Origin of the sequence: Xenorhabdus sp. KJ12.1, assembly GCF_963876495.1 — a bacterium.
Taxonomy (GTDB): Bacteria; Pseudomonadota; Gammaproteobacteria; order Enterobacterales; family Enterobacteriaceae; genus Xenorhabdus; species Xenorhabdus stockiae.
The window spans coordinates 255,779-301,869 of sequence record NZ_CAWNQH010000001.1 but is presented as its reverse complement, the minus strand read 5'-3'; the positions used below and the strand labels follow the sequence as shown (position 1 = coordinate 301,869).

Genomic DNA, 46,091 nt, shown 5'->3' with positions numbered 1-46,091 from the left:
AAATAAGTATCCGGTTCTGCTTCATTCTGAGTTGCAGTCAATACAGGGAATATAGATGATTCAATTTCTTCTGCAATTTCGACGGCGGTTTGTAAATAAGATTTATTGCCACTTGATAATTTTGTTTTCATGTTGATTGGCCTTGTTTATCATTGTTGTTCTTTATTTAAGCTCTCAATGATTTTATTTGTGGTATCTATAGCCATCTCTATTAAGTGACTTCTTTCTTTATCTTGCTCGGCAGATGACCAAGTGAATAGATAAGTTTGCAATCGTTCGGCGAGTTCTAACGGGCTTTTTATTCCAGTGGTTTTCGAGTTTGTTAAAACCACCTGTGCCTGCGGAGGGGTCGATGTCATTATTATTTCCTTGAATAAACTAATTAACTTGAGTAACTCATCACGGCCTACTCGGAAATGAGCTGAAGTTAGTTAAATGCAGCCATAGTTGTTACGTAGATATAAAGGAATATCATTAAGCCATGAGCGATAATGCCTACGATACATCAAGCAAATTTCAATATGAAGTCTACGTAAAACAGGGTTATCTCGATAAACAATTAACTTACTACGATAATGGTCATATCCTTCTTTATCAGATTGAGCGCATAACATTGCAAATTTAGCTTGAGATTTAGTCATTTTATTTTCCAGAGAATTAATATTGTTTATTTCAGTTACGATTAACTATTTGTCCTATCCAGCCATAGATTACATATACGGGAGCTATCCTAAGTAAAACTTATTGAGATTCTTTCGAGTAACTTCACTGGCCCTGACTTTATCTAAAAGATAAATTATTGTAAATAGCAAATTGATAAATTTTTTATCAATTAATTTGTGATTTTTGATAAATTATTGATATTGATTGATAAATTTATTTATCTTTTGTGCTTTTTAAGACGTAAAAAACCAGCTCGAAAGCTGGCTTTAGTTATCTATTTTTTATTTGTGATTATCCCAATCGTGCGTAATCCATCTTCCATTTACCAACAACAAACCCATGTATATGAAATTTTGACTCATTTTCAGAATCAATTTCCCATCTGTCATAAATTTGATTATCACTGATAACAACTATCCTATCTTTTAAAAGTTGGAGTCGTTTAATGTGCATCCCATCCCCGTATGTAAATGCATAAATACCATCACTCACAAAGCGACTGACCGTTATATCTAAGACAACTAACTCACCGGGATTAATCGTTCCCAGCATGCTGTCACCTAGTGCGGTCGTTAGCTTTAATGATGTTGATGGTCTACTACCAAACATCCGTTTTGCATACTCAGGATCAACCTCAATTGAGCGAACTATATCGGGATAATCGCTATTCAATCTACCACCTCCGCAACTAAATTCCACATCGAGCTGTTCAATCCTGTATGAAAGATCAGTAACTTCATGTGAAATGTTTTGCAAGTGATAGTTTTCATTGTTTCTTTCTTTGTGACTATTATCACGGTTATCAATAGGATGCTGGGGAACATCTAACCAACCTATTGGTAGTGTTAAATTTTCCTCTATGCGCCTAGCAATAATATCTCCTACGTTTCTTACCGCATTATCACTCGTTAGCTGACTGAGCTGGCTGGGCGGAATCCCTATCAACTCTGCGAATGCTGCTTTTGATGTTCCCTGACGCACGTATTGTGTCATCAGGGTGCGCAAATTATTGCGTCTTATGTCTTTAGTTTCCATATCACGATGATCACATTAATTAGCAATTTGATAAATATGCAGCATGATAAAAAAACTTGCAAATTTTTATCAAAAAGATAAATTATGGATTGTAAATTAACTTATGAGATAAAAATATGAGAAATGATTTGCATCGCTGGAAAAAAGAAGCCAGCAAAGAAGACTGGAGCAGTCTCGCTCAAATCGTTGGGACAAGTATTGGATATTTAAATTTAATTGCGGGCGGATTTCGTAGAGCTTCACCAGATATGGCTAGTCGTATTGAAGATGGAACTAGGAAATTCAGCCGCTTATCACCAGTAAAGAAAGAAAATTTAATTTTCATAAATTCACAAACGAAGCATGTTTCCTGATTACACCAAAGTGACCATGCCCGAAATTTATCATCCGGGTGATGCGGAATGGATTCAAAAAATGCTTTCCGCCATGAAATCAACCATGAGGGAGTATGCGAGGGATAAGTACGCATATGTCTACAAACTTCGGCGGGATGAAGATCCTGTGCCATTCCGACGGGATAACACAGGAGCCAGAGCAGCCAACACATGGCTCAGGTTGTTTCTCAAGAAAAATTACAGATCGATGCAAGGTTATACCGAAGCGCCAATGTTAGCCCCGCAAGCACAGCCAAGGACACAGCCTCATTCGGAGGTTGCTTTAGGGCAGGAGCAAGACAGTAACACCGAAAAGGCTGTGTCTTCTGGCTGAGGTAACAATGGTTAAGGGATCGCTGAGGCTGAGTATGAAAAAAGCAGCCAAGTGAGAATGATCATCAAGGTGGGGAAAGTAAAAAAACTGGTAGTCACGAAAAGTACTAAATAAGTACCCCCTTATTTTTTTTGGATAAATAAGAATGATTCTCAATAAAAAAGCAGAAGAAATTATCGCAAAACACAGGAAATTAATTGCATGGAAGCCAGCAAGAGCTGTTGCTGCATTGGTAAAGATCGGGATGAGTGAGAGTGATGCAAAGGAGTTTGTGAAACAAAACTCACCGGAAAGGAAGCCACATAAACCTCACAAACCTCACAACAGCCACGCAAAGCCGGTAAATCTGGAGGCATTGAGCACTCATTACATCGTTGTCGGAGATTACGATTTGCTGGGTCTGAAACATCAGGATGTATTGATTGCCGCCATCCGAAATGGCAAAGGTAAGAGCTCATGGCGTGATGAGTCGATGGCGGTAACTCTATTTGGGTTAGTCAAGTCCTACCCGATCATTACAACAGCTGAGGTAAACAAATACCTCAACCGTGGCGCATTCATTGACAGCATTCCGTTGTTTATTGATGGAGAAGTGATTGAAGGGGAAGCAATGCCATCGGCGAATAACGAGAGCGTAAAAGACATTTTTCGAGCGGTTAAGCAACTGAAAAAAATCACTGACAGCCTGATGGGGTCCGGTGCACTACATCTTCAGAAATACCTCGACCGTGTACCGACTGATGAGGATGTTAAACGCGCTGTCGGTATCGTAGCCCCAGCAATAATAAACCCGCATTTCCATGAAATCGATTATGAGCGTCAGTACAACGAAATGCCTGTGGATGCTCACGCTGAAGACAGTAAGCGGATTATCAATGAGTGGAAAAGAGAATTGAGAATCAAAGGAAGCAAGAAACCGAACAGCGAAACTTTGGCGAGCACAGCTGATCCGGTTCTTGCGGAGAGAAATCATGAATAAACAAATTTCCGTTAATCATTATGGCATTAATTTTTTATTAGAGGAATGGCAATCCGTACCAATTACAGGTTATTTCGATTTTTATCGGGTAAGTAACCTTGGGCGCATCCATAGTCTGCACAGTAATCGGGTATTAAAAGGCAAGATCCACTATAGCGGTTATCACTCAGTGAAACTTTCTCTGAATGGAGTAATAACTGATTTTTCCGTTCATCGCTTGGTTGCTATGGCTTTTGTGCCTAACCCCATGAATCTGCCGGGCGTAAGACACTTAGACGGAGATATCCTGAATAATCAAGCATCCAATTTAACTTGGTCTTCCGCATCAAATGGCATTCTTAATAGCGCGATATTAGCTATCAGCACAGCAACTGGCAGTCATTTAGTTTTTGTTGGTAAAAACGATCTGCTTGCTGCTGGCTTTGATTCTTCAACGGTCTACGCCTGTTTGAACGGGCGAGCTAAAACTCACAAAGGTTACCGTTTTGAGCGTATCGCGCTGGAGGGTAAATCATGCTGAATATTACCCCTAACTTTGCTCAGGAGCGCGCCCTAAACATGCTGCGTCAGGATTGGAAGGGCTTTAATTCTTTCATGGTCTACGCTCCAACAGGTGCGGGCAAGACCGGATTAGCCGCGTTTATCACACAGGGTTTTGTCTCAAAGCGGAAAAAGGTCATGATGATCTGTCCTTTCACCGTCCTGATAAATCAGACTGCACAGCGCTTTATTGAGTATGGTTTGCCTGAAGATGAAATCGCTTATATCTGGCGGGATCACCCTAACCAAGACCCGACAAAGCTGATTCAGATTGCCTCAGCCGATACCCTGATACGCCGTGAATTCCCCGGTGATATTGATCTGCTGGTGATTGATGAAGCCCACCTGAAGCGCAAGAAGATACTGGAAGAAATCACCCGGCTGACCACCGAAACAAGCTGTAAGGTTGTCGGGTTATCAGGTACGCCATTTTCCCCATTCCTCGGTCACTACTACCAGAAGCTGATTAAGCCAACCACGATAAAAGAGTTAATCCAGCGTGGTGATTTGAGTGCTTACGAGTTTTACGCGCCTACCAAGCCCGATCTGTCAGGTGTGAAATCATCGACCAACCCGGAATACGGCAGTGATTACAAAGAAGCTGAGATTGCTGAAATCATGTGTGGCGCTGATTTGGTCGGGGATGTGGTCAGTAGCTGGCTTAAATTAGGCGAAAATCAGCCGACAGTCTGTTTTTGTGTGAATGTCAGTCACGCTAATTTTCTCACTATCGAGTTCGGTCGTGCCGGGATCAATGCTGAGGTCATGACTGCCAATACGCCGCCCGAAGAAAGAGATCTGATTATCCATCGTTTTGAACAGGGTGCGACCAAGGTCATTGTTAATGTGAGCGTACTCGTGGCAGGTTTTGATAGCGATGTCCGTTGCATTATCTACGCAAGACCCACTAAATCAGAAATACGGTGGCTCCAGTCAATCGGTAGGGGTCTTCGTACAGCCAAAGGTAAGGAGCGATGCATCATTCTTGATCACTCCGGTACCGTCCACCGTCTCGGCTATCCCGATGATATCGAATATGACGAGCTGCCCAGCAAAAACGATGGCATGAAGACTCATTCCAGCCACCGGGAGCAGGAAAAGCGGGAGAAGTTGCCGAAAGAATGCCCCTCTTGTCACTACATGAAGCCTGCCGGGGTTTATGTCTGCCCGAAGTGTGATTTTAAGCCCCTGACCGGGGAGGACATTGATGTCGATACCAGTCGTACGATTCAAAAACTCAGCAAAAAAGAGCGGGTTTACACCCAGGCTGAAAAGCAGAGTTTCTACTCGCAACTGAAGTATTACCAGAACCAGCGGGCTTCACAGGGTAAGACGTTCAGTGATGGCTGGGTAGCTAATACGTTTAAGGAAAAGTTCGGTGTCTGGCCTCGCGGTTTTCATGACACCCCACAGGAACTGACCCCTGAAGTGAACAACTTTATCAAGCATAAGCAAATTCAGTGGGCGAAGTCCCGCAAGAAAGCCGAGCAAGCACCGGTTAAAGAGCAGTTATCACTGGAGCCTGATGTCATTCAGCACCGTCTCAGTGATATCCGTGAACGCTTTGGCCTACAGGGAGAAACACGATGAACAGAATCAAAACCGCCGATGCCGTCATCGGTCGCTGGCCTGAGATTTTTAATTACTACAAATTACCGCCCGTAACCGGCAAGCGTCACTTTAAAGGGAAATGCCCGATATGCGAGCGGAAAGGCAGCTTTCGTATTGATGACCGGGATGGCAGGGGCACGTTCATTTGTACCTGCAACGCCGGGGATGGCTGGAAACTACTCACCCTGACGCAGGGGAAAGAGTACAAGACGTTAGCGGACGAGATTGATCTGCTGTTGGGTATCCAGTCCGACAAACGCAGCACAGTGAAAAAAGAGACCAATATCACCGGATTCAGAAACAGAGTGACGGCCTGTTATGCCAATTTATCCCATCTCAGAGGCACACAGGGTGAGGCTTATCTGCGTAATCGAGGCATTCATGTTCTGCCTGCTGATAACGTGAAATATTGCGCCGAACAGCCTGTCCGCAACGGCACCCTGCAAGCGATATGGGCACTGGCTACCGATTCAAAAGGGTTAGCGTGTTATCTGCACCGGACGTATTTAGACGGGGATCGGAAAGCCGCGTTAGAGGTGACGAAAAAAATGAACTCACTGCAAGACGAGAGCTATTTAGCACATGCCCAATCAGTGGCTATTCGTCTGTTTCCGGTGGATTCGACATTGGGGATTGCCGAAGGAATTGAGACTGCGCTTTCCTGCAAGCAGATTTACGGCGTAAACACATGGTCAACTATGAATGCCGGGTATATGGCGAAATTCATTGCCCCACAAGGCGTGAAACACCTCATTGTTTTTGCAGATAACGACTGGAGCGCCACGGGTCACGCGGCTGCGATGGAGTGCGCCCGTAAGAATTTACAGGCTCATAACGATGTTGAAAAAGTCAGCGTTCGTTGGCCAGACGCCGGTGATTTTAATGACCTGCTCCAGAACGGGGATCAGGCCAGAGGATTAGAGTTTATAAGAAAGACAGCGGAGACAGCATAACAATGAAACTGGAATCAGCACTGAAACACTTTCACCCGAAGTCACCTGCGTTTAGTGACTCGTCATCCAGTACTGCCCCGGACAGAATGAAAGGCATGGACACCGCTGCGGCTTTAGGGATGGCTGAATCACGGGCTAAGTTTGGCATAACCGCTTTTTTCGCCAAGAACGGCGTCAGTGAAGAAGGTCGGTTCAGCACAGTCGAATCATTAACGCAATACGCAAGACAGACAGTACCGAAGCTCATAGCGAAAGCGGCTGGAAATAAACTGGGGCAATGTATGGTGATCTTATCGAAGATGGCCTTTGAAGAGTATTCCCGGTCAGCTGCGTCTACTTGTCAATGTCAGGAATGCAAAGGGAAAGGACTAATTTACAGCGTGAAGGATGTGGAGAAACATTCTGGCATTATCCGTGCAGATGGGGTGATGGTTCTTGAGCCGTGGATTGAAAGAGAGCAAGTTGGTGAACTCTGCCAGAAATGCGACGGTAAAGGCATTTTGTCAAATCGCTGTCGCTGCAAGGGGCGAGGTTTGGTGCTTGATGAGGAGCAAACTGCATTGCAAGGCGCGCCAGTGCATAAAATCTGCCCGCGTTGCTCAGGGAGAGGTTATAGCAGAGTACCTTCGTCAGTCGCTTATACTGCAATCAAAGTCTACCTGCCGGAACTGAACGAAAGAACATGGCGGCGTAACTGGAAACCGTTTTACCAAAAGTTGGTGGAGAAGTGTTACTCAGAACAACAGCGCGCCGAAGTTGCATTTAATGAGGTGACGAAATAAACAGTTGCATTTTGTCCGGCCTTGGTCTAACATCTTCAAATAGTGGGAACTTGTAACTATACTCACTACGAATATTTAAACCTCGCCCAGTGCGGGGTTTTTTGTTTATTGGGGAAACGAATGTCTACATTAGTCACAGAATCCTTAATTATTCGCCCTGCCTCTGAGCAGCCTACATTTGATATGGACGGCAAAGAGGTACTGGTTTTAAATCCCTGCGATGGCTGGCATATCGGTTATGTTCGTTTTTGGAATGAAAAAGAATATAACGGCATCTATCGATGGATAGGCGAAGAGTTTGAACCCCGATATTTTTACGTTGCTTGGGCACTTTTACCCGATGGACTGAAAGTTAGTAATGCTTTTGAGAGTCAAGGTGCTACACCAGAAGAGCATGATCGCTATTGGACTGGAAGAGCAAAGCCAAGCGGGAAATAAGTTATCAGCACCAAACTTCAAATATACACCTCACTGAATCACGCACTCGACTAACAGATAAACTTTATAATATTCCACCCTATTTTAAGGCGTATTGATTCTGTTACAGGCTATTCAATTGAGATAACAACCTGACCTCAGTAATATTATCTGGCTAGTTAGCAGTAGGATGAAATGACCTTTAACGAATAATAAAGTGAGGTGTTTATGTCTGATGTTAATAAGTTGGATAATAAACAATGCCCGTTTGATCCTGAGCAGTATAAGAAAAAAATTGAAATTGATGATATAGCACCAGTAGGTTCTTTCCCGTGGGCGATGATAAAAGTGTATTCGGGGAAGCAAGTGCATCGTAAGGATTGGTCTGCTCCTGATGAATATATATACCTTGTTCCGGGTAATGGTAGCGACGTAGCCCCCGAAGTTAAGGTACGTGATAAGCATGGAGTAGTAACATCTTGGCAACCTACGCAAGACGATATGATGTCTTGTGACTGGGTGTTGCTGGTGATAAAACCAAAACCAGTTGAATGCATGTTGTCTTTTGATCTTGAAGTAGAAACTGGCCAGTTTGATAGTGGCGAGCAAAACTACGGATACCTTGCTGACGAGGAATGGGGAGCTGATGGTGAGAAGCCTTTTGGTGATTTAACTAATTTCCAAAATAAAACAGATATTAAGACATTCTCATTATTCGTATGGTGGGATACTGACTCAGAGCTTGACATAAGAGTTTCCTCTGATAAGACTCAAGATGGTCATCAGAAGATGAAAGAATTATTCGGGAAAAACCTCACCGTAACTTCCAATGGAGTATCTTATTCTCTTGGCCAAGCTACAGAAGGAAGTAAAATTGGTGAAAAAGATTACGAATTCGTTGGGCAGTATAAAAACAACGATGCAAAACAACTAGGCGATCTACTAAAACAAAACGTAGGTAAAACACTGTTTTTTTGCTTCAACTGGAAATAAATCTACACACTGATTTCAAGGCTGCTTAATGCGGCCTTTTTGTTTTCTGCAACGGTAAGGTGTCTTTTGATAACACTTGTTATCCTTGCTCAGCATGGAGAAGGCATCTTAACCCTTGTGGAGAATGCTAGGGCTGACTGGCTGCTTAGATACTGTGTGCTTAACTGCTACCTGAAAGACTGACCTATATTCACTTATTGTGTGCGGGATGGTATGACTTGGTGCCTCATGTCGGAGATCAGTGCCGACCTCCACAATCAGTCGTCAATTTAGAGTTACTCTTGTTTTTCTGGGGAGTTTTCTTTTTTAAGTTCAGAATTCCTAGAAATAGTAATTCTATTGCAATCTAAGCACACTGTATTTTTAGCAGTCTCGCCATCATATAGATATGCATTGGGACTACCGCAGTCAGGGCAAATAATTTCTTCCATAAAAGAACTCCGTCATTTTTAATATATTGAGATTGCTACAGTATCAACTATTTGAATATGTAACCAATAGCTTATTTTATTATTGGTTAAAATAAACAAGAAAAATTAACTTTTCCCAAATTTGCCACCGCAATCACTCCCATAACCTCAGTATCTCCTATTGCGGCTGGCATCCTATTCACTACAACTCACAGGGGCGACCACAGACTCACCCCACGGACGCCCATTGTTCTGATGGGGTGGAAATATGAAGATGAAAGAAGATCCTAATATCTGGGTACACCTCGGAGACTGGCTCGTGTCGGTCAGAGAGCAAGGTATCTTGGCAACCCTCGCGGGGACCATGGCCTTTCTTCGTGGTCGTTATCACGGCGGCGGTTGGTTAAAGGTCTCCATCGATGCCTTTATGTGTGCCATGTTCGCTTGGTTCATTCGTGACGTATTAAATCTGTTTGGTCTGAATCCTGATTTGGCCTACATCGGTAGTGTGGTGATTGGCTATCTGGGGACAGACTTCATTGGTCAGTTGCTGCGTAAAGCGGCAGAGAAGAAAGCGGGAGGCACTTCTGATGGAAATCAGCACTAAAGGTTTGGAGTGCATTAAACAATATGAAGGCCTGAAACTGGAAGCCTACCCCGATCCGGCAACAGGTGGTATTCCGTGGACGATTGGCTACGGTCACACAAAAGACGTCAAGCCGGGGCAAATCATCACCGAACAGCAGGCCGACGCATTCCTGCATGATGACCTTCAGCCTATCTACATCACCCTTGAATCAGCCGTTAAGGTATCACTGAAGCAAGGTCAGTTTGATGCTTTGTGTTCGTTTATATTCAATTGTGGTGCGGGTAACTTTGTTCGTTCTACTTTGCTGAAGAAACTCAATGCGGGTGATTACCAAGGTGCAGCCGAAGAATTCCAGAGATGGAATAAGGCAGCGGGTAAAGTGATGAACGGTCTGACTAAGCGTAGGGCATCTGAGCGCCAGATGTTTTTGTTATGAAGCTCAATTTTACCTACGGTGTGGTTATTGCTCTGATTGTTGCTTCGGGTGCGGCTTACCTCTATCGCTCTGGATATAAGAAACAGCTCGGTATCAATAACGACCAGCTCACTGAAATCCAGCAACTGACCGACCGAATCAACTACCAGAATACGCACATTGACATGCTGCATGAGTTAGACACCAAACACACTCAGGAACTCGCCAATGCCAAGACTGAAATCGATACTCTTCGGGCTGATGTTGCCGCTGGTCGTCGCAAGCTGCGCATCAAGGCCACCTGTCCTATGTCTGAAGCCTCTTCCTCCGGCAGCGTGGTCGATGCAACCACCGTCGAACTCCCTAGAGAAACTGGACAAGCTGTTCTCGATATCCGAGAAGGCATCATCAACGACCGGGCAAAACTGAGATATTTGCAGGATTACATTAAGACTGAATGTCAACGAACCTCTGAGTAATCAGGGGTTTTTTATTATGAGAAACAGGAGAAGAAATCATGTTTACCGTTAAACAGATTATAGAAAACGCTACATCACTGTATGAAACCAAAGAGATTACCATTGCTCGTATTGGTTCACCTCAATGGAAGCAGGCGTTTGAGTTAACAAAAGAACTCGGTATTGAAACGCCCGATGTTATTGAATTTATCCCGCCGTCCTATTCAGATGAAGAAATGACACAAGTTGTGGAAGAAGAGCATTCACTCAGTGTAACCCGTGAAGGGGTAAACGCTGATGATTGTATCGCCATTGTCTGCTCAAATATCCCCAGCCCCACATTCCCGGAAATTCCAGAGTTGGGCGGAGGTGGGTATCAGTTCCTCTACAAAGGTGATCAGCTTTATGTCACCAATGAAAGTGGGTCTACAGTAGAAGTGGTTAAGTAGGGCTATTTATCACCCCAGAACAAATAATTCTGGGGTGTTGGAGTATGTTAGGACGCAGTGTGAGTGAGAGGACGGCAGGAGTACCGTCCTATTTTATTAGAACACACAATTTACAGTACCGTCAGGTTCTCGCCAACACAGACCCGCATCAATCATGCATTCTGTCCATTCCGGACTATTGGCGTCGTATTTTTGACACTGAGGAGGGGGCGCTATGGCATAAGTCTGCATTGAAGCGAAAAGAGTTGTACCAGCCACTAGGCAAAGAAGAAGATACTTTTTCATAGTTATTCTCCGCATCGTTTACAACGTTATCATCACGGAACCTGATAAACCCATTACACCGTAACAACAAGCGAATAATTCTTAACAATGAGTTAACACTTGAAACTCAACCCAATATTTCTTTACCCATTCCCTGAGTGGTTAAAGGAATACAGATAACTCATGCTGCCACTTCGTTCTCACCGCGTACCCTACGCATACGGACTGGTGGCATTTTTATTTTCACCGCGCACCGAAAGCGCATCTCAATTGCACCGAACCTAACCCTATCGAAATGAGCTTTCGAGGTCACCAGTTATGGCTGGCGAGCCTTCGGTGGGCTGGTTTCCTATTTCGGCGAAGGTTCATTTCATAGAGCAGGTAGAACGCGATGTCGAATGTCTTGGTCTTTAAAGAAAAAGAAGTCATCCCTTTTGATAATGGCGACGGGAAGATTTGGTTTACTGCCTTATCGCTCGCATCTTTATTGGAATATGCGGATGATAAGTCGGTCAACAAGATATACAGTCGAAATAAAGACGAATTTACAGAAGAGATGTCTCGGGTGGTCAAAATGACCCCCTCGGAAAAATCAAAGGGTTACGATAACTGGGAGACCGAAACTCGCATTTTCTCTCTTCGCGGTGCTCACCTTGTGGGGATGCTGTCGAAAACCAAAGTCGCTAAGGAATTGCGGAAATGGTTGCTAGATTTGGCTGATAAAGAAAGTAATACGTACACCCCATCCATTTGCTACACAATTCAACAGATGCAGGACATTGTCACAAAAGCGAGAAAGGCATCCGATGAAGACTCCTCTGATGCAGGTCGTAGATTAAGAAAACGACAAGATGATCTGGTTACTCTCGATAAAGCCGAAAAGTTAATTGATGACCTCGGTCAAATGGCTCTCGGGTTGGTTGGCGGCGGTAAAAAAGAAATCGAGCATAGGTTGTGATAGTTAGCACACTTTCACGCTGGACAAAAGTCATAAACTCATTGCCTTTCAATGTGTTACTTGTGCGCAAGGGGCTGGGCAAAACGACTTAATCCCTTGTTTTAACTCTTCTGTTTTGTGCGCACCTCTTCAGGTGCATCGATACTGATATCCCTTTGCGCCGGGTTATCGCCGTCTGTCGGTATTAGCTATGACATGTCTCCTTTTCATCGAGCGTACTGACCGAATCAAAAATAACCCATGCCCCTGAGAATAACAGGTCATTATCAGCAACATCCGCTGTAGGCAGGCCAAGTGATGTGACAGCCGGAGAGACGGCCTGTATTGCCATCCTGATTCACGAGTCACGATTGCCATACAGAAAAGCAAAGTCCGATTATCGTGCGTTACCTGTGTTTTAGGACACTGACAGCAACCTAAGTATTAAGTAGACTAAAACTTCAATGAGATTAATAAACAAAGGGAGTTGGTCGTTATGGGAATGGCCCTGATTATTTATGTTGTTATGACGATTACAGCGACGGTTGCAGTAATAGGCTCATTAATTGGAGTAATAGCTACATTCAGAGATGGTAAGAAAAATGACACGTCACTTCACTGGCTGATTGTCATTTTGCTCGGAGGGGCATTTATTGTCTCATCCTATTACTTCTGTATCCTTTGGTCTCAAGTACCCGATTTTCTTGATATGTACAGAAGAGGCTATGTTTAACATCTGATAACTAACCACCTTCGGGTGGTTTTTTGCTTTATGGAGGGCAGCGCATGTCATCCCGCATCTATGGCAGTAAATGGAATAAAGCCCGGCTGACTTTCCTGCAACAACACCCCCTGTGTGTGATGTGCCGGCAACAGGGCAGATTCACGGCCGCCACCGTCGTAGACCACATTGTCCCGCATAAACTCAAAGATGCCATGAACACCCGTCACAGCGCGGCCATCAAAGCGGCACAGCGTTTATTCTGGGATAAAAAGAACTGGCAGTCACTGTGCGCCTCACATCATAACTCGACCAAACAGCGTATCGAGAAGCGCGGTCAGGACATCGGCTGTGATGCACAGGGTTATCCGCTGGATGCTCACTCACACTGGCACCAATAACCGCCTGAAATTGATTCAAGAGGAAAGTGAAATGAAAGGCATGATGACGGGTGAAATCATCATGGGGAGGGCGGGTAAAAAGTGCCGGGCAGACACGTAAAGACCGCCGCCGTCCCGCAAAAATAACGCTAACGCAGTTTTTTAACAAAAAAAGATCCTCAACCGCTTGACATTGAAAGGAGGCTGACAATGACAAAGCGTACACGTTCTGACAGCCTCAAAGGCAAAATGCAGGCGATTGTCAACGCCTTTCAGGACACCATTGAACCCCCGGCACACGCCGGTTTAATACCGGAGGCTATCGACTTCTATAACGACAATATCCGCACCAAGGCTCTCCATTTATGGACCCCGTCCGATCTGATCGAGGCGGTCAGTCTGGCCAATAACCAGTACGCCCTGATGGCTGTCAGTCACTACCTGCGTCAGCTGGAATCGGATTATTCGGACGGGCGCGACGAGAAGGCCATCAAAGAAAACCGCAAGTATAAGCTGGAATTAACCCGCGTGATTATCGCCCAGCGTTCCGGTCTGCAAATCCACTCACGCGCCACGAACGGTGAAAGCCGTGATCAGCGCAACAAGAATCAGAATGATGCCGAAGCGCGCGCCCTGTTAGGGGAGGTTGAAGGTGATGAGTTACTGGCTTCACCGTGGCATTAAGGAGAGGGCATGGTCAGTCAGTTATCACGGGGTGAAAAGGTGATCGCGTTTATTGAGCGCTTTTGCTTTGTCCCCGAGGGCGCGCTGTTCGGGAAACCGCTCAGACTGGAGGCGTTTCAGCAAAAGTTTATCCGGGAGATTTACGATAACCCCAGCGGGACGCGCACGGCCTATTTATCGATTGCCCGCAAGAACGGCAAGACCGGTCTCATTGCCGGCATATTACTGGCCCATCTGGTGGGGCCGGAAGCGGTGCAGAACTCCCAAATCGTCAGCGGGGCCATGAGCCGTGAACAGGCGGCGATTGTGTTCAATCTGGCGGTCAAGATGATTAACCTGAACCCCCGGTTACAGTCCCTGATCCACATTGTGCCCAGCGGCAAGCGGCTGATTGGCAAGCCCTGTAATGTTGAATACAAAGCCCTGTCTGCCGATGGTAAAACAACACACGGGCTTTCTCCGGTACTGGCGATACTCGATGAAGTCGGGCAGGTCAGAGGCCCGCAGAACGATTTCATTGATGCTATTACGACCTCACAGGGCGCGCATAAACGTCCGTTACTGGTGGCGATTAGTACGCAAGCACCTACGGATGCGGATTTACTCAGTCTCTGGCTGGATGACGCGGCGAATTCTAACGATCCAAAAATCGTGTCACATGTCCACTCTGCACCCATGGACTTGGCCATTACCGACCCTGACGCATGGAAAGCGGCCAACCCGGCGTTGGGTATCTTTCTGTCACTGGAAGAAGTTGAGGGGCAGGCCAAGCGGGCGGCGCGAATGCCTTCGGAAGAGAACCGGTTCCGGAATCTGGTGTTAAATCAACGGGTATCACTGGTGTCACCGTTCATTTCACGCAATGCATGGATGGAGTGTGCCGGCGAACTGGAACCCATCGTGGGCAAATGTTACGCCGGGCTGGACTTATCGGCAGCAAAAGACCTGACAGCGCTGGTGATTATCGGTCAGTCCGCGTCGGGCAAATGGAATGTTCACCCGTTTTTCTGGACACCGGATAAGACCCTGCTCGACAGGGCGAAAACGGATCGCGTGCCTTACGACGTGTGGAAGAAGCAGGGTTTTCTGCGTACCACCCCGGGTGCTACGGTGGATTATGAGTACATCGTGAAAGAACTGGTTGAAATTACCGATAAATACGATATCGAGGTGCTTAATTTTGACCGATGGCGCATTGATATTTTTAAGAAAGAAGCCAGGCGGGTTGGGCTGTCCCTGAAAATGGCACAGTTCGGGCAGGGCTATAAGGACATGTCGCCGGCCATGGATAAAACGGAGCAGTTATTACTGGAAGGCCAGATAAATCACGCCAACCACCCTGTTCTGACCATGTGTGCCGCAAACGCGGTGGTTGAGCAGGACGCCGCCGGTAACCGGAAGCTGGCAAAAGACAAATCCACCGGTCGCATGGATGGCATGATCGCTTTAGTGATGGCCGCCGGGGCACTGAATCACGCGAAAAGCACCGCCGGTCTCGATGCCTTCCTCAGAAACCCAATCATGGCAGGGGTATAAATGACGAAAAAAATAGGAAAAATCAAAAGTGCCCTCCTGAACTGGATGGGGGTGCCGATAGGGCTGTTGGACGGTACGTTCTGGCAGGAATGGATCGGGACCAGCAGCAGCGGCAAAACCGTCAGCGCGGATAATGCCCTGCAATTGTCCACGGTCTGGGCGTGTGTCCGGTTACTGAGTGAAACGGTGTCAACCCTCCCGCTCAAGATATACCACTCAAAGGATGATGGTTCGCGCGAACTGGCGAAAAACCACCCCGTTTATCCGGTGCTGTGTCACCGGCCGAATCTGGAGATGACACAATCCCGGTTTATGTTAACCGTGGTCGCCAGTCTCTGCCTGCGCGGCAATGCGTTCATTGAAAAGAAGTTCATTGGTCACAAACTGGTGGCCCTGCTCCCGTTGCTCCCGCAAAACATGACGGTCAAGAGACTGCCGAACGGGGAGATTGAATACACCTACGCCGATACCACCGGCAAAAATCCGGGGGAGCGCCGGGTTATTCCGGCCAAGCACATGATGCACATCCGGGGATTCGGAGTCGACGGGCTGAGCGGGCTTATCCCGGTTAAAACCGGGCGGGATGTGATTGGGGCGGCGCTGTCCACGGATGAGGCGGCGGCCAAAGTCTTTGAGCATGGGCTGCAAAGCTCGGGCTTCATCTCGGCGAGAACGGATCTTACCGAAGAACAAACTCAGCTTATTCAAAAACATATCACCACTTTCACCGGGTCAAAAAACGCCGGAAAAATGATGGTGCTGCCGGCGGATCTGACCTATCAGAACATCACCATGAACCCGGAAGCGGCCCAGCTGTTACAGAGCCGTGCCTACAGCGTGGAAGAAATTTGCCGCTGGTTCCGGGTGCCGCCCGTGATGGTCGGTCACGCCACAAAGCAATCCAGCTGGGCCTCCTCACTGGAGGGCATGAATATGCAGTTCCTGACGCACACCCTCAGGCCATTACTGGTCAATATTGAACAGGAAATCTCGCGTTGTCTGCTGGATTCCGACAGTGATTATTACGCGGAATTCAATGTGGAAGGACTGCTGCGGGCCGATAGCCGGGGCCGGGCCTCTTATTATGCCACCGCATTACAAAACGCCTGGATGAGCCGCAATGAGGTCAGGCGTAAAGAGAATTTACCCCCGATTGAAGGCGGTGACGTTTTCACCGTGCAACTGAACCTGACCCCGATAGATCTGCTCGGGGAAGACCCCGAACCAAAACCGCGACCGGAGGACAACCATCATGATGATTAAACACAAAATGCCCGCTGCCCCCGAGGGCAGGCCGTTGAAGGCGGCTTCCCACGAGGTGAGACCTTTAGCCCTCGACAAATGGAACAGCGGCATTAAGGCTGCGAACACGGATAACACCCTGTCTATGCTTGACGTGATTGGCGAGAGTTTCTGGGATGAAGGGATCACCGCGAAACAGGTCGCCGGGGCGCTGCGGGCGATAGGTAACCAAGACGTCATCGTCAATATCAACAGTCCGGGCGGGGATGTGTTTGAGGGGATCGCCATTTATAACCTGCTGCGCAACCATGGTGGGAAAGTCACGGTGAATGTGCTGGGACTCGCGGCCTCCGCCGCCTCCATTATTGCGATGGCGGGCGATGAAATCAAGATGGGGCACGGCGCATTTCTCATGATCCATAACGCATGGACGTGTTGTTGTGGCAATAAAAATGACCTGCTCGCGGTAGCGGCCGCACTGAAACCGTTTGATGACGCACTGGTCGATATCTATGCCACCCGGACCGGTATCGACAAAGACACCCTTGCCCGCATGATGGACGATGAAACGTTTATCAACCATACCGACGCACTCGCACAAGGGTTTGCGGATGGGATGTTAACTGCGGATGTGGTTGATGACGGCAACGACAGTCCGCAGGCCGCTATGCGAAAACTGGATGCGTTACTGGCAAAATCCCATGTCCCGCGCGCGGAACGCAGAAAACTGTTCAATGCGTTAAATGGGCGTATGCCGGGCGCGACGCCCCACAATAACGGTACGCCGGGCGCTGCCGATGACCTCAACGACGCAGCTTTAGCCAAACTGGCAACTGCTGTTAACAACTTTACTCCCAACTCACGATAATGCGGGATCTCACCATGTCTAATACGATTGAAATGTTACAAAACCTGTCCGCCAAAATTGAAGCGGCCAACAGTCAGTTCAATGCGAAAGCCGAAGAAGCCCTGAACGAAGCGAAGAAAGTCGGTGGTCTGTCCACGGAAACCAAAGCGTCCGTTGACAAGATGGCAGCGGAACTGAATACCCTGCGGGAAGCGGAAAAATCCCTCAAAGCTGAGCTGGGTGAACTGCAACAGCATGTGGCGCAAATGCCCCTGCAAAATGCGGTACACGTTGCACAGACATTAGGCCAGCAAGTGATTTCTGCGGAGCTGATGAAGGAAGTTAACGGCAATATCTCTGCCAACCGCCGTCTTAGCGTGCCGGTGCAGGCCGCCCTGACGACCCCGCAACTGCCGGATCGCGTTATCGAGCCGCACCGGTTGCCTGACATTGACGTCAAACCCAAGCACCGTCTGTTTATTCGCGATTTGATTGCCGGCGGAACCACCACGTCGAACGCCATTTTCTGGGTACAACAAACCGGATTTACTAATAAAGCGGCGGCGGTCCCGGAAGGCACGGCAAAGCCTTACAGTGATATCACCTTCGCCACGCAAATTACCCCGGTGGCAACACTGGCGCACATGTTCAAGGCGTCCAAGCAGGTACTGGACGATTTCGGCCAGTTAAAGTCGCTGATTGACAGCGAAATGCGCTACGGCCTGAAATTTGTGGAAGAGCAGCAGATCCTGTTCGGTGACGGGGCGAACGGCAATATCAAAGGGATTGTGCCGCAGGCCAGTCAGTACAAGGCGGAAATCAAGGTGGAGAAAGCGACCGCCATTGATGATATCCGGCTGGCGATGTTGCAGGCGCAATTAGCGTTGCTGCCTCCGTCGGCGATTGTGACCCACTTTGTTGACTGGGCGACGGTGGAGCTGATTAAGGACAGTCTCGGGCGTTATTTGTTGTCCAATCCGCAAGGCTATACCACGCCGACGTTATGGGGTCTGCCGGTGATTGCGACCGATGTCGCGGCCTTCCGGGGTAAATTTCTGGTCGGTGCGTTTGATTCTGCCGCTCAGATTTTTGACCGGGAACAAATGAACGTCGTTATCTCCAGTGAGAACGAAGACGACTTCGGCAAGAACATGATCTCCATTCGTTGTGAAGAGCGTCTGGCACTCGCCGTCAAACGCCCGGAAGCCTTTATTTACGGTGATTTTACCGCTTCGGTAGCCCCCAAAGGTTAATCACATTACTCACGGCGGTCACTGGCCGCCTTTTTGATGACAGGTGACGGATGATACCCCTTTCCATGATTAAAGATCATTGCCGGCTGGATTCATCACAGGATGATGCCTTGCTCGAGCAATACGAAAACGCCGCCATTCACTATGCCCTGAACTATACCGACAGAAAAACGCTGCATATTCCGCAGGGGGTATCCCCGGAACCCGCAACAGAAAAGACCGCACCGCCGGAGGCCATTGATGATAATGCGCTGGTCTTAAACGAAGCGGTGATTCAGGCCCTGTTGCTGCTGATCGGGCATTGGTATGAGAACCGGACTGCCGTGGTGGTGGGACAGTCGGCGGCAACCCTCCCGTTTGCCGTTAAGGCACTGCTGCAACCCTATAAACGCTACCGCCTGTGAGGTGACTATGGATATTGGCCGGCTTCGCCACCGGATCGAGATTCAGGCTATCCGGGCTAACCAGACCCCCGCCGGTAGCGTCATCAAAGAGCGCTATACCGTGGCGACCGTCTGGGCAGAGGCCAAGTTTATCAGCGGGCGTGAACTGGTGGCTTCTAAAGCGGTCCTGTCTGAAAGCCTTGTCCGGTTCTGGATACGTTATCGGGCGGACATCCAGCCCGCGATGGAAATTGTCTTCAGGCAAAAAACGTACACCATTCAGGCCGTGATGCCGGATAACCGGTTGACCCTGCTTGAGTTGCTCTGTCAGGAGGGCGTGAAACAGTGACCACCCTTGATTTTTCTGCGCTCAACGACCTTTCACGGGATTTAGCGCTGCTCAGCAAGGCCGAAAGTGACACCGTACTGCGTCGGAGCACACAGGCGAGCGCGAAAGTCCTGCGCGATGAAACCCGCCGACGCGCCCCGGTCAGAACCGGTAAACTCAGACGGAATATCCGAACCGCGAACCGGAGAAAGGGGCGGGACGGCACGATTTCAGCCGGGGTCTATGTGCAGGGTTCGAATCAGTCCGGTACTAACAGCGATACCCGTATGAAAAAGAATGACTCACGGAATGCCTATTACTGGCGATTTCTGGAAAAAGGCACCTCTAAAATGGCCCCCAGACCGTTTATTGACCCGGCGTTTGAGGCTAAAGCGGAGGAAGCGGCTGATGCGGCCTTCGCGGTTGCCCTGAAAGCCATTGACGAGGTGTTAATGAAATGAACGACGGTGACCTGTTTAAATTATTGTCTCCGGTTTTGCCCGGGCGGGTCTTTCCTTACTTGATCCCTTCAACGCAAAGAGAAACTGGTTCCCCGTGGTGCGTATTTTCTACTTACCATATCTATACCGATGTCCTGAGTGGCCCAGCCCTGAAAATAACGCGCCTTCAGGTGGATGCTTACGCCACCACGTTTGAGCAGGCCGACCAGATTTGTCAGGGCGCACTCAACGCCGTGAAACACCGGCAACCGGTTGACGTGGAGCGTGAGAACGGCTTTGAAGAAGACACTGAACTCTATCGCGCCACCCTGACCTGCAAAATCTACACATAACTTTTATTCCTCAATCCTGCCGGAGATCACCCATGGCAAAATACGAAAAAACGTTAGGCACCTCGCTGTCTGTCTCGGCAGAGGCCGCGAACGATGACAGCAATCCCGCGATTAAGTGGATCGCTATTGACACCTCGGTAAAAGAAATCAGCTACACCGGCGGTCAGAAATCCGATATCGAAGTCACCACCCTCGGCTCCCGTGAGCAGGAAATGATTAACGGGCTGGCTGCCCCGGCTGAAATTACGATTGCCGGGCACTGGACCGCCGACGAGGAAGGACAGGATATTCTGCGACTGGCCTATGATACCGATCAGGCTTATGCCTTCCGGGTTAAATTCCCCAGCGGCAATGGTTATACGTTTCTGGCAGAAGTGCGTCAGGAATCATGGAGTGCGGCGGCCAACGGCATTGTCAGTGCCTCATTCACGCTACGTATGCAAGGTCGCCCCACTCCCTTAGTCAAGAAAACCCGCTCACTTCAGAAGGATAAAACATAATGGATCTTCGCCAGCTTGCGTTAACCCCCCGTCTGGGCTTTCGCACCAAAACCGTGACCGTGCAGGAGTGGCATCACGCCACGGTTATCCTGCGTGAACCCTCTGCCGCCGCATGGGTCGCATGGAATGAAATCATGCAGCCGGAAACCGACGAGGAGGAGGTGCCCCTGTCGGTCGCAGAGAAGGTATTGCGTAATACCCGTGCTGATGTCGCGCTCTTTATTGATGTGTTGTGTGATGAACAGGGTGTACCGGTTTTCACCCCGGACGATACCGAGGCGGTGATGAAAATCTATGCCCCGGCGCATGCCCGTTTGTTGCATCAGGCACTCAGTCTGGTGACGGACACTGATGATGCGGAAAAAAAGTCCGATCCCCGTTAACCTGCTTTATGCTGACGCTCGCCCTGCGACTGGGCAAAACCCTGTCTGCGTTGCAGCGTGAGCTGAGTGCCAGCGAGCTGATGCTGTGGCTGGCGTATGATCGTCTCAGCCCCCTCAGTGACCAGCGCGGGGATATTCAGGCCGCCCAGATTGCGGCCGCTGTGTATCAGTCGCAGGGCGTCAAAGTCAGTCTGGATGAGGCGTTGCTGCAATGGGGAAATCAAGACGACGCGCAGCAGGATGACCTCGAACACTTCTTTGCTCATCTCGCATAGGAAATACTGTGGCAAAACTCCGCGAACTTATCATTAAAATATCGGCAAATTCCAGCTCATACCAGAGTGAAATTGCCAAGGCCGCCCGTCTGGGAGAAAACTATCACCGGGTGATGGAAGGCGGTAACCGCCGTGCCGCTGCCGCCGCCAGAAACAGCAGTGCCGCCCTGCGTGATCTGAATCATCAGCTGGTTTCCGTCAAAGCGTCCGCGATGGGCCTGACCGGAGCATTTGCGGGCATTTTTGCCACCAGTAAATTAGTGGAAACGGCGGACAAATGGACCAACCTGAATTCAAGGTTAAAGCTGGCGACACAATCCAGTCTGGATCTGGCGGAAAGCCAGCGAATGCTGATGGCAATGAGCCAGAAAACCGGCACCGCCTTTGAAGCTAACGCGACCGTCTTCGCCCGTGCCGCCACGCCCATGCGGGCGTTAGGTTATGCCACGAAAGAGATTGTCGGTATGACCGAAACCCTGTCTGCCGGGTTAAGGGTGTCGGGGGCCTCTGCGTCAGAAGCCAGTTCCGTGCTTATTCAGTTCTCACAGGCCATGTCCTCCGGTGTCCTGCGGGGGGAAGAATTTAATGCCATGGCAGAGAACGGGGGGCGCATTCTTCAGGCTTTAGCGGATGGTCTCGGTGTCTCCAGAACGAAAATGAAAGCCATGGCGGATGGCGGTCTGCTGACCATGGATAAAGTCATTCCGGCCTTATTGAGTCAGTTAGGTAAATTAAGAGCCGAAAGTGAATCCATGGGGGCCACGGTTGAGAAATCGTTAACCCGTGTGCAGAACTCCTTCATGGAATGGGTGGGAGACGTTAACAAGGCCACCGGAACAACACGTGTGCTTGCCGGCACGCTGGATGATCTGTCCAAAAATATCAACAATGTCGCCGCCGCCGGGATGGTCGTAGCGGGCCTGTTCGGGGCGAAAGCCATCGGTAACCGGCTAACGGCGATTCAGGCTTCAACCTCGGCGTTAATCCAGAATTCCCGGGCCGAAATCAATAACGCTGATCAGGCTTACCGTAATGCGCAGGTTCAGGTGGCGAATGCCAGAGCAACGGAGCTTCAGGCCCAGCGCAATGTCTTAGCGGCGCGCTCAAGGTTACTGCAAACCACCAACGATCAGCAATTTACCGCCGCCCAGCTGAGATTAAACCGGGCGATAGAGGCAGAGGCAAAAGCGCATGCGGTGGTCACTCAGAGTATCGCCGCCAGAGCCGCCGCGCAGTCAAGGCTGAATGCCGTCACCTCGCTGGGTCAACGGATGGGGGGCGCGCTGCTGGGTGCCGTGGGTGGCATTCCCGGTGCATTGATACTGGCTGCCGGTGCCGCTTATCTGCTGTATCAGAATCAGAAACAAGCCAAGGAAGAGGCACGGGAGCACGCCAAAGAAGCCGCTAACATCAAAAAAGAGCTAAGTAAGATGTCAGCGTCTCAGTTGGGTGATACGAAGGGAAAGCTGCAAGAAGATCTTAAGGTCGCCAAAGCTGACATGGAAGAGTACGGCAGGCTGGTTAAGCGTAATCAATATAGTGTTGATGAGTTTGCCAGAAGACAGGCTAAAGGCATGGATGTGGGTGATAGTCTAAAAAAATACAGCGTAGCACTCTCTGAGAATAACGCTAAATACGAAGAAGCAAGGACGCGAGTCGATGAGTTAAGAGCGGTATTATCAATTCTTTACGACAAACAAGCCGAAAATGCCGAGAAAGAAAGGAAAGTTGTTGCTGCAATCAATGAGATCAGGAAGGGTGAAAATGTCACTATAGCTCTAAAAAATCAAGGGCTTGCACTGACAGTTGACTTAATGGAGAGGCTCAAGCGGGCGGCTATTGATGTGTCCGGTCTTCATATTCCCGTCCCCGAGGTGAAATTTGAACCCAATGATAAATTAAAAGCACTTTTAGCCGACCAAGAGAGGGAAATTGATCTCTCCAGAAGAAAGGGACTGGACAAGGCTCAGCGTGAGGCACACTACAAGGCTGTTGATGCGGGACTCAACCCGAATGACCCACAGCAGAAGCCCTACGTGGATCGGATGGTTAACAATGCCACCCAGATATATCAGAACACCGAGGCGATGCGGAAACAGGACGAAGCTGCCCGGGAAGCCCGGAATGCCGCAGAAAGAGCCACTCAGAAAGCCGCCAGAGCGGCGGAAGATTACGCCCAAAAAGTGGCGGAACTGAACACCCAGTTAGCCACAGAAGCGGTTCGTTATCAGGACGGTAATACCGCCGCTGAGCGGTTTGCGGCGGCTCAGGGCAATGTGACGAAGTTCACGCAGGCGCAAAACACCCAGCTCAATCTGTTAAACCAGAAACTGGAAGAAGCCAAGCAGCGCTATCAGGATTTGCAGGCCGCCATTGAAGCCGATCCGTTCCGCCATGCTGCCAAAAGAACTCAGGAAGCCACTGAACAACTCCAGCGGCAGCAGGCCAATGGTCAGATTGAATCCCCCGCTGAGTACACTTACCGAAAAAGTGAAATCTGGAAAGACGATGTGAGAGGCAAGGCGGAGGCCAGCCAACAATATGCGGTTTCTGCGAAAAATGACCTGCTGGGTGATGTTGATCCGATTCAGGATATTGAGAACCAGCTGGAACGTAAGAAAGCCCTTTATCAGACCTATGCTGATGCTGAAGTTATCTCTCAGCAACGCAAAGGTGAACTGATTCTTGCAGCCGAACGCGATACGGACAGTAAACGGATTGAAGCCGCCAAACAGGTCTTTGCGAGTCAGGGTGAGTTACAGTCACTTGCAATAACGATGTTTGAGACCACGCAGGAGCGGATGGGGAACATGGTTACCGGCCTGCTGACCGGGAGTAAATCCCTGCGGGAAGGGATGTCGGAGCTGTTCGCGTCACTGGCGCAGGATGTGGTGAAAAGTCTGGTCAAAATGGCGGCACAGGCCTTGATCACTAATACCATTATGAAAGGCATAAACTCTATAAATAATAAGGGGCTACACGTACTGGTGTTTATTGCAACTTAATGAAAATAAAAGAATAAATATCTATTTATGGTTTTCACTCGTTTTGGTGTTTTCTGGTTGTTACACCACTCCGTGTATTGCAATGTGTATTGCAAAATAAAACAAGGTTCATTCAATGGCGGTCAATAAACTCAGTGATAAAAAACTCAAATCCTTGTACGGTAAACCTGTTGAAAAACAACAGACGATAGCGGACGGGAACGGGTTATCAATCAGATTAAGTAAACAAGGGACAATCAGCTTTGTTTTCTTCTACCGCCTGTATGGGCGTAAAAGTGCGCCGATATGGTTAACATTGGGTAAATATCCCGATTTAAGCCTTAAAGCTGCGAGAGAGCAAAGAGATAAATGCAGGGTATGGTTAGCTGAGGGAAAAGATCCAAGAGTTCAGATAAAAATAGCCAAAGAAGACACTTTAAAACCTGTCACAGTGAAAGACGCAATGGAATATTGGATTAATAATTACGCTATTAGTAAACGTAAAAAAGTAATCAGTATTAGATGTTATCTTTCTAAGCATATTTATTCAGAGATTGGGGATATTCCATTAAATGAATGTACATTATCAATGTGGATTAATTGCTTTGATAAAATTAGAAAAACCTCACCAGTACAAGCGGGAGATATTTTAAAAATATCACAACAGGCTTTAAAATTCTGTCGGGTAAGAAAATATGCAATCAGTCATGAAATAGATGATTTAAATGTGAGTGATGTCGGTGAACGATCCAATAAAAGAGACCGAGTGCTAACAAATGATGAATTACGAGATGTATGGCACTACATAAATAAAGAATATGACAATCACATCATGTCACACGAAAATAGAATGATTCTTCGGTTTTTGATTGTGTTTGGTTGTAGATTGTCTGAAATATTACTTTCAAAATGGGATGAGTGGGATTTTTCAAACAATGTATGGAGAGTGCCACCAGAACATAGTAAAAATGGTAGAGAAATAATCAGGCCTATCCCAAGTAATTTTAAGAACTGGCTATTGTTATTAAATCAATCAACAAAAAATAGAGAATATGTTATTGGTTTTGATATGAAGCAATGTACAGCTAGTTCAGCTATTGGGGAAATATGGAAACGATTAGGCCATAAAAATAAATGGACAGCACATGATATGCGTAGAGTGCTAGCAACTAATCTTAGTGATAGTGGTTTTGAGCATAATGTAGTTGAACAGTTATTAGGTCATACTTTAGGTGGTGTTGCTGGGATTTATAATCGAAGTCAATATATGGATAGAAAAAGAGAAGCACTTTATTGGTGGAGTGATTATTTAGATTCTCTATTAAAGTGAGGTTAAATCATGATAAAAGTATTAACTCGCGAAGAACTAGAATGTGATGATAAGATTGATCGATTAATAAGAATAGAAGAATGTGAGTGGTTAACTTCAATTGGACGTAAACAGAGAAATTTACTTGAGAAAAAAGGTCAGTTTCCTGCAAAAGTAACGATAGGCCCACAAACTAAAGTTTATCGATTATCTGAAATTCAGGCATGGATAAAAGGCACTTGGAAGCCAGAATAAAATTAAACTTTATTTAGATTAATAATAACCTCGCTCGCGGGGTTTTTTATTTTGGAGAATATAAAAATATGTCAGTGAAATTTACATCACCTACAGCACAAGAACGACAATCAATTTTAAATGAGTATGGTGAGAAATATGATCGCAGAATCAGGGAAAAAGAATGTGAGCACCTTTCCAGTTTATCGCGTTCCCGTCGTTGGGTATTAGAAGAAGAAGGTAAATTTCCGAAACGTGTTCCATTGGGGCGTAATTCAGTCTCATGGTTATTAAGTGATGTTTTGTGGTGGGTACGTAATCCGCCAACAGTAGAAAACGTAAATAACCCTTATAGCCGAAAATCAAATTAATTAAGACAAAGTAAATGACATCTAAAAATATGGTCTTAAATGGTCAGGAACTCGCTCACACTGAAAATAACTGCATAGACTCCTTGAGACTAAGGAGTCCTGTCGTCGTCCTCAATTTGGGAGGCTACCCGATAATTTCGGGTTGGTTACTTAACTCATTGATATCTAATCAAGCTGCAAATATGCAGTCTGGTCATAATATGCACGTATCTTTTAGCGACGCGCAAACTTTGCAGTCATCATTTAGAGGAGTGCAAAAAGAAAAGGATAGCACGGCGAATGCTACCCTTTGGGATGATGGCTCTTTCCATCATAAGATAAATCAATTAGTTATCTGCACCCTTTTAAAAGGGGCAGTCAACCAAGTGAAAGATATTCACTCGGTTAGTTATTACTCAGATGATGCTTTGGCTTTGCGCTGGCGGCGTTTGGCCTCTGTTTTGATAGCTGCAACAATGTACTTACCTGTGCTCTCACCCGCTTCTTTTGTTGTTTCCATTAGCTCAACTATTTCGTGTGGAACACGTGATACAAGTTTTTGGGATTTATTATTTACGTCTGCTGTTGGCATATATGACTCCATGATAAAGTGGTGGTGCACAGTATACATTAAAAAATGTAAAATAATAGTGTTGACTAACACCACTTCTCATGTCTATAGTGGTGCACACTTAGGATTCATAATAGCAGAAAAAAGAACGCCCCCGAATGGTATTACCAGTACCAGACGAGGGCTAACCAACAACGTAATGGAGACTTACGCTATGGCTACCCCACAGCTTACCCAAACTCGCCTCAAATTTACATTCCTAATTGCATCAGGCACTCAGCGACTGGTGGATATTCATCCGGTGCGCCTTATCACGGTACTGGCAGACAATGAAGGTGAAGCCCGTCTATTGGCTGGCATCTCTTCCCTGATATTCGTTTCCCGTCAGGGGGTGAATTATGCGCAACCCTGAACCCCATGACTATTACGCTCACAAAAACGGGGAAACCGTACAGGTGCTGTCAGTCGCCTTTAATCGTGTGACCTTTGTCCGTGAGGGTTATCAAAGCCCGATCATCATGCCATTAAGCCGTTTCACTAACGAATACACCTACGCAGGGAGAGCCTGATTATGTCTGATATCTATAACCATTTGGTACGTACTAATTTCGACGCCATGAGCACCGAAGAACTCAAAGATCTGCGTAAAAACTCCGAAGGGGCATTGAGCAGCGTGATGGCGGCAATGTCGGCAATGGGTGAGATGGCGTTCTGGTCAGTTGATAATGAAAGCTATGACAATCGTCAGGCAAGGGAAGATTTACGCCGTATCGGTGAAGCATTGATGTATTTACCGAGGATCGCTCAAGCGCTGAACGACACAGAACAAAACGCTCAGTTTGAACTCCATCACCGCGAGGGATTCCCGAAATGGTAAGTCATATTGATATTCGTTCGGTGAAAGCAGCGGCACAAAATCAGTGGCAAGGTTTGCTGTCTGCCTGTGGTGTGGACGTTCCAGCAAAGGGTAAGCATGATGCTTGCCCCATCTGTGGCGGGAATGACCGCTTTCACTTCATAGACGACCACGGGGACGGTAACTGGCATTGTCGCCAGTGTGAACACCCGAATCACGGAGACGGTTTTGATTTACTCTCGAAAGCTAAAGGTATCACGGTAATTGAAGCGGCTAAGCTGGTTTCTGAGGCTTTATTGCTTTCCTTGCCTGAACCCCAGCCTGCCAGAAAGGAGGCTCTGAAATCAGAGGCTCCTCTGATAACTGAGAAAGTGAACAAGCTGGTGGCTCAGGCTATTACCGGACAATCTGATTATCTGACCAAAAAGGGGCTGGAGTGCCCCAATCAGAGACTACTGAATGATGGTTCGTTGTTACTGGTCACTCAGACACTGGACAACACGATCACCGGTGCTCAAATCATCAAGCCGAAGGGTGAAAAACGTCTTGTCTCTGGTACGCAGAAAAAGGGGAGTTTTATCCCCTTATCACCTGTAATCGGAACACCAGACACGATCATCATTACGGAGGGCTATGCAACCGCCTTAACGGTGAGCCAGTTATATGAGGGCTGGGTACTGGCTGCGATTGATGAAGGTAATTTACCGACCGTGGCTAAACAGGTCAGGGAAAGGTATCCAGACGCAAAAATTATTCTTGCTGGTGACAATGACTGGCACTCACCGGCGAAACTGGACAACAAAGGCAAGCCCAAGAAGAACGTCGGCAAGATTGCAGCCGAGAAGACAGCTAAGGCTGTCAACGGCTGGGTAGCGTTACCGCCAACAGAGCATAAGGCCGATTGGGACGATTATCGCCAGCAGCACGGCATCGAGGCAGCAAAACAGGCATTCAGTGAAGGGTTGTATCAGATGGGGGAGAATATGTCAGTATCAAAATCCGTAGTCATTAATCTAGACGAACACCGGGCAAAAGAGCGTGATCCGTTAAAGCCCTTTATTGATGAGCGTAAAAACGGAATTTATTACGTTACGCCAAAGGTGGACAAAGAGAGCGGGGAAATTATCAATCATGAGCAATGGCTCAGTGACTCAATGAAGGTGATCGGGCGTGGTCGTGATGATATTGAATTTTATCTGATTATCCAGTGGGAAGAAGACGGGACAACTTACACTGAGGCAGTGAAAACAGGTGATGTTGGCGCAAATGAAGGCTGGCGACAGCTCAAAGCCGCAGGGTTGAATATTGCCACTAAACCTTTTTTACGTCACACGCTATCGGATTGGTTACAACGCCGCGCCAAAAAGACTGACTGGCATATTACCCACTCGACAGGCTGGCAGCATGGGGCTTATATCTTCCCGACAGGCGAAGTGATTGGCAATTCAGAGAAGTCAGTTATTTTTTGTGGCAGAACATCATCAATACGCGGGTATACCGTGACAGGAACGCCGGAAAGCTGGCGTGACTCAGTAGCCAAATTAGCCAAAGGCAATCCCTTTATGATGCTGTCCATTGCGGCTGCGTTAGCTTCCCCGGTTATCGGCTTATTGCGTGATGATGGTTTTGGGGTTCACTTTTATGACCAAAGCACCGCAGGGAAAACCACCGCGCAAAGCGTCGGCTGTAGTGTCTTTGGTGAACCGTCTGCGATGCGTTTGACGTGGTTTGCAACGACATTAGGGCTGATTAATGAAGCAGCAGCCCATAACAATAACCTGCTACCCCTTGATGAAGTCGGGCAAGGTTCATCGGTTAAAGATGTAGCAAATGCATCTTATGCATTGTTTAACGGCAAAGGAAAGTTGCAAGGGGCGAGAAATGGCGGAAATCGTGACATTCTCCAGTTTAAAACGATTGCTATCAGCACTGGCGAGGTCGATCTTGATACGTTTGTCAGAAGCGAAGGTAAGCGTATGAAAGCAGGCCAGCTTGTCCGGTTGCTGAATATTCCGTTCAGTAGCCCGACTACTTTACATGGTTATCAGGATACCAGAGAACACGCTAAGGCAATCGAAAAAGCCATTGCTGACAATCATGGGGCTATTGGGCGGGTATGGTGTGAATATTTGACTCAGCATCAAAAAGCAACCAGAAACACCATTGAGGAAGCCAAAATCCGTTGGAATGGATTGATCCCCAAAGGCGCTGGGGCACAACTTCCCCGTGTGGCAGAACGGTTTGCCATCTTAGAGGGGGCGCTTATTGCAGCAACACATCTCACCGGATGGACAGAACAAGAGAGCCGAGATGCTATACAGCACTGTTTCAATGCGTGGGTGACTGAATTTGGTACTGCCAATAAAGAACACCAACAGATACGGGAACAGACAGAGGCATTTTTAGACCGCTTTGGATTAAATCGGTATGCGCCAGAACCGTACACCTATGATCATGCCACTATTTCTAACCTTGCAGGCTACCGAAAAGATACCAGCGATATCCCCAATAATGGCGGCCTTATCCATTTCTACACATTTCCTGATGTGTTCGAAACAGAGGTATCAGAAAGGTTTGATCCGAAGATGTTTGCGCGGGTGCTGGCTGAATCAGGGATGCTGAAAAAGGCTGCAAATGGTGGTTTTAAGGTGCAGGGCATGAAGCACAACGGTTCACCCCGTAAGTATTATGTGCTGATGTATTCTGCTGATGAGATGGAAGAGTAAATTCTCTATACGTGTAAAACTGACCGACAACACCGACAAATCGACAATGGTTATATAAATATATTACAAATCAATGCATTAAAATATTAAATGTTTGTCGGTACGTTGTCGGTTTGTCGTTTTCATTGTCGGACTTAAAACAAAGCACCTGCCAGAAGGAAAACTTTCTTTTCTTGGCAGGCAAGAGGATTCAGAGAAATATGAAAAAGTTTATAGGTGGCGTTGTCGAAAACCGACAATAGGGATAAGACAATATCCATATGAAATATAAAAGTAAATTTGTAATTTTAGAGATATCAAAAAATTGAGCGACAATTGACCGACAACGATTTAATATTATATCCAATTGAATATAAAAGATAATTTTATCAATTGTCGGTTTGTCGGCGTTGTCGGTAACTTTTCACTATATATATACAAAAATGGAGATTGCTATTCTAGCGGTAATATAACGAAGCCGAACAGTTAGCTATCTGTGTTCGGCTTCGTGTATGTAGTAATCCAATCTTGAATATACTTTCCGTGAGCAAGGATGGGATTTTTCGTCGTTGAATTAACGATCATTGCTTCTCTGATTCATTTGTAGCATCAGCTATCATTTGTTCGACGACCTGAGCTGCATCTTGCTCTGCTTGTTCAACGGTTTCTTCAATGTTAACTTCGCCAGTTCTGAACGCATTGGCGACTCTACTAAATGATGCCACATCTTCAGGGGTTGTATTTGCATTAGGTAGAGAGTTATTGATAGCTCTAGAAACGAGTACACTTGCAACTTCTGATGAATCGTATTTTTCTGCTAGCTCATCTAGCAATGTTGCATCGCGGAGCAAAGCAGCGTTGCCTGTAATTTTATCACTCATGTGAACTCCTTATTAGTTACATAGAGATTATGTACAACTGCTACTTTTTACCCCTAACAATGAGTATTTCCTATGTCCGAAATGTCTTTTTCCGTCTTGCATCACAAAATCAACATCAGGGTATTAGATTTGTGATATCGAAGCATATCAAATAGTAAATTTTTGTAAATATTTTGTCCTCATGTTTCCCCTTGCTTAGACCTCTTATTTAGAGATCTTTTTTATTATTTTTCATAGTGTTAAATAGTTACTGCTGATACATGTAGGCTCATCTTGATTTCAATTGCTCTGTAGCAAGTCCTCAAAGGCGGTAGTGCTAACCCGCTACCGCTTCCCCAAACCTGCATGACAGCGAACCTTTAACCTACATGCAGAGGCATCATGAAGAAATTACTCGAATTACGCCAACAGAAAGCCGATTTAACGACCCAAATGCGTTCTCTTCTCACTAAAGCCGAAGACGAAAAACGTTCACTCAATGCGGATGAAACCAAGCAGTTTGATGAGCTGCGCACTCAGTCCGATGCGCTCAATACGGAAATTGCCCGTTATGAGGCACTGTCTGATGAAGAACGCAATCAGGCCAAGAACCAGCCCGCCAGTAAAACACTCAGCAATGACGAACTGCGTCACTATATCGTGACCGGGGAAACGCGCACCTTGTCGACAAGTGTCCCCTCAGAGGGTGGCTATACCGTTATCCCGGAACTGAACAGGCAAATCATGCAGCAACTGGCTGATGAATCGGTCATGCGTCGGATTTGTACGATTAAGACCACACGCAGTAATGAGTATAAACAGCTTGTTTCGGTCGGTGGCGTAGCGGTAGCTCACGGGGAAGAAGGCAAGGCACGTAGTGAGACTTCTACACCGAAGATGGAAGAAGTCAGCATCAAGTTGTTTCCTATCTATGCCTATCCTAAGACGACCCAAGAAATCATCGATTTTAGCGATGTCGATATTTTAGGCTGGTTGACATCTGAGATTGCAGATACGTTTGTAGATACCGAAGAAACGGATCTTGTGAGCGGTGATGGCAGCAAGAGAGCGAAAGGCTTCCTGTCTTATCCCCGTGATACCCAAGCTGACAAGGTACGTGCATTCGGCACACTGCAAAAGCTGGAAGTTGCCAAACTGGAAGCCGATAGCCTGATTGACCTGAAATTCTTACTCAGGAACAAATACCGTAAAAATGCAGTGTGGGTGATGAACTCCACTACCGCCGCTAAAGTGCAGAAGCTGAAAAACGGCAATGGCGATTACATCTGGCGCGAACGTCTGCAAGCCGGTGATCCTGATATGTTGCTGGGCTTGCCTGTCCATTATCTCGAATTTATGCCGGATGATGCTATCGGTCTGGGTGACTTCAAACGCGGTTACTTCATCGTTGATCATGATACCGGCACCCGTACCCGTCCTGACAATATCACCGAACCGGGGTACTACAAGGTACACACGGATAAATATTTGGGCGGTGGTCTGGTCGATTCCAACGCCATCAAAGTGCTGGAAATCAAAGGCACGAAAGCGGGTTAACGATAAGGGGCACGATGCCCCTTTGTAGTCTGGAGTCTACCAATGAAAAATGATTTTGAAATCCGTACCGCTTCCCTGTCTGCCAGTGATAAGAAACTGACCGGTTATGTGATTAAGTGGAACAGTCGATCACAAGTTTTGTGGGATGAGTTTGTCGAGCAATTCTCCCCGAATGCCTTTAGCGCCAGTTTAACGGCAGGTGCAGATATCAGGGCACTTTATGAACATGATCACATGAACCTGTTAGGCCGTACTACGTCTGGTACATTGCAGCTTGCCGAAGATGCCACCGGATTACGCTTTGAGTTAACCCCACCGGATACCCAATTAGGGCGTGATGTACTGGCGCTGGTTGAACGGGGTGATATTTCCGGTATGTCCTTTGGCTTTCGAGCGATTAAAGATCAGTGGGATATTGGTCAAGAACCCTATATCAGAACCGTTTTAGAAGCTGAGCTGAGGGAAATTACTGTCACCAGTTTACCCGCCTACCCTGAAAGCGGTGTTGAGATTGCCAAACGCTCATTAAACGCAGTCAAGCCCTGTAATGTGGATTTGCGCCATTACTGGCTGAAACTGTCCGAGGTGTGATTATGTGGCCTTTTAAGCGTAAAGCCCCTGAGACTCGCAGTATCAGTATTGATGAGTTTCTTGCTCTGGCGGGCATGTCTAACACCAAATCGGGCGAGCATGTTTCACCGTCTACAGCGGAAGGCTTACCCGCAGTCATGAATGCTGTCACGGTGATCAGTGAAGCGGTTGCCACGATGCCCTGTTATCTCTATCGGGTTCAACACCAGCACGGCAAAGAATCCCGCGAATGGTTAAGTGATCACCCGGTAGATTATCTGCTTAATGAATACCCGAACGACTGCCAGACCCCCTTTCAGTTTAAGCGAACCTTAATGCGCCATTGCTTACTGAATGGTAATGCGTATGCAGTCATCGTCTGGGGAAAAGACGGTCAACCCCAATCCTTGCACCCTTACCCGCCATCAGCCGTGGTCGCGCAACGATTATCCGATCACCGCTTTGCCTATACCATTACCGAACCCTATAGCGGCAAGATGAAAACCTATCTACAGGAAGAAATCCTGCATTTACGTTATGCCACCGAAGATGGCTTTCTTGGTCGCTCACCCGTCACCATTTGCCGTGAAACATTGGGCTTAGGTCTGGCACAACAGCGCCACGGGGCAAGCATCATGAAAGAGGGCATGATGGCAGCCGGCGTGATTAAATCCGCTGAGTGGTTAGATGGTGTCAAAGGTAATAAGGCACTGGAAGCCCTCGAACGCTACAAAGGTGCTCGCAATGCAGGGAAAACACCCATTCTTGAGGGCGGGATGGAATATCAGCAATTAGGCATGAGTAACCAAGATGCGGAGTGGCTGGCTTCCCGCCGTTTCACCATTGACGATATCGCCCGGATGTTCAACGTCAGTCCGATCTTTCTGCAAGAATATTCGAACAGCACCTACAGTAACTTTAGCGAAGCCTCACGCGCTTTTCTAACAATCACCATGCGCCCGTGGCTGGCTAACTTTGAGCAGCAAATCAAATCCGCTTTATTGCTGAACTCGCCCAAAAAAGGCATTCGCTACCAAGTTGAATTTGATACCGCTGACCTACTGCGAGCCAATCCGAAAGAACGCTTCCAGAGTTATGAGACAGCGATTAAATCCGGTGTGATGTGCCCGAATGAAGCCCGTGAACGCGAAGGATTATCCCCTCGCGAAGGTGGAGACGAGTTTAGTCAGGCATGGAAACAGATTGTTGAAGTGAAGAAACAACCGGAGGGCAACGAATGAGAGCCGGTGCATTAAGAGACAGAATAATTATCCAGAAAAATGAACAAACCCAAACGCCGAGCGGTTCGATGATTAAAGCATGGGTGAATATTGCTGAGGTTTGGGCAGAAGTAAAATTTATCAGTGGTCGGGAACTGGTCGCCTCCGGGCGGATACTGTCCGAAGCCTCTGTACGTATCTGGTTACGCTACCGGAACGATATCACTACTACACACCGGATTATTTATCAGGGTAATAGTTCCCACAGTCAGACTCTTGCCATCGTTGCCGTTATCCCCGATCCAAAACGGACTCACTTAGAGTTACTTTGCAAGGGAGGCGTGAAATATGCCTGATATTGAAATCCCCCTGAACGAAATCAAGCAGCATTGCCGGATAGATGAAAGCAGCACCCTTGAAGATGCGCTACTCAAAGGTTATGCCGAGGCTGCATTAGAAGTCTGTCAGCAACATATCGGTAAACGCTTTGATGAAGGTTTGGTATTCAGCCCGGCGATGAAAGTCGGCTGTTTGCTCTATATCGGCTTGCTGTATGAGAACCGGGCAATGGTGGCAGATAAGGAATTCAAAGAAATCCCGTTCACCATTAAATCATTGTGGTCTGTCTATCGTAGCGTAGGAGTCTACTAAATGCCGTGGCAACCCTTAAGACGTTGTACCTATCCCGGCTGTAGGCAGCGGGTGAAGTCAGGCCGGTGCGCAGAGCACCAACGAGAAATCAGACAGCAGCAGGACAAGCAGCGAGGCACACGTACCCAGCGTGGTTACAGTAACCAATGGGGGAAGTACAGGCTGATGTACCTCAAGGCTAACCCCTTATGTATCCACTGCCTCAAGCAGAACAGTTACACACCCGCTACCATTGTTGACCACATTATTCCGATTAATGGTGATAGTGATGTGCTGTTCTGGCCTGCCTCCAATCATCAAGCCCTGTGTCATGGCTGCCATAACCGTAAGACCGTGCAGATAGACCCGATAACGAAGCAGAAGCGCAAGACTGGAGAATATCGGGAATTAGAAGCCGAGGCAGCAAGGCGCAATGACTGGATGTACCAACATGAATAAAGCCGAGACAGAACAGTTAGTTAAAGGGTTATTAAAGCACAGTGAACCCTATCGAGCAGAGAAGCTGATTGCGCCTGAGAAGCCCACAGCGAGGCGTAAGACACAACGTGATAGGGAGTTAATGGAATGCTTTCGGAATCGTTAGGAAAGCGCTCATAGGGGGTAGGGGCATCAAAAATGACAAACACCCAGCTAAAAAGAACCGCCGCCCCCTCGAATTTTTACGCACGGCACTTTTTTCAATAGCAGTAACTTCATAGGAAACAAGATATTATGGCAAGAGCACCCAAACCTCCCGTGTATTTAAATGAGATTGCCGCTGAGCAATGGAAATCAAAAGCCAAAATACTCAACGAGCGGGAAGACCTCAGTCCGGCTGACTGGAACAACTTAGAACTGTATTGCGTCAACTATGCGATTTACCGCAAAGCCGTTGAAGACATTGAAGTCCGTGGGTTCGCGGTGGAAGGTTCACGCGGTGCGGCAACCAGTAACCCCTCACTGAAAGCGAAAGCCGACGCGGAAAAAATCATGATAAAAATGTCGTCATTACTGGGTTTTGATCCGGTATCACGGCGGAAAAATCCGGTGGAAACAGAGGAAGAAGACGAGCTAGACCGACTATGAACGTATGGGAACAGTACGCTTTTGATATCGAAAATGGCACAATTCCGGCCTGTAAACGAGTAAAACAGGCGGTGAAACGCTATTTTAACGACCTGAATAACCCGCTTTATACGTTCGATACCGAAGTTGTCGCGCGGTTTATTGGCTTTTCCCGCCTCTGTCCGCACGTCAAAGGCCACTTGCGCGGTAAGCCCATCATGCTTGAGCCGTGGCAACAGTTCGCCTTTGCGAATCTGTTCGGCTTCAAGGTTAAGGCCACCGGTCGCCGGAAATACCGCAGTGCTTACATTCAAGTGCCGCGCAAAAATGCCAAATCTACGGTAGCCGCGATACTGGCTAACTGGTTTCTGGTGATGGAGAACGGGCAGCAGGATATTTACACCGCCGCCGTGAGTCGGGATCAGGCGCGCATCGTGTTTGATGATGCCCGGCAGATGTGCCTGTTATCAAAACCGTTCAAGAAACGGGTGACTATCCAACAGCATAAAGTGACTTACACCAAGAGCAACAGCCTGTTAAAGCCACTGGCAGCCAAAGCCGCTACGATTGAAGGCACGAACCCCAGTCTAGCAATTGTCGATGAGTACCATTTGCACCCCGATAACGCCGTCTACTCTGCGCTTGAGCTGGGCATGGGCGCACGTCCCGAAGGTGTCCTTTTTGCCATCACCACGGCGGGCAGCAATGTAATTTCAGCCTGTAAGCAGCACTATGATTATTGCTGCCAGATATTGAATGGTGAAGAACAAAATGAATCACTGTTTGCCCTGATTTACGAACTGGACGACGAAAACGAAATTGATGATGAAGCGCTCTGGATAAAGGCCAACCCCAATCTGGATGTCTCAGTAGACAGCGCCGCCCTGCATGACACTATCCAGAAGGCGCGGGGTATTCCGTCACAATGGACAGAGATGCTGACCAAACGCTTTAATATCTGGTGTCAGGGTGAAACACCGTGGATGGGTGAAGGTGCATGGAAAGACTGCCAGTCAGACTATGATGAAAACGACCTGAAAGGGCTGGAGTGCTACGCCGGGCTGGATTTATCCTCCACAGGCGATATCACCAGTATTTGCTACACGTTCCCCGTGGATAACGAACTGTTATTACTGACCCGTCACTATTTGCCCGAAGCCCAGCTACAGAATCCCGCCAATAAGAACCGGGCTGTTTATCGCCAATGGGTACAGGCAGGCTGGATACGCACCACGGTAGGCGATTGCATTGATTATGACCGTATCCGTGATGATATTCTCAAAGACAGCCAGCATTTTGATATCAAACTGGTGGGTTTTGATACATGGAACGCGACCCACTTACGCACACAACTACAGGGTGCAGGGCTTGATGTTGAGCCGTTCCCGCAAACCTACATGCGCTTTAGCCCGATGGCGAAATCGGCTGAGGTATTTGTGAATCGCAAGGTCATTCGTCACAACGGCGATCCGGTTCTCGCATGGGCGATGTCCAATGTGGTGATGGAAACAGACGCGAACGCCAATATCAAGCCGAACAAAAAGAAATCCGCGAACAAGATTGACCCTGCGATTGCGTTCCTGATGAGCTTCGGCACATGGCAGGCGGAGCATGAAGACTTTGCGTTCAGCCTCAATGAGGAACAGAAGCAGCGACTGGCTGATTTTGACGGCATTTAGCTAACACGTTGATTTAACTCATATCCCGCATGGAGCAGGAATTATTAATAATCAATGAGTTACGTAGGTATGCGTTATAACTTATTGATTTTATTAATTTCCGGCATGGTGACAGAGATTAGAGAAATCAAGGAGTTAGCTAACTATAGAGCAAATCCCTATCGTTGCTGTAGATGGTCAAAATCGTGACCATCTCAAAGTGTGATATCACATTTAGGGTATAGAGGAAATCTCAATACCTTTTAGCAGAGCAAAGACCTAATTCGGGCTTAGGTGATAACTCCTTGATATATATTCAGACGCCATATTTGGCGTTTGGTCATAGTACAACTAACCCAATTATTTTGGGTTACCTGTCTCGTAGTCAGGAACAAGAACTACATCTCTTTAAGAGGTTTAGTTATAGATCACCCAATAGGTTGAACTAACCCTCTTAAAGAGGGTTAGTTTGTACCGACGAAATTCGTCGATGCAAAATCCAATATCCGATAATCGGACTTTGGGTGTAACTGACAGTTAATCAGTCGCAAATGGTCTTGAGCGTAACCGATAGTTACTCACAATTTGAGCGTCAGCCTGGCTGACTCACAGAATTTGCACAACTCATTAAGGGTTGCACAAACTTTGCACGTATCATTTAGCGACGCGGTTAATTTGCAGTCATCATTTAGTGGAGCACAAAAAGCAACCACACCTCTTTAAGAGGGTAGCCCGGCAGGTGAAAAATAATTTTCAGTTGCTCGAGTGGTCAAACTGGCCCCCTCGGAAAAATCAAAGGGTTAGCCAACTACGGTTACTGCTTTTCCTCAAAGTGAGGATGAACGGAAATATCAATGAGTTACCTAACTATGGTGAAGATCACCACAGTTGCTACTGGTTACAACTTCCGTGAGCGATGGTACAGATATGGACAGTTATTGACAATTATTTTTCGTATCTGTACCACCTTAATTTATTGATATTTAATTGAAATATTGCAAGTGGTACAGATGGTACAGCTATTTTGCTATTTTTTCGTTAAAGCGTGATTTTCGGATAAATTAACTAAACCTCCATTGTGGTAATCACAACGCAGAGGCTTGAGTTTAAGCCGTCCAGCACAAGGTTACTTAATGTAACTCAGTACGTATTACGTTCGCAGTGATTTAACTTATTGATTTTTATCATGGTTGAAAAACCAGTTCATCTATAGGCGGTGGAACATGGCACGAAGACAGAAGAAGAATGTACCCTCGATAGTCGCTATGGTTACGGGAAAGGCTTCTTACTGGCAGGGATATCAGTTAGCTGACTCCTCTATCGCTTAATGGCTATACGGCTGTCACATTTTCGGTATTATTCGTTATGCTCACACCATTAAGAATAACAATACGTAAGGCGAATACATGGACAACAAGATCATCGAAATACTCCAGTACGAATTAAAGAAAGGAACCGGCAGTCGGTTTCATGAAATTATGGTAAACGTCAGCGTTCCGTTACATCGCTCACAGGGAATTGATGTGGTGAGTTTCGGTAACTCTCAGCATGATCCAGATTGTTATTATCTTATCCGGGCATTTGAAGATATGGACGAACTGTCGGCTGTACAGGCCAGATTTTATAAAAGTGATGCATGGATAAACGGCCCCAGAACGGGAATTATTGAGAGAATTGATAAGAGTGTTAAAACGGTTATCGAAATGCCTACATCGGCTATCAATGCCTTACGAATTGAGTAGCACTAGAATAAAGCTGACTCTTTACCCATTTTAAAAAGCAGCGTTCAGCCAGCCCAAAACTATTGGGTAGCCTCTCCACATAGAGTTAACTGCTTTTGCAATAGCTTCCGACGAAATTCGGCGCAACCTCTTCACAAGGTTGGTACTTTTAGCGTACTAACCTTGCTTTATTATCAGTAAACCTTCTCTATGTGACAAAAGTCTCTTTAATCAATCTCAATAATAACTAACAAAGTAATGCGTATGTACAATGACCTATTATTTCATTTAGGTTATGGATATGCGAAACCGTCAACAAGCGCAGCGAATTGCAGAGCAGATATTAAAAGAAGATATTGTTGTATTAGATACAGAAACAACGGGATTAAAGAATGATGATGAGGTTGTCGAAATAAGCATTATAAATGCTGATGGTGATATTTTACTGGATACACTGATTAAACCACAAAAACAGATCCCCGCTGACGCGATAAAGATACATGGCATCACGAATGAAGATGTTCAACATGCGCCAACATGGAGTGATATTTATAAAAAATATAGAGAGGTAGTTAAAGGGAAAACAGTTATTATTTACAATAAATCCTATGACACAAAGATTATTAGACAAACATGTAAAAAATATGAATTACCTACTCCAAGAATAAAATCAGAATGCGCAATGCTATTATATGCAGAATATCATGGGGAAATAAAAGAAAGAACGGGTGATTATAAATGGCATAAACTCACTGATGCCATTCGTTATAATAAGATAGAAATTTCTGGCGAGGCGCATAGAGCGCTCACAGATGCTAAAATGACGTTGGAACTAATGAAGCGCATGGCCTATGGAGATCCTAATGCTCCTATTTATTCATTACGCTCAATATATCCGCCTATTAATCCTGAGTATGAAAAATATAAACGTAAAATCAAAGAGGAAGAATGGCGGGCGCAAGAAATTAAAGATAAATTAAAAAAAGAAAAAGAAGACAGGGTATTTTTGAGATGCTTTGAAATAGTATTTACTCTTTTGTTTTTATTGTTTGTAATTTGGATTTTTTCTTGAACTAGCATAAGGTCAGAGCTGTTATCGTACTGGCCTATTCACTTCCGACACAATGACATCATTATTTCACTCAGTCCTCATAAAATTATTGTGTATTGCAATGCGTATTGCAGACAACAAATAAAACGCTAACAAAAATAATAAAAGTAATTATAAATCAATTACTTAATGAAAATTTGCAATTTCTTTATGAAAGGGATGGGGTCAATGGGTGGCGGCGGTATGTTCAGTGGCTTTGCGTCGATGTTCACCCAGAATGCCAAAGGCGGCGTTTATACCTCGGCCAACCTGAGTCAGTACAGTGGGCAAATTGTTAATAGCCCGACGCTGTTTGCTTTTGCTAAGGGGGCAGGTCTGATGGGGGAGGCCGGACCGGAAGCGATTATGCCGTTGGCCCGCACCAGTAATGGCAGCCTCGGGGTTAGGTTAGTCGGACAAAACCTGAATACGACCGGGGCGGCCCCTCAGGTCTATATCACTATCAACAATGAACAAACCACTCAAACGACCTCGCCGGGCTGGGAGCAGTTCGGTAGCGAGATCGGGCGTTTTGTCGAACAACGTTACCGGGAATTGATGAACCGGGATTTAGGTCAGGGTGGTGTACTTAACCGAGCTATCAGAGGAGGCCGATAATGGCATTGGAAGAATTTACCTATATTCCGCGCGTGAATCCGATAGGGGATATCACGCAACGGGTGCGCACGGTGCAGTTTGGTGACGGGTACACACAACGCAGTGGTAGTGGACTGAATAACGAGCATCAAAGTTGGACCGTCAGTTTTGTGGGCAATCTGGACTACATTGAAGAAATCCGGCAATTTCTGGTGCGTCATGCTGGGTATCGTGCCTTTACATGGCGGAATCCACTGTCAAAATTGGGTTTATATGTCTGTCAGGGACACCGGATTACTGCCATGGGCATGAATAGCCGACAGGAACAGATGTATCAGCTGTCTGCTGCCTTTGAAACCAGCTATCAACCTTAGGAGACGATAATGTCAATGCAAGCCGATCTCCAGCGTCTGGTGCCGGGGAGTAAAGTCTTATTGTTTACCCTTGATGGTTCGGCGTTTGGCGGACCAGAGCTGTATTTTCACAGTCACCCCATTCCCTATACCCAGACCGAATTGACTGATCCTGATAAGCTGCCAGTGAAATCTCTCTGGTGGCAGGGCGTAGAATATAAGCCGTGGCCGGTTGAAATTAAGGGACTGGAAATTCAGAGTGATGGCAGTACCGCTTCTCCCGCGTTAAAGGTCGCCAATTTGGACGGCACGATCAGTGCGCTGTGTCTGGCTTATCAGAACATGGTGCAGTCGCGTATTACTATTCACATGACCTTTACCCATTATCTGGATGCGCGTAACTTCCCAGAGGGTAATCCCGAGGCTGACCCGACACAGGAAAAAATAGACGTTTTCTATATCGACAGCAAGACGCACGAGGATAATGAGAGCGTCCAGTTTGCCCTGTCTTCCCCGGCAGATTTGCAGGGGATTCAGATCCCCACGCGCCAAATCCACAGCCTGTGTACATGGTGTATGCGTGGCCTTTATCGTAAATCCCCCTGTAACTACATGGGAACGCGCTATTTTGATGAAGAAGGAAACCCAACAGACGACCCGTCAAGGGATGTATGCGGCGGCCTGATGAATGATTGTAAGCTGCGTTTCGGTGAAAATGCGCAATTGCCGTTTGGTGGCTTTCCCGGCTCTGCGTTATTGAGGCGTTAATATGGAAATACTGCGCCCGCACATTATCAGTAGCATCCTAGAACACGCCAAAGCCGACTACCCGAATGAATGCTGCGGGCTGGTCATTCAGAACAGTCGCAAGCAACAGTATATCCCCTGCCGTAATACCGCCTCAGTCCCAACAGAGCAATTCAGTCTTCACCCGGAAGACTACGCCGCCGCCGAGGATGCCGGAACGATAGTGGCGATTGCCCACAGTCACCCGGATGCGACCACCCAGCCCAGTCAGTTAGATATTGCTCAGTGTGATCTGTCACAGCTCCCGTGGGTGATTGTCTCGTGGCCGGAAGGGGATATCCGTACGCTGATGCCCTCGGAGGGGATTAAGCCTTTACTGAAACGTCCGTTTGTCCACGGTATATGGGACTGTTACGCCATTGTGCGTGACTGGTATCGACTGGAACGCAACATTGAACTGCCCGATTTTCCCCGGACGGACGGCTGGTGGAACCGGGGCGAAAATCTTTATATGCAGCACTACGCCTCGGCGGGATTTATCGAATGCAGTGGGGAACTCCAGACCGGTGATGTGATCATCATGCAGGTGCAGGCCCGTGAACCTAATCATGCCGGGGTGTATCTCGGTGATGGCCTGATGCTGCACCATATGTACGGGCAACTCAGCAACCGTGTGTCTTACAGTGGCTACTGGCAGGAACGCACAATTGTTATTTTGCGATATACTGAATTAAATGAAATTGGTTTCTTTTTAATTTCCAAATGATTAGAGTTGTTATTTTGTGAAAAATCTGTTGGGGACATATATGTACAATAGCTATTACGAGCCGGGGCTTTCTTTAACTGTAACCTTTTTTATCTTAACTATTGGTGTACTGATTGGATTTGTAGTTAGTTTTTTTATCATACGATACGCGACTAGAGCTAATGAATTATTAGATATCCAGAAAAAAACACTTCAAGAATTAAAGGTACAAAACGAGCTATTATCTGGAGAAAAAGGTAACTCAGAAATTAGTTCGCTTTGTTTGGATGGGGTCAGAAAACTACATTCGTCAGATGTGTTGGAAAGGGGTGGTTCTGTCGCCCAATACAAGGTTATGAATATAGTAAAACTACATAATGATCTCATGGCAGAAGTTGAAATCAAAAACCTATCCATATTATCAGCAAGAAAAGCATTTCAGGCTGAGATTGATAGAATATCTTCTGAATTGAATGAATCTCAAAAGATAGCATTTTTGAGTTTTTATAAAGAAGGCCTTAAGTAAATATTGGTTGACCGTTCACCCGCTTCGGCGGGTTTTTTGTTTATAGGGACAACATCATGAGCACACTACGAACCGTGCGCCTGTATGGCGTACTGGGTACCCAATTCGGACGAGCGCATCGGCTGGCAGTCTCTTCACCGCAGGAAGCGATCCGGGCACTCTCTGTCCTGATTGAGGGTTTTGAAAAATACCTGTTAACCGCCAGAGAGCGCGGATTAACCTTTGCCGTGTTTATCGGCAAGCGCAATATCAGTCAGGATGAACTGGCCTTTTCCGGTGAAGGGGATATTCGGATTGTCCCGGTGATTATTGGCAGTAAAAAAGCCGGAGTGCTGCAAACCATCCTCGGGGCAGTCATGGTGGTGGCCGGTGTGTTCTTATGGGCGACACCGTTTGGTGCGCCGATGGTGATGTCCGGTGTGGGGATGATGCTGGGCGGCGTGGTGCAGATGCTCTCTCCGATGCCGGGCGGACTGGCAAGACGGGAAGATCCCGACAATAAACCCTCGTATGCGTTTGGTGGCCCGGTCAACTCCATCGCGCAGGGTAATCCGGTGCCGATAGGGTACGGCAATCGCCGCATCGGGGGGGCCATTATCTCTGCGGGGATTTACGCCGAAGATCAGCAATAACGCTTCACAATGTTCAGTCAGGTCGCTCAGGCGGCTTTTTTTACGGGTGAAATATGGCACAGCATCAGATTCAGGGCAGCAAAGGCGGCAGTGACAGCCCCCGCACCCCGGTCGAATCGCCGGATTCGTTACAGTCAACCTCGTATGCCAAAATCTTACTGGCACTGGGGGAAGGGGAATTCGCCGGGGGACTGGATGGCACCAATATCTTTCTGGATAACACGCCGATCATCGGGCCGGACGGTAAGCCTAACTTTGAGGGGGTAAAGTGGGAATTTCGCCACGGCACCCCGCATCAGGACTATATCAAAGGGGTGCCAGCCGTTGAAAATGAGTTAACAGTGGGCACGGAGTTAGCTGAATCATGGGTGAGATCGGTCACCAATACCCAGTTATCGGCGGTGCGTATCCGCTTGTCATGGCCCCAGTTGCAGACGCAGAAAGAAAACGGGGATACGGTCGGTTACCGCATTGATTATGTGATTGAAGTCGCGACAGATGGCGGTGCTTATCAGGAGATATTGAAAACAGCGGCTGACGGCAAGACGACCACCAAATATGAACGTTCACACCGCATCGATTTACCCAAAGCGCACTCTGGCTGGCAGGTGCGTGTGCGTCGGTTAACACCCAAGCAGAACAGCAACCGGATTGCCGATGCGATGATGATTGAAGCCATTACCGAGGTGATTGACGCCAAGCTGAGTTACCCCGAAACCGCGTTGTTGCATGTTCAGTTTGATGCCAAACAGTTTCGCAATATCCCGCAGGTTTCCTGTGAGCCGAAAATGCGGGTCATTCGTGTGCCGGATAATTATAACCCTGAAGCCCGTAGTTACTCCGGTGTCTGGTCAGGGCAATTCAAATGGGCGTGGACGGATAACCCGGCATGGGTGCTGTATGACCTGATGATCAACGACCGGTTCAGTATTGGCTCACGGGTGAAGACCGAAAACTTAAGTCTGGCGAAATGGGATTTATACCGGATTGCCCAGTATTGCGATCAATCTGTGCCGGATGGTAAAGGGGGCATTGAGCCGCGTCATACCTGTAATGTGTATATCCAGTCACAGGAAGAGGCATGGACGGTATTGCGGGATATCGCCGGTATCTTCCGGGGGATGACCTACTGGGCCAACAATAACATGAACGTACTGGCGGATATGCCACGGGATGTGGATTATCTCTACACCCGCGCCAACGTGCGTGACGGTAAGTTTGTCTACAGCAGTGCCAGTGAAAAGACCCATTATTCTACCGCGATGGTGAGCTGGTCAGATCCGCAGAATGGTTATCAGGATGCAGTAGAGCCCGTTTTCGACCACCGATTGATACGTCGTTTTCAGGTCAGGCAGGCCGATGTGACCGCGATTGGCTGTACCCGCCAGAGTGAGGCGATTCGACGTGGTAAATGGATATTGCATACCAACGAGTATGACCGGATGGTCAGTTTTACCGTGGGATTGGATGGCAAAATTCCCTTGCCCGGTTATGTTATCGGGGTGGCGGATGAAATGCTGGCAGGTCGGGTGTTGGGTGGTCGTCTCCACAATGCAGACGGGCGCAATATCACTTTAGATAGA

Annotated in this window: 61 protein-coding genes; 55 read left to right on the top strand and 6 right to left on the bottom strand. The window is 47.2% G+C overall.

Translation table 11 applies throughout. From position 1 onward, the window contains the following. Window positions 1-149: 149 nt before the first annotated feature. Window positions 150-359 carry a hypothetical protein gene (locus AACS92_RS01270; protein WP_099108301.1) on the bottom strand — a complete coding sequence of 70 codons (210 nt, stop codon included), beginning with the start codon at window positions 357-359 and terminating at the stop codon, window positions 150-152. 122 nt (window positions 360-481) lie between these two features. On the opposite strand from AACS92_RS01270, the gene AACS92_RS01265 reads away from it, so the two are divergent. Then, window positions 482-625, top strand: a complete 144-nt coding sequence (locus AACS92_RS01265) for a hypothetical protein (protein ID WP_193756833.1) — start codon at window positions 482-484, stop codon at window positions 623-625. A gap of 329 nt (window positions 626-954) precedes the next feature. On the opposite strand, the gene AACS92_RS01260 is transcribed toward AACS92_RS01265, so the two are convergent. Further along, window positions 955-1,698, bottom strand: a complete 744-nt coding sequence (locus AACS92_RS01260) for a S24 family peptidase (protein WP_099108300.1) — start codon at window positions 1,696-1,698, stop codon at window positions 955-957. Window positions 1,699-1,814: 116 nt separating this feature from the next. Here AACS92_RS01260 and AACS92_RS01255 point away from each other — a divergent pair, with 116 nt between their 5' ends. From AACS92_RS01255 to AACS92_RS01215, 9 genes are all read left to right on the top strand, one after another. Beyond that, window positions 1,815-2,051 (top strand): transcriptional regulator, encoded by a 237-nt coding sequence (locus AACS92_RS01255; RefSeq protein WP_099108299.1) that lies wholly within the window; start codon window positions 1,815-1,817, stop codon window positions 2,049-2,051. 16 nt (window positions 2,052-2,067) lie between these two features. Further along, window positions 2,068-2,406: a hypothetical protein gene (locus tag AACS92_RS01250; protein WP_153044721.1), complete on the top strand. Its 339-nt coding sequence runs from the start codon at window positions 2,068-2,070 to the stop codon at window positions 2,404-2,406. 145 nt (window positions 2,407-2,551) lie between these two features. Then, window positions 2,552-3,385, top strand: a complete 834-nt coding sequence (locus tag AACS92_RS01245; protein ID WP_099108297.1) for a hypothetical protein — start codon at window positions 2,552-2,554, stop codon at window positions 3,383-3,385. Next, window positions 3,378-3,905, top strand: coding sequence for an NUMOD4 domain-containing protein (locus AACS92_RS01240; protein ID WP_099108296.1), 528 nt, complete (start codon window positions 3,378-3,380; stop codon window positions 3,903-3,905). The genes AACS92_RS01245 and AACS92_RS01240 overlap by 8 nt, the downstream gene beginning before the upstream one ends. Continuing rightward, window positions 3,899-5,515 (top strand): DEAD/DEAH box helicase, encoded by a 1,617-nt coding sequence (locus AACS92_RS01235; protein WP_099108295.1) that lies wholly within the window; start codon window positions 3,899-3,901, stop codon window positions 5,513-5,515. Before AACS92_RS01240 ends, AACS92_RS01235 begins: the two co-directional genes overlap by 7 nt. Continuing rightward, the gene (locus AACS92_RS01230) at window positions 5,512-6,489 is read left to right on the top strand and encodes a DUF7146 domain-containing protein (protein ID WP_099108294.1); all 978 of its coding nucleotides are present in this window, start codon (window positions 5,512-5,514) and stop codon (window positions 6,487-6,489) included. The genes AACS92_RS01235 and AACS92_RS01230 overlap by 4 nt, the downstream gene beginning before the upstream one ends. Window positions 6,490-6,491: 2 nt before the next feature. Continuing rightward, entirely contained in the window at window positions 6,492-7,271 is a 780-nt protein-coding gene (locus AACS92_RS01225) for an antitermination protein Q (RefSeq protein WP_099108293.1), read from the top strand. Between the two features lie 120 nt (window positions 7,272-7,391). Next, a complete protein-coding gene (locus AACS92_RS01220) occupies window positions 7,392-7,709 on the top strand; it encodes a hypothetical protein (RefSeq protein ID WP_099108292.1) in 318 nt (105 codons plus the stop codon). Between the two features lie 207 nt (window positions 7,710-7,916). Further along, the gene (locus tag AACS92_RS01215) at window positions 7,917-8,681 is read left to right on the top strand and encodes a DUF2829 domain-containing protein (RefSeq protein ID WP_099108291.1); all 765 of its coding nucleotides are present in this window, start codon (window positions 7,917-7,919) and stop codon (window positions 8,679-8,681) included. A gap of 275 nt (window positions 8,682-8,956) precedes the next feature. Here AACS92_RS01215 and AACS92_RS01210 read toward each other — a convergent pair whose 3' ends face one another. After that, entirely contained in the window at window positions 8,957-9,112 is a 156-nt protein-coding gene (locus AACS92_RS01210) for a hypothetical protein (protein ID WP_169926704.1), read from the bottom strand. A 253-nt stretch (window positions 9,113-9,365) separates the two neighbouring features. Here AACS92_RS01210 and AACS92_RS01205 point away from each other — a divergent pair, with 253 nt between their 5' ends. From AACS92_RS01205 to AACS92_RS01180, 6 genes are all read left to right on the top strand, one after another. After that, entirely contained in the window at window positions 9,366-9,698 is a 333-nt protein-coding gene (locus AACS92_RS01205) for a phage holin, lambda family (protein ID WP_193756835.1), read from the top strand. Further along, complete coding sequence (locus tag AACS92_RS01200; RefSeq protein ID WP_099108289.1) at window positions 9,682-10,116, top strand: lysozyme; 435 nt, start codon at window positions 9,682-9,684, stop codon at window positions 10,114-10,116. Before AACS92_RS01205 ends, AACS92_RS01200 begins: the two co-directional genes overlap by 17 nt. Further along, entirely contained in the window at window positions 10,113-10,574 is a 462-nt protein-coding gene (locus tag AACS92_RS01195) for a lysis protein (RefSeq protein WP_099108288.1), read from the top strand. Before AACS92_RS01200 ends, AACS92_RS01195 begins: the two co-directional genes overlap by 4 nt. Window positions 10,575-10,612: 38 nt before the next feature. Beyond that, complete coding sequence (locus AACS92_RS01190) at window positions 10,613-11,002, top strand: hypothetical protein (protein WP_099108287.1); 390 nt, start codon at window positions 10,613-10,615, stop codon at window positions 11,000-11,002. A gap of 44 nt (window positions 11,003-11,046) precedes the next feature. Continuing rightward, the gene (locus AACS92_RS01185) at window positions 11,047-11,289 is read left to right on the top strand and encodes a hypothetical protein (RefSeq protein ID WP_193756832.1); all 243 of its coding nucleotides are present in this window, start codon (window positions 11,047-11,049) and stop codon (window positions 11,287-11,289) included. 368 nt (window positions 11,290-11,657) lie between these two features. Next, window positions 11,658-12,224: a BRO family protein gene (locus AACS92_RS01180; protein ID WP_206602231.1), complete on the top strand. Its 567-nt coding sequence runs from the start codon at window positions 11,658-11,660 to the stop codon at window positions 12,222-12,224. Window positions 12,225-12,408: 184 nt separating this feature from the next. Here the strand turns inward: AACS92_RS01180 and AACS92_RS01175 are convergent, their stop codons facing one another. Beyond that, the gene (locus AACS92_RS01175) at window positions 12,409-12,555 is read right to left on the bottom strand and encodes a hypothetical protein (RefSeq protein ID WP_193756831.1); all 147 of its coding nucleotides are present in this window, start codon (window positions 12,553-12,555) and stop codon (window positions 12,409-12,411) included. A 144-nt stretch (window positions 12,556-12,699) separates the two neighbouring features. On the opposite strand from AACS92_RS01175, the gene AACS92_RS01170 reads away from it, so the two are divergent. From AACS92_RS01170 to AACS92_RS01085, 18 genes are all read left to right on the top strand, one after another. Beyond that, window positions 12,700-12,936: a hypothetical protein gene (locus AACS92_RS01170; protein WP_099108285.1), complete on the top strand. Its 237-nt coding sequence runs from the start codon at window positions 12,700-12,702 to the stop codon at window positions 12,934-12,936. Between the two features lie 53 nt (window positions 12,937-12,989). After that, a complete protein-coding gene (locus tag AACS92_RS01165) occupies window positions 12,990-13,325 on the top strand; it encodes an HNH endonuclease (protein ID WP_099108284.1) in 336 nt (111 codons plus the stop codon). 189 nt (window positions 13,326-13,514) lie between these two features. Then, complete coding sequence (locus tag AACS92_RS01160; protein WP_099108283.1) at window positions 13,515-13,988, top strand: terminase; 474 nt, start codon at window positions 13,515-13,517, stop codon at window positions 13,986-13,988. 9 nt (window positions 13,989-13,997) lie between these two features. Beyond that, window positions 13,998-15,524 (top strand): terminase large subunit, encoded by a 1,527-nt coding sequence (locus tag AACS92_RS01155; RefSeq protein ID WP_099108282.1) that lies wholly within the window; start codon window positions 13,998-14,000, stop codon window positions 15,522-15,524. Continuing rightward, complete coding sequence (locus AACS92_RS01150) at window positions 15,525-16,787, top strand: phage portal protein (RefSeq protein ID WP_369800365.1); 1,263 nt, start codon at window positions 15,525-15,527, stop codon at window positions 16,785-16,787. Beyond that, entirely contained in the window at window positions 16,780-17,634 is an 855-nt protein-coding gene (locus AACS92_RS01145) for a head maturation protease, ClpP-related (RefSeq protein WP_099108315.1), read from the top strand. The genes AACS92_RS01150 and AACS92_RS01145 overlap by 8 nt, the downstream gene beginning before the upstream one ends. Window positions 17,635-17,648: 14 nt before the next feature. Continuing rightward, window positions 17,649-18,866, top strand: coding sequence for a phage major capsid protein (locus tag AACS92_RS01140; RefSeq protein ID WP_099108281.1), 1,218 nt, complete (start codon window positions 17,649-17,651; stop codon window positions 18,864-18,866). 50 nt (window positions 18,867-18,916) lie between these two features. Beyond that, a complete protein-coding gene (locus AACS92_RS01135) occupies window positions 18,917-19,270 on the top strand; it encodes a head-tail connector protein (protein WP_099108280.1) in 354 nt (117 codons plus the stop codon). A gap of 7 nt (window positions 19,271-19,277) precedes the next feature. Then, window positions 19,278-19,598 carry a phage head closure protein gene (locus tag AACS92_RS01130; RefSeq protein WP_099108279.1) on the top strand — a complete coding sequence of 107 codons (321 nt, stop codon included), beginning with the start codon at window positions 19,278-19,280 and terminating at the stop codon, window positions 19,596-19,598. Then, window positions 19,595-20,038: an HK97-gp10 family putative phage morphogenesis protein gene (locus AACS92_RS01125; RefSeq protein WP_099108278.1), complete on the top strand. Its 444-nt coding sequence runs from the start codon at window positions 19,595-19,597 to the stop codon at window positions 20,036-20,038. The genes AACS92_RS01130 and AACS92_RS01125 overlap by 4 nt, the downstream gene beginning before the upstream one ends. Further along, a complete protein-coding gene (locus AACS92_RS01120) occupies window positions 20,035-20,370 on the top strand; it encodes a DUF3168 domain-containing protein (protein WP_099108277.1) in 336 nt (111 codons plus the stop codon). The genes AACS92_RS01125 and AACS92_RS01120 overlap by 4 nt, the downstream gene beginning before the upstream one ends. A gap of 32 nt (window positions 20,371-20,402) precedes the next feature. Beyond that, window positions 20,403-20,870: a phage tail tube protein gene (locus AACS92_RS01115; RefSeq protein ID WP_099108276.1), complete on the top strand. Its 468-nt coding sequence runs from the start codon at window positions 20,403-20,405 to the stop codon at window positions 20,868-20,870. Further along, a complete protein-coding gene (locus AACS92_RS01110; RefSeq protein WP_099108275.1) occupies window positions 20,870-21,253 on the top strand; it encodes a phage tail assembly chaperone in 384 nt (127 codons plus the stop codon). Before AACS92_RS01115 ends, AACS92_RS01110 begins: the two co-directional genes overlap by 1 nt. Before the next feature lie 8 nt (window positions 21,254-21,261). After that, the gene (locus AACS92_RS01105; RefSeq protein WP_099108274.1) at window positions 21,262-21,528 is read left to right on the top strand and encodes a phage tail assembly protein T; all 267 of its coding nucleotides are present in this window, start codon (window positions 21,262-21,264) and stop codon (window positions 21,526-21,528) included. Window positions 21,529-21,536: 8 nt separating this feature from the next. Then, on the top strand, window positions 21,537-24,533 hold the full coding sequence (locus AACS92_RS01100; RefSeq protein ID WP_099108273.1) for a tape measure protein: 2,997 nt from the start codon (window positions 21,537-21,539) through the stop codon (window positions 24,531-24,533). Between the two features lie 115 nt (window positions 24,534-24,648). Continuing rightward, on the top strand, window positions 24,649-25,842 hold the full coding sequence (locus AACS92_RS01095) for a tyrosine-type recombinase/integrase (protein ID WP_099108272.1): 1,194 nt from the start codon (window positions 24,649-24,651) through the stop codon (window positions 25,840-25,842). Window positions 25,843-25,851: 9 nt separating this feature from the next. Then, window positions 25,852-26,076, top strand: coding sequence for a helix-turn-helix transcriptional regulator (locus AACS92_RS01090; protein WP_099108271.1), 225 nt, complete (start codon window positions 25,852-25,854; stop codon window positions 26,074-26,076). Between the two features lie 68 nt (window positions 26,077-26,144). Beyond that, window positions 26,145-26,426, top strand: a complete 282-nt coding sequence (locus tag AACS92_RS01085) for a helix-turn-helix transcriptional regulator (protein ID WP_099108270.1) — start codon at window positions 26,145-26,147, stop codon at window positions 26,424-26,426. Window positions 26,427-26,817: 391 nt separating this feature from the next. Here the strand turns inward: AACS92_RS01085 and AACS92_RS01080 are convergent, their stop codons facing one another. Next, window positions 26,818-26,997 carry a YlcI/YnfO family protein gene (locus AACS92_RS01080; protein WP_099108269.1) on the bottom strand — a complete coding sequence of 60 codons (180 nt, stop codon included), beginning with the start codon at window positions 26,995-26,997 and terminating at the stop codon, window positions 26,818-26,820. A gap of 193 nt (window positions 26,998-27,190) precedes the next feature. Here AACS92_RS01080 and AACS92_RS01075 point away from each other — a divergent pair, with 193 nt between their 5' ends. Genes AACS92_RS01075 through AACS92_RS01060 form a run of 4 tightly spaced genes read left to right on the top strand, consistent with a single transcriptional unit; the run spans window position 27,191 to window position 30,558 of the window. Then, the gene (locus AACS92_RS01075; RefSeq protein WP_099108268.1) at window positions 27,191-27,388 is read left to right on the top strand and encodes a hypothetical protein; all 198 of its coding nucleotides are present in this window, start codon (window positions 27,191-27,193) and stop codon (window positions 27,386-27,388) included. Then, the gene (locus AACS92_RS01070; RefSeq protein WP_099108267.1) at window positions 27,375-27,545 is read left to right on the top strand and encodes a DUF4222 domain-containing protein; all 171 of its coding nucleotides are present in this window, start codon (window positions 27,375-27,377) and stop codon (window positions 27,543-27,545) included. The genes AACS92_RS01075 and AACS92_RS01070 overlap by 14 nt, the downstream gene beginning before the upstream one ends. A gap of 2 nt (window positions 27,546-27,547) precedes the next feature. Beyond that, window positions 27,548-27,853: a hypothetical protein gene (locus AACS92_RS01065; protein ID WP_099108266.1), complete on the top strand. Its 306-nt coding sequence runs from the start codon at window positions 27,548-27,550 to the stop codon at window positions 27,851-27,853. Further along, complete coding sequence (locus tag AACS92_RS01060; protein ID WP_099108265.1) at window positions 27,847-30,558, top strand: DUF927 domain-containing protein; 2,712 nt, start codon at window positions 27,847-27,849, stop codon at window positions 30,556-30,558. Before AACS92_RS01065 ends, AACS92_RS01060 begins: the two co-directional genes overlap by 7 nt. 560 nt (window positions 30,559-31,118) lie before the next feature. On the opposite strand, the gene AACS92_RS01055 is transcribed toward AACS92_RS01060, so the two are convergent. Further along, window positions 31,119-31,418, bottom strand: coding sequence for a hypothetical protein (locus tag AACS92_RS01055; RefSeq protein ID WP_099108264.1), 300 nt, complete (start codon window positions 31,416-31,418; stop codon window positions 31,119-31,121). A gap of 381 nt (window positions 31,419-31,799) precedes the next feature. Here AACS92_RS01055 and AACS92_RS01050 point away from each other — a divergent pair, with 381 nt between their 5' ends. From AACS92_RS01050 to AACS92_RS00970, 17 genes are all read left to right on the top strand, one after another. Continuing rightward, complete coding sequence (locus tag AACS92_RS01050; RefSeq protein WP_099108263.1) at window positions 31,800-32,954, top strand: phage major capsid protein; 1,155 nt, start codon at window positions 31,800-31,802, stop codon at window positions 32,952-32,954. A 42-nt stretch (window positions 32,955-32,996) separates the two neighbouring features. Continuing rightward, window positions 32,997-33,545, top strand: coding sequence for an HK97 family phage prohead protease (locus tag AACS92_RS01045; protein WP_099108262.1), 549 nt, complete (start codon window positions 32,997-32,999; stop codon window positions 33,543-33,545). Between the two features lie 2 nt (window positions 33,546-33,547). Beyond that, window positions 33,548-34,765, top strand: a complete 1,218-nt coding sequence (locus tag AACS92_RS01040) for a phage portal protein (protein ID WP_099108261.1) — start codon at window positions 33,548-33,550, stop codon at window positions 34,763-34,765. Further along, a complete protein-coding gene (locus AACS92_RS01035) occupies window positions 34,762-35,100 on the top strand; it encodes a phage head closure protein (RefSeq protein ID WP_099108260.1) in 339 nt (112 codons plus the stop codon). The genes AACS92_RS01040 and AACS92_RS01035 overlap by 4 nt, the downstream gene beginning before the upstream one ends. Next, window positions 35,093-35,395, top strand: coding sequence for a head-tail connector protein (locus AACS92_RS01030; RefSeq protein ID WP_099108259.1), 303 nt, complete (start codon window positions 35,093-35,095; stop codon window positions 35,393-35,395). The genes AACS92_RS01035 and AACS92_RS01030 overlap by 8 nt, the downstream gene beginning before the upstream one ends. Then, window positions 35,396-35,833, top strand: coding sequence for an HNH endonuclease (locus AACS92_RS01025; RefSeq protein WP_099108258.1), 438 nt, complete (start codon window positions 35,396-35,398; stop codon window positions 35,831-35,833). A gap of 273 nt (window positions 35,834-36,106) precedes the next feature. Continuing rightward, the gene (locus AACS92_RS01020) at window positions 36,107-36,460 is read left to right on the top strand and encodes a phage terminase small subunit P27 family (protein WP_099108256.1); all 354 of its coding nucleotides are present in this window, start codon (window positions 36,107-36,109) and stop codon (window positions 36,458-36,460) included. Next, complete coding sequence (locus tag AACS92_RS01015; protein WP_099108255.1) at window positions 36,457-38,118, top strand: terminase large subunit; 1,662 nt, start codon at window positions 36,457-36,459, stop codon at window positions 38,116-38,118. Before AACS92_RS01020 ends, AACS92_RS01015 begins: the two co-directional genes overlap by 4 nt. Window positions 38,119-39,503: 1,385 nt before the next feature. Next, complete coding sequence (locus AACS92_RS01010) at window positions 39,504-39,839, top strand: NIPSNAP family protein (RefSeq protein ID WP_099108254.1); 336 nt, start codon at window positions 39,504-39,506, stop codon at window positions 39,837-39,839. A gap of 280 nt (window positions 39,840-40,119) precedes the next feature. Beyond that, on the top strand, window positions 40,120-40,890 hold the full coding sequence (locus AACS92_RS01005) for a 3'-5' exonuclease (protein WP_241537828.1): 771 nt from the start codon (window positions 40,120-40,122) through the stop codon (window positions 40,888-40,890). Between the two features lie 168 nt (window positions 40,891-41,058). Next, window positions 41,059-41,526, top strand: coding sequence for a phage tail tape measure protein (locus AACS92_RS01000; protein ID WP_153044719.1), 468 nt, complete (start codon window positions 41,059-41,061; stop codon window positions 41,524-41,526). Next, a complete protein-coding gene (locus tag AACS92_RS00995; RefSeq protein ID WP_099108251.1) occupies window positions 41,526-41,879 on the top strand; it encodes a phage tail protein in 354 nt (117 codons plus the stop codon). The genes AACS92_RS01000 and AACS92_RS00995 overlap by 1 nt, the downstream gene beginning before the upstream one ends. Window positions 41,880-41,888: 9 nt before the next feature. Continuing rightward, entirely contained in the window at window positions 41,889-42,626 is a 738-nt protein-coding gene (locus AACS92_RS00990; RefSeq protein ID WP_099108250.1) for a phage minor tail protein L, read from the top strand. A 1-nt stretch (window position 42,627) separates the two neighbouring features. Next, window positions 42,628-43,371, top strand: a complete 744-nt coding sequence (locus AACS92_RS00985) for a C40 family peptidase (RefSeq protein WP_369800364.1) — start codon at window positions 42,628-42,630, stop codon at window positions 43,369-43,371. A gap of 40 nt (window positions 43,372-43,411) precedes the next feature. Then, window positions 43,412-43,876, top strand: a complete 465-nt coding sequence (locus AACS92_RS00980; RefSeq protein ID WP_099108249.1) for a YebO family protein — start codon at window positions 43,412-43,414, stop codon at window positions 43,874-43,876. A 56-nt stretch (window positions 43,877-43,932) separates the two neighbouring features. Continuing rightward, window positions 43,933-44,508 carry a tail assembly protein gene (locus AACS92_RS00975; RefSeq protein ID WP_099108248.1) on the top strand — a complete coding sequence of 192 codons (576 nt, stop codon included), beginning with the start codon at window positions 43,933-43,935 and terminating at the stop codon, window positions 44,506-44,508. A 53-nt stretch (window positions 44,509-44,561) separates the two neighbouring features. Continuing rightward, the coding region (locus tag AACS92_RS00970) for a host specificity protein J (RefSeq protein ID WP_193756830.1) at window positions 44,562-46,091 on the top strand (1,530 nt) is incomplete at its 3' end.

Bases quoted from the DNA above. Each gene is read 5' to 3' on its own strand.
- AACS92_RS01185 (WP_193756832.1), top strand. From the start codon at position 11,047: ATGTTAGGACGCAGTGTGAGTGAGAGGACGGCAGGAGTACCGTCCTAT.
- AACS92_RS01105 (WP_099108274.1), top strand. From the start codon at position 21,262: ATGCTGACGCTCGCCCTGCGACTGGGCAAAACCCTGTCTGCGTTGCAG.
- AACS92_RS00990 (WP_099108250.1), top strand. From the start codon at position 41,889: ATGTCAATGCAAGCCGATCTCCAGCGTCTGGTGCCGGGGAGTAAAGTC.
- AACS92_RS01150 (WP_369800365.1), top strand. From the start codon at position 15,525: ATGACGAAAAAAATAGGAAAAATCAAAAGTGCCCTCCTGAACTGGATG.
- AACS92_RS01180 (WP_206602231.1), top strand. From the start codon at position 11,658: ATGTCGAATGTCTTGGTCTTTAAAGAAAAAGAAGTCATCCCTTTTGAT.
- AACS92_RS01210 (WP_169926704.1), bottom strand. From the start codon at position 9,112: ATGGAAGAAATTATTTGCCCTGACTGCGGTAGTCCCAATGCATATCTA.
- AACS92_RS01270 (WP_099108301.1), bottom strand. From the start codon at position 359: ATGACATCGACCCCTCCGCAGGCACAGGTGGTTTTAACAAACTCGAAA.
- AACS92_RS01160 (WP_099108283.1), top strand. From the start codon at position 13,515: ATGACAAAGCGTACACGTTCTGACAGCCTCAAAGGCAAAATGCAGGCG.
- AACS92_RS01045 (WP_099108262.1), top strand. From the start codon at position 32,997: ATGAAAAATGATTTTGAAATCCGTACCGCTTCCCTGTCTGCCAGTGAT.
- AACS92_RS01255 (WP_099108299.1), top strand. From the start codon at position 1,815: ATGAGAAATGATTTGCATCGCTGGAAAAAAGAAGCCAGCAAAGAAGAC.
- AACS92_RS01025 (WP_099108258.1), top strand. From the start codon at position 35,396: ATGCCGTGGCAACCCTTAAGACGTTGTACCTATCCCGGCTGTAGGCAG.
- AACS92_RS01055 (WP_099108264.1), bottom strand. From the start codon at position 31,418: ATGAGTGATAAAATTACAGGCAACGCTGCTTTGCTCCGCGATGCAACA.
- AACS92_RS01220 (WP_099108292.1), top strand. From the start codon at position 7,392: ATGTCTACATTAGTCACAGAATCCTTAATTATTCGCCCTGCCTCTGAG.
- AACS92_RS01155 (WP_099108282.1), top strand. From the start codon at position 13,998: ATGGTCAGTCAGTTATCACGGGGTGAAAAGGTGATCGCGTTTATTGAG.
- AACS92_RS01135 (WP_099108280.1), top strand. From the start codon at position 18,917: ATGATACCCCTTTCCATGATTAAAGATCATTGCCGGCTGGATTCATCA.
- AACS92_RS01235 (WP_099108295.1), top strand. From the start codon at position 3,899: ATGCTGAATATTACCCCTAACTTTGCTCAGGAGCGCGCCCTAAACATG.
- AACS92_RS01240 (WP_099108296.1), top strand. From the start codon at position 3,378: ATGAATAAACAAATTTCCGTTAATCATTATGGCATTAATTTTTTATTA.
- AACS92_RS01190 (WP_099108287.1), top strand. From the start codon at position 10,613: ATGTTTACCGTTAAACAGATTATAGAAAACGCTACATCACTGTATGAA.
- AACS92_RS01200 (WP_099108289.1), top strand. From the start codon at position 9,682: ATGGAAATCAGCACTAAAGGTTTGGAGTGCATTAAACAATATGAAGGC.
- AACS92_RS01120 (WP_099108277.1), top strand. From the start codon at position 20,035: ATGAACGACGGTGACCTGTTTAAATTATTGTCTCCGGTTTTGCCCGGG.
- AACS92_RS00975 (WP_099108248.1), top strand. From the start codon at position 43,933: ATGAGCACACTACGAACCGTGCGCCTGTATGGCGTACTGGGTACCCAA.
- AACS92_RS01140 (WP_099108281.1), top strand. From the start codon at position 17,649: ATGTCTAATACGATTGAAATGTTACAAAACCTGTCCGCCAAAATTGAA.
- AACS92_RS01170 (WP_099108285.1), top strand. From the start codon at position 12,700: ATGGGAATGGCCCTGATTATTTATGTTGTTATGACGATTACAGCGACG.
- AACS92_RS01020 (WP_099108256.1), top strand. From the start codon at position 36,107: ATGGCAAGAGCACCCAAACCTCCCGTGTATTTAAATGAGATTGCCGCT.
- AACS92_RS01000 (WP_153044719.1), top strand. From the start codon at position 41,059: ATGAAAATTTGCAATTTCTTTATGAAAGGGATGGGGTCAATGGGTGGC.
- AACS92_RS01265 (WP_193756833.1), top strand. From the start codon at position 482: ATGAGCGATAATGCCTACGATACATCAAGCAAATTTCAATATGAAGTC.
- AACS92_RS01245 (WP_099108297.1), top strand. From the start codon at position 2,552: ATGATTCTCAATAAAAAAGCAGAAGAAATTATCGCAAAACACAGGAAA.
- AACS92_RS01065 (WP_099108266.1), top strand. From the start codon at position 27,548: ATGTCTGATATCTATAACCATTTGGTACGTACTAATTTCGACGCCATG.
- AACS92_RS01165 (WP_099108284.1), top strand. From the start codon at position 12,990: ATGTCATCCCGCATCTATGGCAGTAAATGGAATAAAGCCCGGCTGACT.
- AACS92_RS01230 (WP_099108294.1), top strand. From the start codon at position 5,512: ATGAACAGAATCAAAACCGCCGATGCCGTCATCGGTCGCTGGCCTGAG.
- AACS92_RS00995 (WP_099108251.1), top strand. From the start codon at position 41,526: ATGGCATTGGAAGAATTTACCTATATTCCGCGCGTGAATCCGATAGGG.
- AACS92_RS01130 (WP_099108279.1), top strand. From the start codon at position 19,278: ATGGATATTGGCCGGCTTCGCCACCGGATCGAGATTCAGGCTATCCGG.
- AACS92_RS01040 (WP_099108261.1), top strand. From the start codon at position 33,548: ATGTGGCCTTTTAAGCGTAAAGCCCCTGAGACTCGCAGTATCAGTATT.
- AACS92_RS01095 (WP_099108272.1), top strand. From the start codon at position 24,649: ATGGCGGTCAATAAACTCAGTGATAAAAAACTCAAATCCTTGTACGGT.
- AACS92_RS01010 (WP_099108254.1), top strand. From the start codon at position 39,504: ATGGACAACAAGATCATCGAAATACTCCAGTACGAATTAAAGAAAGGA.
- AACS92_RS01050 (WP_099108263.1), top strand. From the start codon at position 31,800: ATGAAGAAATTACTCGAATTACGCCAACAGAAAGCCGATTTAACGACC.
- AACS92_RS01005 (WP_241537828.1), top strand. From the start codon at position 40,120: ATGCGAAACCGTCAACAAGCGCAGCGAATTGCAGAGCAGATATTAAAA.
- AACS92_RS01205 (WP_193756835.1), top strand. From the start codon at position 9,366: ATGAAAGAAGATCCTAATATCTGGGTACACCTCGGAGACTGGCTCGTG.
- AACS92_RS01250 (WP_153044721.1), top strand. From the start codon at position 2,068: ATGCCCGAAATTTATCATCCGGGTGATGCGGAATGGATTCAAAAAATG.
- AACS92_RS01145 (WP_099108315.1), top strand. From the start codon at position 16,780: ATGATTAAACACAAAATGCCCGCTGCCCCCGAGGGCAGGCCGTTGAAG.
- AACS92_RS01085 (WP_099108270.1), top strand. From the start codon at position 26,145: ATGTCAGTGAAATTTACATCACCTACAGCACAAGAACGACAATCAATT.
- AACS92_RS01175 (WP_193756831.1), bottom strand. From the start codon at position 12,555: ATGGCAATACAGGCCGTCTCTCCGGCTGTCACATCACTTGGCCTGCCT.
- AACS92_RS01035 (WP_099108260.1), top strand. From the start codon at position 34,762: ATGAGAGCCGGTGCATTAAGAGACAGAATAATTATCCAGAAAAATGAA.
- AACS92_RS01215 (WP_099108291.1), top strand. From the start codon at position 7,917: ATGTCTGATGTTAATAAGTTGGATAATAAACAATGCCCGTTTGATCCT.
- AACS92_RS01070 (WP_099108267.1), top strand. From the start codon at position 27,375: ATGCGCAACCCTGAACCCCATGACTATTACGCTCACAAAAACGGGGAA.
- AACS92_RS01110 (WP_099108275.1), top strand. From the start codon at position 20,870: ATGGATCTTCGCCAGCTTGCGTTAACCCCCCGTCTGGGCTTTCGCACC.
- AACS92_RS01030 (WP_099108259.1), top strand. From the start codon at position 35,093: ATGCCTGATATTGAAATCCCCCTGAACGAAATCAAGCAGCATTGCCGG.
- AACS92_RS01075 (WP_099108268.1), top strand. From the start codon at position 27,191: ATGGCTACCCCACAGCTTACCCAAACTCGCCTCAAATTTACATTCCTA.
- AACS92_RS01060 (WP_099108265.1), top strand. From the start codon at position 27,847: ATGGTAAGTCATATTGATATTCGTTCGGTGAAAGCAGCGGCACAAAAT.
- AACS92_RS01080 (WP_099108269.1), bottom strand. From the start codon at position 26,997: ATGCCAACAGCAGACGTAAATAATAAATCCCAAAAACTTGTATCACGT.
- AACS92_RS01115 (WP_099108276.1), top strand. From the start codon at position 20,403: ATGGCAAAATACGAAAAAACGTTAGGCACCTCGCTGTCTGTCTCGGCA.
- AACS92_RS01260 (WP_099108300.1), bottom strand. From the start codon at position 1,698: ATGGAAACTAAAGACATAAGACGCAATAATTTGCGCACCCTGATGACA.
- AACS92_RS01225 (WP_099108293.1), top strand. From the start codon at position 6,492: ATGAAACTGGAATCAGCACTGAAACACTTTCACCCGAAGTCACCTGCG.
- AACS92_RS00980 (WP_099108249.1), top strand. From the start codon at position 43,412: ATGTACAATAGCTATTACGAGCCGGGGCTTTCTTTAACTGTAACCTTT.
- AACS92_RS01015 (WP_099108255.1), top strand. From the start codon at position 36,457: ATGAACGTATGGGAACAGTACGCTTTTGATATCGAAAATGGCACAATT.
- AACS92_RS01195 (WP_099108288.1), top strand. From the start codon at position 10,113: ATGAAGCTCAATTTTACCTACGGTGTGGTTATTGCTCTGATTGTTGCT.
- AACS92_RS01090 (WP_099108271.1), top strand. From the start codon at position 25,852: ATGATAAAAGTATTAACTCGCGAAGAACTAGAATGTGATGATAAGATT.
- AACS92_RS00985 (WP_369800364.1), top strand. From the start codon at position 42,628: ATGGAAATACTGCGCCCGCACATTATCAGTAGCATCCTAGAACACGCC.